This is a genomic window from Brevundimonas aveniformis DSM 17977, from assembly GCF_000428765.1.
Lineage (GTDB): Bacteria > Pseudomonadota > Alphaproteobacteria > Caulobacterales > Caulobacteraceae > Brevundimonas > Brevundimonas aveniformis.
Genome location: NZ_AUAO01000001.1, coordinates 112,850 through 170,032, shown reverse-complemented (window position 1 = coordinate 170,032; position 57,183 = coordinate 112,850). Strand labels below are relative to the sequence as shown.

50 protein-coding genes and 1 riboswitch (2 of these 51 only partly in view) are annotated in these 57,183 nt (G+C 64.8%); of the genes, 22 read left to right on the top strand and 28 right to left on the bottom strand.

The window, feature by feature from the left end:
• Together G391_RS0100835 and G391_RS0100830 are read left to right on the top strand one after the other, a co-directional pair.
• Positions 1–100: the end of a RidA family protein gene (locus G391_RS0100835; RefSeq protein ID WP_029085828.1), read on the top strand. Its footprint begins 308 nt before the window's first position; the window shows 100 of its 408 coding nt (coding positions 309–408); the start codon falls outside the window, past its left edge; its stop codon occupies positions 98–100.
• On the top strand, positions 100–2,046 hold the full coding sequence (locus tag G391_RS0100830; protein ID WP_029085827.1) for a 3-hydroxyacyl-CoA dehydrogenase NAD-binding domain-containing protein: 1,947 nt from the start codon (positions 100–102) through the stop codon (positions 2,044–2,046). Before G391_RS0100835 ends, G391_RS0100830 begins: the two co-directional genes overlap by 1 nt.
• Here G391_RS0100830 and G391_RS0100825 read toward each other — a convergent pair.
• Complete coding sequence (locus G391_RS0100825) at positions 2,043–2,840, bottom strand: alpha/beta hydrolase (protein WP_029085826.1); 798 nt, start codon at positions 2,838–2,840, stop codon at positions 2,043–2,045. The genes G391_RS0100830 and G391_RS0100825 overlap by 4 nt on opposite strands.
• Before the next feature lie 47 nt (positions 2,841–2,887).
• Between G391_RS0100825 and G391_RS0100820 the strand changes: the two genes are divergently transcribed.
• Positions 2,888–3,145: an Lrp/AsnC ligand binding domain-containing protein gene (locus tag G391_RS0100820; protein WP_029085825.1), complete on the top strand. Its 258-nt coding sequence runs from the start codon at positions 2,888–2,890 to the stop codon at positions 3,143–3,145.
• Here the strand turns inward: G391_RS0100820 and G391_RS0100815 are convergent.
• Positions 3,142–4,761, bottom strand: a complete 1,620-nt coding sequence (locus G391_RS0100815; protein ID WP_029085824.1) for an AMP-binding protein — start codon at positions 4,759–4,761, stop codon at positions 3,142–3,144. The two genes, G391_RS0100820 and G391_RS0100815, sit on opposite strands and share 4 nt — an antisense overlap.
• 249 nt (positions 4,762–5,010) lie before the next feature.
• Between G391_RS0100815 and G391_RS0100810 the strand changes: the two genes are divergently transcribed.
• Both G391_RS0100810 and G391_RS0100805 read left to right on the top strand, forming a co-directional pair.
• A complete protein-coding gene (locus G391_RS0100810; protein WP_156893810.1) occupies positions 5,011–6,270 on the top strand; it encodes a hypothetical protein in 1,260 nt (419 codons plus the stop codon).
• 11 nt (positions 6,271–6,281) lie between these two features.
• A complete protein-coding gene (locus G391_RS0100805; RefSeq protein WP_084169085.1) occupies positions 6,282–7,118 on the top strand; it encodes a FecR family protein in 837 nt (278 codons plus the stop codon).
• Positions 7,119–7,145: 27 nt separating this feature from the next.
• On the opposite strand, the gene G391_RS0100800 is transcribed toward G391_RS0100805, so the two are convergent.
• A complete protein-coding gene (locus tag G391_RS0100800; RefSeq protein WP_051257028.1) occupies positions 7,146–9,608 on the bottom strand; it encodes a CHASE2 domain-containing protein in 2,463 nt (820 codons plus the stop codon).
• Positions 9,609–9,663: 55 nt separating this feature from the next.
• Between G391_RS0100800 and G391_RS0100795 the strand changes: the two genes are divergently transcribed.
• Entirely contained in the window at positions 9,664–10,482 is an 819-nt protein-coding gene (locus G391_RS0100795; protein ID WP_029085820.1) for a phosphodiesterase, read from the top strand.
• A gap of 127 nt (positions 10,483–10,609) precedes the next feature.
• The gene (locus tag G391_RS13400; protein WP_035303449.1) at positions 10,610–11,173 is read left to right on the top strand and encodes a Pycsar system effector family protein; all 564 of its coding nucleotides are present in this window, start codon (positions 10,610–10,612) and stop codon (positions 11,171–11,173) included.
• On the opposite strand, the gene G391_RS15360 is transcribed toward G391_RS13400, so the two are convergent.
• Genes G391_RS15360 through G391_RS0100750 form a run of 8 tightly spaced genes read right to left on the bottom strand, consistent with a single transcriptional unit; the run spans position 11,102 to position 23,479 of the window.
• The gene (locus tag G391_RS15360; RefSeq protein WP_029085819.1) at positions 11,102–11,719 is read right to left on the bottom strand and encodes a hemerythrin domain-containing protein; all 618 of its coding nucleotides are present in this window, start codon (positions 11,717–11,719) and stop codon (positions 11,102–11,104) included. The genes G391_RS13400 and G391_RS15360 overlap by 72 nt on opposite strands.
• Positions 11,720–11,750: 31 nt before the next feature.
• On the bottom strand, positions 11,751–12,971 hold the full coding sequence (locus G391_RS13395) for a hypothetical protein (protein WP_051257026.1): 1,221 nt from the start codon (positions 12,969–12,971) through the stop codon (positions 11,751–11,753).
• Between the two features lies 1 nt (position 12,972).
• Positions 12,973–14,091, bottom strand: coding sequence for a peptidylprolyl isomerase (locus G391_RS0100775; RefSeq protein WP_029085818.1), 1,119 nt, complete (start codon positions 14,089–14,091; stop codon positions 12,973–12,975).
• Complete coding sequence (gene narI / locus G391_RS0100770) at positions 14,088–14,807, bottom strand: respiratory nitrate reductase subunit gamma (RefSeq protein WP_029085817.1); 720 nt, start codon at positions 14,805–14,807, stop codon at positions 14,088–14,090. The genes G391_RS0100775 and narI overlap by 4 nt, the downstream gene beginning before the upstream one ends.
• Positions 14,808–14,819: 12 nt before the next feature.
• On the bottom strand, positions 14,820–15,527 hold the full coding sequence (narJ, locus tag G391_RS0100765; RefSeq protein WP_029085816.1) for a nitrate reductase molybdenum cofactor assembly chaperone: 708 nt from the start codon (positions 15,525–15,527) through the stop codon (positions 14,820–14,822).
• A gap of 1 nt (position 15,528) precedes the next feature.
• The gene (gene narH / locus G391_RS0100760) at positions 15,529–17,055 is read right to left on the bottom strand and encodes a nitrate reductase subunit beta (RefSeq protein WP_029085815.1); all 1,527 of its coding nucleotides are present in this window, start codon (positions 17,053–17,055) and stop codon (positions 15,529–15,531) included.
• Complete coding sequence (locus G391_RS0100755; protein ID WP_029085814.1) at positions 17,052–20,786, bottom strand: nitrate reductase subunit alpha; 3,735 nt, start codon at positions 20,784–20,786, stop codon at positions 17,052–17,054. Before G391_RS0100755 ends, narH begins: the two co-directional genes overlap by 4 nt.
• Positions 20,787–20,788: 2 nt before the next feature.
• Positions 20,789–23,479, bottom strand: coding sequence for a nitrate/nitrite transporter (locus G391_RS0100750; protein ID WP_051257025.1), 2,691 nt, complete (start codon positions 23,477–23,479; stop codon positions 20,789–20,791).
• Between the two features lie 282 nt (positions 23,480–23,761).
• Between G391_RS0100750 and ftrB the strand changes: the two genes are divergently transcribed.
• Positions 23,762–24,523, top strand: a complete 762-nt coding sequence (gene ftrB, locus G391_RS13390) for a transcriptional activator FtrB (protein ID WP_051257137.1) — start codon at positions 23,762–23,764, stop codon at positions 24,521–24,523.
• A gap of 3 nt (positions 24,524–24,526) precedes the next feature.
• Here the strand turns inward: ftrB and moaA are convergent, their stop codons facing one another.
• Positions 24,527–25,519 carry a GTP 3',8-cyclase MoaA gene (gene moaA, locus G391_RS0100740; protein WP_029085812.1) on the bottom strand — a complete coding sequence of 331 codons (993 nt, stop codon included), beginning with the start codon at positions 25,517–25,519 and terminating at the stop codon, positions 24,527–24,529.
• Positions 25,508–25,646, bottom strand: a riboswitch (molybdenum cofactor riboswitch). Its footprint overlaps the gene before it by 12 nt.
• A gap of 147 nt (positions 25,647–25,793) precedes the next feature.
• Between moaA and modA the strand changes: the two genes are divergently transcribed.
• From modA to modC, 3 genes are read left to right on the top strand one after another with little or no spacing between them, the layout of a single operon-like run.
• The gene (gene modA / locus G391_RS0100730; protein ID WP_169719081.1) at positions 25,794–26,606 is read left to right on the top strand and encodes a molybdate ABC transporter substrate-binding protein; all 813 of its coding nucleotides are present in this window, start codon (positions 25,794–25,796) and stop codon (positions 26,604–26,606) included.
• Positions 26,603–27,292, top strand: a complete 690-nt coding sequence (gene modB / locus G391_RS0100725) for a molybdate ABC transporter permease subunit (RefSeq protein ID WP_035303447.1) — start codon at positions 26,603–26,605, stop codon at positions 27,290–27,292. Before modA ends, modB begins: the two co-directional genes overlap by 4 nt.
• Entirely contained in the window at positions 27,289–28,350 is a 1,062-nt protein-coding gene (gene modC / locus G391_RS0100720; RefSeq protein WP_029085808.1) for a molybdenum ABC transporter ATP-binding protein, read from the top strand. The genes modB and modC overlap by 4 nt, the downstream gene beginning before the upstream one ends.
• On the opposite strand, the gene G391_RS0100715 is transcribed toward modC, so the two are convergent.
• Together G391_RS0100715 and G391_RS0100710 are read right to left on the bottom strand one after the other, a co-directional pair.
• The gene (locus tag G391_RS0100715) at positions 28,341–29,531 is read right to left on the bottom strand and encodes an NnrS family protein (protein ID WP_029085807.1); all 1,191 of its coding nucleotides are present in this window, start codon (positions 29,529–29,531) and stop codon (positions 28,341–28,343) included. The two genes, modC and G391_RS0100715, sit on opposite strands and share 10 nt — an antisense overlap.
• Positions 29,532–29,647: 116 nt before the next feature.
• The gene (locus tag G391_RS0100710; protein ID WP_029085806.1) at positions 29,648–31,888 is read right to left on the bottom strand and encodes an adenosylcobalamin-dependent ribonucleoside-diphosphate reductase; all 2,241 of its coding nucleotides are present in this window, start codon (positions 31,886–31,888) and stop codon (positions 29,648–29,650) included.
• Between the two features lie 161 nt (positions 31,889–32,049).
• Between G391_RS0100710 and G391_RS13385 the strand changes: the two genes are divergently transcribed.
• Positions 32,050–32,538, top strand: coding sequence for a hemerythrin domain-containing protein (locus G391_RS13385; RefSeq protein WP_051257024.1), 489 nt, complete (start codon positions 32,050–32,052; stop codon positions 32,536–32,538).
• 238 nt (positions 32,539–32,776) lie between these two features.
• Positions 32,777–33,319 carry a molybdopterin-binding protein gene (locus G391_RS13380; protein WP_156893809.1) on the top strand — a complete coding sequence of 181 codons (543 nt, stop codon included), beginning with the start codon at positions 32,777–32,779 and terminating at the stop codon, positions 33,317–33,319.
• A gap of 10 nt (positions 33,320–33,329) precedes the next feature.
• On the opposite strand, the gene moaB is transcribed toward G391_RS13380, so the two are convergent.
• From moaB to G391_RS13370, 4 genes are read right to left on the bottom strand one after another with little or no spacing between them, the layout of a single operon-like run.
• Complete coding sequence (gene moaB / locus G391_RS0100695) at positions 33,330–33,866, bottom strand: molybdenum cofactor biosynthesis protein B (RefSeq protein WP_029085805.1); 537 nt, start codon at positions 33,864–33,866, stop codon at positions 33,330–33,332.
• Positions 33,866–34,327, bottom strand: a complete 462-nt coding sequence (locus G391_RS0100690; RefSeq protein ID WP_029085804.1) for a molybdenum cofactor biosynthesis protein MoaE — start codon at positions 34,325–34,327, stop codon at positions 33,866–33,868. The genes moaB and G391_RS0100690 overlap by 1 nt, the downstream gene beginning before the upstream one ends.
• Before the next feature lie 2 nt (positions 34,328–34,329).
• A complete protein-coding gene (locus G391_RS13375; RefSeq protein ID WP_035303445.1) occupies positions 34,330–34,581 on the bottom strand; it encodes a MoaD/ThiS family protein in 252 nt (83 codons plus the stop codon).
• Positions 34,578–36,371 carry a pyridoxal phosphate-dependent decarboxylase family protein gene (locus G391_RS13370; protein ID WP_051257023.1) on the bottom strand — a complete coding sequence of 598 codons (1,794 nt, stop codon included), beginning with the start codon at positions 36,369–36,371 and terminating at the stop codon, positions 34,578–34,580. The genes G391_RS13375 and G391_RS13370 overlap by 4 nt, the downstream gene beginning before the upstream one ends.
• 103 nt (positions 36,372–36,474) lie before the next feature.
• Between G391_RS13370 and hemN the strand changes: the two genes are divergently transcribed.
• Positions 36,475–37,878 carry an oxygen-independent coproporphyrinogen III oxidase gene (gene hemN / locus G391_RS0100675; protein ID WP_084169082.1) on the top strand — a complete coding sequence of 468 codons (1,404 nt, stop codon included), beginning with the start codon at positions 36,475–36,477 and terminating at the stop codon, positions 37,876–37,878.
• Between the two features lie 13 nt (positions 37,879–37,891).
• On the opposite strand, the gene G391_RS0100670 is transcribed toward hemN, so the two are convergent.
• The 4 genes from G391_RS0100670 to G391_RS0100655 are packed head-to-tail and all read right to left on the bottom strand — an operon-like array spanning position 37,892 to position 41,510.
• Positions 37,892–39,172, bottom strand: coding sequence for a TRAP transporter large permease (locus G391_RS0100670; RefSeq protein WP_029085802.1), 1,281 nt, complete (start codon positions 39,170–39,172; stop codon positions 37,892–37,894).
• A gap of 3 nt (positions 39,173–39,175) precedes the next feature.
• Positions 39,176–39,682, bottom strand: coding sequence for a TRAP transporter small permease (locus tag G391_RS13365; RefSeq protein ID WP_035303443.1), 507 nt, complete (start codon positions 39,680–39,682; stop codon positions 39,176–39,178).
• A gap of 14 nt (positions 39,683–39,696) precedes the next feature.
• Positions 39,697–40,680, bottom strand: coding sequence for a TRAP transporter substrate-binding protein (locus tag G391_RS0100660; RefSeq protein ID WP_029085801.1), 984 nt, complete (start codon positions 40,678–40,680; stop codon positions 39,697–39,699).
• Positions 40,680–41,510: a 2-keto-4-pentenoate hydratase gene (locus tag G391_RS0100655; protein WP_245572008.1), complete on the bottom strand. Its 831-nt coding sequence runs from the start codon at positions 41,508–41,510 to the stop codon at positions 40,680–40,682. Before G391_RS0100655 ends, G391_RS0100660 begins: the two co-directional genes overlap by 1 nt.
• 194 nt (positions 41,511–41,704) lie before the next feature.
• Here G391_RS0100655 and G391_RS13360 point away from each other — a divergent pair, with 194 nt between their 5' ends.
• Complete coding sequence (locus G391_RS13360) at positions 41,705–43,060, top strand: pectate lyase family protein (protein WP_211226454.1); 1,356 nt, start codon at positions 41,705–41,707, stop codon at positions 43,058–43,060.
• A gap of 143 nt (positions 43,061–43,203) precedes the next feature.
• Complete coding sequence (locus G391_RS0100645; protein WP_029085799.1) at positions 43,204–44,274, top strand: LacI family DNA-binding transcriptional regulator; 1,071 nt, start codon at positions 43,204–43,206, stop codon at positions 44,272–44,274.
• 17 nt (positions 44,275–44,291) lie between these two features.
• On the opposite strand, the gene G391_RS13355 is transcribed toward G391_RS0100645, so the two are convergent.
• The 3 genes from G391_RS13355 to G391_RS0100630 are packed head-to-tail and all read right to left on the bottom strand — an operon-like array spanning position 44,292 to position 46,582.
• The gene (locus G391_RS13355) at positions 44,292–45,299 is read right to left on the bottom strand and encodes an AAA family ATPase (RefSeq protein WP_051257022.1); all 1,008 of its coding nucleotides are present in this window, start codon (positions 45,297–45,299) and stop codon (positions 44,292–44,294) included.
• Positions 45,296–45,862 carry a nicotinamide riboside transporter PnuC gene (pnuC, locus tag G391_RS0100635; RefSeq protein WP_029085798.1) on the bottom strand — a complete coding sequence of 189 codons (567 nt, stop codon included), beginning with the start codon at positions 45,860–45,862 and terminating at the stop codon, positions 45,296–45,298. Before pnuC ends, G391_RS13355 begins: the two co-directional genes overlap by 4 nt.
• A 60-nt stretch (positions 45,863–45,922) precedes the next feature.
• A complete protein-coding gene (locus tag G391_RS0100630; RefSeq protein WP_029085797.1) occupies positions 45,923–46,582 on the bottom strand; it encodes an RpiB/LacA/LacB family sugar-phosphate isomerase in 660 nt (219 codons plus the stop codon).
• Between the two features lie 151 nt (positions 46,583–46,733).
• On the opposite strand from G391_RS0100630, the gene kduD reads away from it, so the two are divergent.
• Positions 46,734–47,492: a 2-dehydro-3-deoxy-D-gluconate 5-dehydrogenase KduD gene (kduD, locus tag G391_RS0100625; protein ID WP_029085796.1), complete on the top strand. Its 759-nt coding sequence runs from the start codon at positions 46,734–46,736 to the stop codon at positions 47,490–47,492.
• On the opposite strand, the gene G391_RS0100620 is transcribed toward kduD, so the two are convergent.
• Positions 47,489–48,799 (bottom strand): pectate lyase, encoded by a 1,311-nt coding sequence (locus tag G391_RS0100620; protein WP_035303441.1) that lies wholly within the window; start codon positions 48,797–48,799, stop codon positions 47,489–47,491. The two genes, kduD and G391_RS0100620, sit on opposite strands and share 4 nt — an antisense overlap.
• Before the next feature lie 192 nt (positions 48,800–48,991).
• Between G391_RS0100620 and G391_RS0100615 the strand changes: the two genes are divergently transcribed.
• The 5 genes from G391_RS0100615 to G391_RS0100595 all read left to right on the top strand — a co-directional run bounded on the left by G391_RS0100615 (position 48,992) and on the right by G391_RS0100595 (position 56,480).
• Positions 48,992–51,991 (top strand): TonB-dependent receptor, encoded by a 3,000-nt coding sequence (locus tag G391_RS0100615; RefSeq protein WP_051257021.1) that lies wholly within the window; start codon positions 48,992–48,994, stop codon positions 51,989–51,991.
• Positions 51,992–52,150: 159 nt separating this feature from the next.
• Entirely contained in the window at positions 52,151–52,831 is a 681-nt protein-coding gene (locus tag G391_RS0100610) for a bifunctional 4-hydroxy-2-oxoglutarate aldolase/2-dehydro-3-deoxy-phosphogluconate aldolase (RefSeq protein ID WP_029085793.1), read from the top strand.
• Positions 52,828–53,934, top strand: a complete 1,107-nt coding sequence (locus G391_RS0100605; RefSeq protein WP_029085792.1) for a sugar kinase — start codon at positions 52,828–52,830, stop codon at positions 53,932–53,934. Before G391_RS0100610 ends, G391_RS0100605 begins: the two co-directional genes overlap by 4 nt.
• 9 nt (positions 53,935–53,943) lie before the next feature.
• Positions 53,944–54,924: an alpha/beta hydrolase gene (locus tag G391_RS0100600; RefSeq protein ID WP_029085791.1), complete on the top strand. Its 981-nt coding sequence runs from the start codon at positions 53,944–53,946 to the stop codon at positions 54,922–54,924.
• On the top strand, positions 54,909–56,480 hold the full coding sequence (locus tag G391_RS0100595; RefSeq protein ID WP_029085790.1) for a carboxylesterase/lipase family protein: 1,572 nt from the start codon (positions 54,909–54,911) through the stop codon (positions 56,478–56,480). Before G391_RS0100600 ends, G391_RS0100595 begins: the two co-directional genes overlap by 16 nt.
• 64 nt (positions 56,481–56,544) lie before the next feature.
• On the opposite strand, the gene mobA is transcribed toward G391_RS0100595, so the two are convergent.
• Entirely contained in the window at positions 56,545–57,123 is a 579-nt protein-coding gene (gene mobA, locus G391_RS13350) for a molybdenum cofactor guanylyltransferase (protein WP_051257020.1), read from the bottom strand.
• 45 nt (positions 57,124–57,168) lie between these two features.
• On the bottom strand, positions 57,169–57,183 hold the 3' portion of the coding sequence (locus tag G391_RS0100585) for a molybdopterin molybdotransferase MoeA (RefSeq protein ID WP_035303439.1). The gene runs 1,185 nt beyond the window's last position; the window shows 15 of its 1,200 coding nt (coding positions 1,186–1,200); the start codon falls outside the window, past its right edge — the gene reads right to left on this strand; it ends in the stop codon at positions 57,169–57,171.

Sequence of the window (57,183 nt, the reverse complement as noted above, 5' to 3'; positions counted from 1 at the left end):
GGGCCGGGTCTTTCCCGCCATGGCGGTGGTCGAGGTCTCGGGCTTGATCGAGGACGAGGCCCTGGTCGAGATTCAGGCCGTCGCGGTCGTGCCGGACTGATGGTCGTCAGCCTGAACCGCGACGGCCCGGTCGCCGTCGTTCTGATCGACAACCCACCGGTCAATGCGGCCTCGCACGCTGTCCGGGCGGGGATCGTCGCCGCCCTGAACGAAGCGAACACAGACCCGGCGATCGGCGTCATCGTCCTGGCCTGCGCCGGGCGGACCTTCGTGGCCGGGGCCGACATCAAGGAGTTCGGAAAGCCGCCCGTTGCGCCGATCCTGCCCGACGTTTGTGCGGCGCTGGAGGCGTCGATCAGGCCGGTGGTGGCGGCCATGCACGGCACGACGCTCGGCGGCGGGCTGGAGCTGGCCCTGGCCTGCCACGCCCGCATCGCCGCGCGGGACGCCCAGATGGGCCTGCCGGAGGTCAAGCTCGGGCTGATCCCGGGCGCGGGCGGGACCCAGCGGCTGCCGCGTCTGGCCGGGATGGAGACGGCCATCGAGATGGTTTCCGGCGGCGGGCGCATCGACGCGCAGGCCGCCGTGGCCTGCGGACTGATCGACCGGATCGCCGAGGGCGACCTGCTGGAGGCGGCGCGCGATTTCGCCCGCACTCTGATCGGATCGCCGCCGCGCCGGACGGGCGAGCAGCCCGTCCCGACCTTCGACGCGGTCGCTGTCGACGCCCGGATCGCGGCCATCGACAAAAAGGCGCGCGGCCAGATCGCGCCGGGCCGCGCGGCCCGCCTCGCGCGCAGGGCCGCCGAGGTTCCGTTGGCCGAGGGGTTGGCCGAAGAACGCGCCGCCTTCGTCGAGCTTCTGGCCGGCCCGCAGTCAGCGGCGCTGCGCTACGTCTTTGCCGCCGAGCGCGATGCCGCCCGCATCGTCGGTCTGGAAGGTGTCGCGCCGCGCGAGGTCACCTCGGTCGGCATCGTTGGGGCCGGCTTGATGGGGGCGGGCATCGCCGCCGCTGTGCTGAACGCCGGCTGGCCGCTCACCGTGGTCGAACACGACGCTGCCGCGGCCGAGGCCGGGGGGACACGCATCCACGACCTGATCGACAAGGCCCGGACGTCGGGCCGGATCAGCGACGACGCGGTCGCCGCGCGCCTGTCACGTCTAGCCGTCTCGACCGACCGCGCTGCCCTGACCGACTGTGATCTGGTGATCGAGGCGGTGTTCGACGACCAAGACGTCAAGACCGCCCTGTTCGCCGACCTGTCCCGGATCGTCCGACCCGACGCCATCCTGGCCACCAACACCAGCTATCTCGACCCCGACCGGCTGGCCGAGGCGGTCGCCCACCCGGAGCGGTTCGTCGGCCTGCATTTCTTTTCGCCCGCCCACATCATGCGGCTGGTCGAGGTGGTCGAGACGGCCACGACCTCGCCCGGGACTCTGGCGACGGCGATGGCGGTGGTGAAACGGCTCGGCAAGCTGGGCGTCGTCACCGGCGTTTGCGAAGGCTTCATCGGCAATCGTCTGTACACGGCCTATCGCCGCGAGGCCGACGTCATGCTGGAGGAGGGGGCGCTGCCGCATGAGGTCGATGCGGCCATGGAGGCCTTCGGCTTTCCGATGGGGCCCTACGCCGTCAACGACATGGCGGGGCTGGATATCTCCTGGGCCCGACGCAAGCGCGCCGCCGCCACGCGCGATCCGGCCGAGCCCTATGTCGTCATCGCTGATCGCCTGTGCCAAGCCGGTCGCCTCGGGCGCAAGGCCGGCGCCGGCTATTATCGCTACGTCGAAGGCCGCCGGGAGGTCGACCCGGCCGTGGCCGCCATCGTCGAGGCCGCCTCCGCCGAGAAGGAGATCACCCGCCGCCCCGTCGCCGCCGACGAGATCCAGCGGCGCATCCTGACGGCGCTGCGAACCGAAGGCGAGGCCCTCCTGGGCGAAGGCGTCGCCCGTCGCGCCTCGGACATCGATCTGGTCCTGATCAATGGCTACGGCTTCCCGGCGTGGCGCGGCGGGCCGATGTTTGTGGCGGGCCGCACCTAGCAGGCCAGCTCGACGATGCGTCTGATCAACACGCTATCCGCCGCAAACAGCGGGTCCAGCACCGTGAAATGGTCCAGCCCGGCGGGGACCTCGAACCGCGTCTCGGCACCCTGCTGTCCCCAAGTCTCGGCCATGTCGCGGCTCTGGCGTATGAACTCCGAGCTCTCCAGGCCGCCGACGATACAGTCGAGCACCGCCCCCTCGGGAGCCGGCCACAGGCTCGGCGACAGGGCCTCGGCCTCGAGTTCATCAAGGCCCAGCGCGCGGTTCAACGAGGTCGGGATCAGCGGTGCCAGCTCGAACACGCCCGAGATAGCGACCGCCGCGCTGGCCCGCCCCTCGCTCAGCATGGCTGCGGCCATATGGCCCCCCGCGGAATGGCCGAAGACGACAGGCCGCGCGCCGGTCGCCAGTTCCAGCCGGGCCAGCGCCGCGCGTATCTGACCCAGGATCACACCGAGCTTCACCTGCGGCACCAGATCATAGCTCGGTACAGCCAGGCCGACACCGTGAGCCAGAAGCGCCGGCGCAATCCCGGAGAACCAGCTCTTGTCCAGCGCCTGCCAGTAGCCCCCGTGCAGGAAGACCGCGACGGGCCGATCCGGCCCGGCCGTAAACAGGTCCATCCGTTCCCGCTCGCCCGCACCATAGGCGATCTCCACCGGCGGATGGGCGGCCCGTGCGGCCTCCGCGCTCGCCTTCCAGCGCGCCATCACCGCCGGATGATCGGGGCAGAGCGCGCGGTTGTTGTATTCGGCCTCCAGATCCAGCGCCGCTTCGCCCTTCCTCGCCACGCCATCCTCCGCTAGTCAGGCCGCTCAACCGCTGTGAGGCCGCCGCCATGATGACCGCCATCTTCGTCTTCATCAAATGCGAGCTGGGCCACGCCAACGATGTGGCCGCCGACATCGTCGACAATGTCGAATACGTCTCGGAGGTCTATTCGACCTCGGGCCAGTACGACCTGTTGGCCAAGTTCAACCTGCCCAAGGACCTGGACATCGGCACCTTCGTGACCAAGTCGGTCCAGACCCGCCCGCACATCCGCGACAGCTTCACCGTCATCACCTTCTCGCCCTTCCTGCCCTCGGGGAGCTAGACGCCTTCCCGCAAGCGGAACCGTTGGATCTTGCCGGTCTGGGTCTTGGGCAGGGCTTGGGTGAAGCGGACCGAGCGGGGGTATTTGTAGGGCGCGATCGTCGCCTTCACATGGTTCTGGAGCCTCAGGCGCGTCTCGCCGTCCGCAGCGACGCCCTCGTTCAGCACGACGTGGGCCTCGACCACCTGGCCGCGGTCATCGTCGGGCGCGCCGATAACGGCGCATTCGGCCACGTCCGGGTGGGCCAGCAGGGCGGCCTCCACCTCAGGCCCGGCGATGTTGTAGCCGCCCGAGATGATCATGTCGTCGGAGCGAGCCACGAAGTGGAAATAGCCGGCCTTATCCTGCACGAAGGTGTCGCCGGTCAGGTTCCAGCCATCCGTCACATAGGCCGCCTGACGGTCATCGTTCAGATACCGGCACCCGGTCGGCCCGCGCACGGCGAGCCGCCCGACCTGGCCGCGCGGCAGCTCGTTCATGGCGTCGTCAACGACACGCGCCTCATAGCCGGTGACCGGCAGGCCCGTGCGGGCCGGCCCGGCGTCATCCAGCCGGTTGGAGATGAAGATGTGCAGCAGCTCGGTTGAGCCGATGCCGTCGATGATCGGCTTGCCCGTCTTGTTCGTCCAGGCCTCGAAGATCGGAGCCGGCAGCGTCTCGCCCGCCGAGACGGCGACGCGAAGCGACGACAGGTCCGCGCCCGCCTCCATGCCCGCCAGCATCGCCCGATAGGCGGTTGGGGCGGTAAAGACGACGGTGGCTTTATACGTCTCGATGATCTCCATCATGTTCGGCGGCGAGGCCGTTTCCAGCAGGATTGCCGCCGCGCCGAACCTGAGCGGGAAGATTGCCAGTCCGCCCAGGCCGAAGGTGAAGGCCAGCGGCGGCGAGCCGACGAAAACGTCTTCGGGCGTGACCTGAAGCACCTCCTTCGCGTAGCCGTCGGCGATGATCAGCAGGTCGCGGTGAAAGTGCATGGTTGCCTTGGGCGAGCCGGTCGTCCCCGAGGTGAAGCCCAGCAAGGCCACGTCATCCCGACCCGTTTCGACTGCTACCGGCGTCACCGGCTTGTCGAGCGCGATCCGGTCCAACTCGGCATCGTGATTAGCCGTGCCGTCAAAACCGACGACCTTTTTCAGGAACCGGCTGTCCTTGGCGCAGGCGACCAGTTCATCCATCAGCCGGGTGTCACAGAGCGCCAGGCTGATCTCGGCCTTGTCGACGATCTGGCCCAGTTCGCCGGCGCGCAGCATGGGCATGGTGTTGACCGCCACCGCCCCGGCCTTGGTCGCCGCCAGCCAGCAGGCCACCATCGCCGGATTATTGGCCGAGCGGATCAGGACGCGGTCGCCGGGCCTAAGCCCATGGGCGTCGATCAGGGCATGGGCCAGGCGGTTTGACCAGTCGGCCAGCTCCTTGTAGGTCCGCCGCCGGCCATTGCCGATCAGAGCGGTACGATCACCAAAGCCACGCTCGACTTGCCGGTCGGTCAGCTCAACTGCCGCGTTCAGCCTTTCGGGATAGTCGAACCCGTCCAGCCGGATGTTCGGCCACTGGTCTGCGGGCGGCAGGCGATCTCTCACAAACGTATCGACATGGGCCGACCAGCCGAGCATGGCGCGCCTTCCTGATGTGCGCCGTGCCCACGTTTTTCCGCAGGTCGCCGCGCGTTTCCTCTTACACTGTCGTGTGTGGCACGGGCTGGCGCGGGCACCAAGGCCTGACCAGTGCGCGACGCCAGGGATGCGGGCCACCGGGCCTGCCAGTATGGCGGCCGCCGTTGAGGGTGAGACAAGCTCAGATTTCTGTTGGGATTTGAAAGATCGTTGTTACAGTACCCAGTCGAGGTCGAGAGGGGGTTGCGCGTGTTCAAAGTGCGATGGGGATGGTTGTCATTGGTTGCGGCGACCCTGATCTGTACGGGTGGCGCAGCTTGGGCCCAGGAGCCCGGAGAGGCCGACCTTGATGCGCTCATTTCCGCAACCGAAAGCGACAGCGGTGCCCTGGCGCTGGCGCGTCGGCAGGCCGGGAACGGCGATCTGACCGGGGCGGCCGTGACGCTGGAACGCTCGTTGCTGCTGCGGTCTGGCTCCTCTTCGGACCATGTGCGGCTCTACTATGCCAGCATCCTGTGTCGGCTGGGGGATACGCGCCGAGGGATATACCAAACCACGATCGCCTCCGGTGGTGATGACGCGGCCTGGTCCGAAGCCCGGCAGGCGTGCGGTCAGGCGGCGTCGAGCGGTGAGACAACGCGCGGCAACGGTGTAGTTGGGCGGGCCACGCTGGGTGTCGGGTACCAAAGTGACGCGCGCGGTGCGATGGTCATCGAATTTGAAGTTCCCGGGTTTCCGGCGACGACGGAAGAGGGCTGGGCCGTTCTCGGCACCCTGGATGTAGACGGTCGTTTCGCCGCACGTCGGAGCGGGCACGGATACGCTGGGGTCAATGTGCAGACGAACCAGTCGATCTCGGGCTTTGACGGTGACTTCATCATCGGAGAGGCTCGTCTCGGCTATGCACGTTATCTTGGTGGCGGTGGCCAGAAGTTGTCTGGTGGAGCGGTCGTCGGCCATGCCAATCTGCAAGGTGACGGCATCGTGACCGAATATGGGGGCCAGGCGGAATATCAGTGGGGGACGGGTGACGGTCGGTGGCGGCTGAATGCCGAGGCCGTTCATCAGGACTATGAAGGATCTTCACGGGACGGCGGCAAGTATGATCTGGCGATCCGATATCTCCGCTCAACCGGTGACGAGCGGGCCTGGATGATCGGTGCGGCCCTGGAACTAAAAGACGCCGAATATGATGCTTTGGGCTATTTCGGCGGTCGCGTTTTCGCAGCAGCCCAGATCCCGATCCGCGAGAATGGCACCTATTTCACGGGATCGGCGGTGCTGCGTATGGTCGATTATGGGGATGCTATGTTCCTGCCCGACCGTCGCGAAAGGCGCGCTCACCTGAGAGCGGGCATAGGCATTCCGACGCCGTATGAGAATCTGTTCGTCGAGGCGGCGATCACGCACTCGGCCCGCTGGTTCAATGAGAATAGCGGGTTCGCCAGTTCCAACAGCACCGGTGGTGAGTTGCGGCTCGTCTACCGGTTCGGCCAGGTCCGGCAGTGAAGGAGTTTGAGATGAGACAACCCATGTTCCGGTTCTTGCTCGGCCTTCTCCTGGTTGGGGCTGCGGCACCGGTCGCGGCGCAGACGGTCGGAGCCAATGCGGTCGTCGTGAACGACGTGCAGATGACGACCCAGGCGAACCCGCAACTGCACCGCGCGGCGGTGCGGGAACGCGTCTCGCTGTCCAATCAGATCCAGACAGGGACAGGGAGCCGCCTCCAGATCCTGCTGCTCGACGGGACCAGCTTTCAGGTTGGAGCCAATGCGCGGCTGACGGTGGACCGGTTCGTCTATGACCCCAACCGCTCGGCCAGCGAAGTGGGGGTGAACGTGGCGCAAGGCTCGTTCCGGTTTGTGTCAGGCGCGCCGACACGCCAGCGCCCCGGTCAGTCGGGGATTCGCACGCCTGTGGCCTCGATCGGGGTGCGCGGCACCATCGTCGAGGGGGCGGTCGGGCCAGAGGCCATTCGCATCTTCAACGCGGAGTCTGGCCTGCCTGCTGTTCCAAATGCCGACCCTGAGACGGCGACCCTCGTTCTGCTGCGGGGACCAGGCCCCAATGTCCCCGGTGAGCCTGCCGGCGCGATAGACGTCAGCGCGGGAGGCCGGACCCTGCCCATAGAGACGGTGGGCTACGCTGCCTATATCCCCGGTCCGGGACAGCCTCCGATCGGCCCTTTCCTGTTGTCCAATATCGGTCAATCGGACCTGGCGGTTCTGTTGGGAGATCCGCGCACCACGGTGGACGTCGAGATTGATGACCCCCTCGTCGGCGATCCGCTGATCGGGGGTGTTCTGGATCACTATTATGACGGCAGCGGGTACTGCAACGATCCAGCATTCTGCTGACGCCTGGGCGAATCCAGCGACGCGAGCCTATTTCTCCGTCGCCTGAAAGACCCCGTCCCAGTCAGGGCCGGGGTCTTGCTTGGCATAGGCGGTAATCCGCTGGGCCATCAGACCATGAAGCGGGGTCAGGCCGTATTGCGCTGCCGGCTGTGCCAACTGTCTGATCTTCAGCCTGGCCCGCCGCCAGTTGCGGGACCGATAGGCCCCAATCAGTTCAAGGTGCCCCTGGGCGAAGGTGACAAAGTCCGGATCTGCGGCCAGCGTCTCATCGCCCATTAAGGCGTAGAGGGTTTCGGGCGCGTCGCGACCGACCACGCGAACGCGGTCCAGCTCCAGGGTGGCAAAGCCGGGGAGCTGACGTTGCAACTCGCTGCCGATGGCGATGGAGACACCATAATATTTCGTCAGCCCCTCAAACCGTGACGCCAGATTCACCGTGTCGCCGATTAGCGAATAGGACAGCCTCTGGGCCGATCCCATATTGCCGACGCAGCATCGTCCGCTGTTCAGGCCGATGCCGATCCTCACCTCGCCCGGCCAGGGCTGTTCGGATTGGGCCAGCATGTCCCGGTTGAGAGCTTCCAGGGCCGCGATCATCTCCAGGGCACCGCGCGCGGCGTTGGTCGGATGATCCGGGTCATCCAGGGGCGCGTTCCAGAACGCGAGGATCGCGTCGCCGATGAACTTGTCGATGGTCGCCTTTCGCTCCAGCAGGATGTCGCACATCGGCGTCAGGAACGAGATCAGGAAGCGGATGATGTCCTGTGGGGGCATCCCCTCTGAAATCCGGGAAAAGCCGCGGATGTCGCAGAACAGCACGGTCATGTCCCGCTCTTCACCGCCCAGTTCAAGCTGACCCGGATCCTTGACGATGCGCTGGACCATCTCAGGCGACAGGTAGCGATCAAAGGCCCCGTGGATGAAGGCGCGCCGGCGCTCCTCGCGGAAATAGGTAGCGATGGTCACAACGCCCCAGGTCGCCGCCAGGCCGAGGCTGGGCCAGGTCGGGTCGATGAGGAAGCTGGATGACTGGAAGGCCCACCAACTGCCACCGACCATGGCACCCACGGCGACGAGGCCGGCCACGGCGCTCCAGCGCGCGCCGATCAACGGCATGGTGAAGGCCAGCGCCAGACCCCCGACCAGCATGAGAACCCGTTCCAGTCCTGGGGCCCAATCAGGTCGCACGAGGAACTGACCCAGGATCACCTGTTCGGTGGCCTGGGCGTGGATCGTCACCCCCGGGGTTCGCTCTTCGATGGGTGTCGCCACAAGATCGCGCAAACCGATCGCCCCCGTCCCGACAAAGACGATCTGACCGGCAAAGGCGGCCTGCAGTTCGGTGGGGGACATATCGTCCTGCATGAGACGCCAAGCCGGAACGGTGCGCTGGGGCGCGGGCTCGGTGAAGCGAAGCCACATTTCGCCCTCACCGTTTGTCGGGATCTCGAAGTTGCCGACACGTACCGCAACGACCTGGGTGCCCGTTCCTCCGTGTTCGCCACTGGCGTCGTCTGAGCGGACCATGATTGAGCCGGCTTGCTGGGCGACACGTAGCGCCTCCAGCGAAAGGCTGGGCAAGAGCTCGTCGCCCTGACGCGCGATTAGGGGCGCGCGCCGCACAATGCCGTCGGCGTCGCCGACGGTGCTGACAAACCCGGATCCCGCCGCCGTGGCCACAAGTCCCGGCAGTGGCGAGATGGCGTTCGAAAACGTCGCCACAGCGGTCGGCGTGGAGCCGCCGACGGCCAGGCCCGCCAGGGGCTGAGGTGCCCGCTCCTGTCCTTCGTGGGTCAGGAAATAACCGAGAACGACAGGTGAATAGCCGACGGCCTCGGCAAAGGTACCGTCTGGTTCGGGAAGTCGATCCAGGATGACGGCGGCTTCTTCATCGCCCTGGGCGCGGACACGCGCCGCCAGTCGCGAGGGCGATGTACGATCCGGCTCCGAGAAGACGATGTCGTAGGCGATCACGGCTGCGCCGGCCTGGGCCAGGCGATCGGTCAACTCGGCGAGGGTTTCGCGCGGCCAAGGCCATTGGCCCAGTCGCCGGATCGATTCGTCGTCGATATCGACGATGCGCACGGCGGCGTCCTCGTATGGGCGAGGCGCGGCTCGCTGATAGGCGTCGAAGGTGGCCAGGCCTATGCGGTCGACAATGGGCAGGCCGAATACCTGAAGGCCCAACATGACCAGCACCGTTGCAATGCCGAGCATGGCCGGGGTGGGCCTGAGCTTTGCAAGGCCCAGTCTCTGAAAAAAGGCCGGGCGACCCGCGGGATCGTCAACGGGCGCGGCCCACTGGCGAAACCGCACGCTCAGTCGGTCCAGCAGGGACATGCGGCGCTCCATCGTGATCCGCCGATCCTGGCGTTCGGTGATCCTATGGACCGGATACTCGTCTGAATAGTGCGGTTCTTCGGTGTCCGACCCGCACCGGCAAATGGCATGCCCTTGATTGGTCCAGCTTTCCTGAACATCATGTCCCATCAAGTGACGCTACTTTCGTCGAGGATCACCGGCCCATGGCAACGACGTCGATCAGATGCTGATCGCTCAGATTAGCGACCTGCACATCGGGATGGGCACGAAGTCGGTGCTGAACGACGAGCGGCTCGAGCAGGTGATTGAGCGCGTCCAGGCGGCGGTGCCTGATCTTGTGCTGGTGACAGGCGATCTGATCGAGGGGCAAGACGCGGCGGCCTATGACAGGCTCAAGGTGCTGATGGCCCCGCTGACCGGACCCGTCCTCTACACCATCGGGAATCACGATCAGAGGGAAGCCTTTCGGGCTGCATTCACCGATACGCCGACACATGGCGGGTTCGTTCAGTACGCGAGAGAGTTCGACGACCGGCGCATCATTGTCCTCGATACAGTTGAGGCCGGTCAGCATGGTGGAGCCTTCTGTGAAAGTCGGGCGGCCTGGCTGTCACAGACCCTCGATGAACGCCCCGACACGCCGACGATGATCGCGCTGCATCATCCACCGGTGGCTTCCGGTATCGCCTGGATGGACGTGGGTGCTACCGGCCCCTGGTCAGAGCGACTTGAGGCTGTGCTGGTGGGGCGTCGTCAGGTGGTTGCCATGGTGGCGGGTCACATTCACCGGCCCTTCGTCACCAGTTTCGCGGGGCATAGCCTGATCGTCGCGCCTTCGAGCGCACCGCAGGTGGTGCTGGATCTGGGTTCTGGGACCGGCGACGCCGGCCAGACGCGACTGCCGCGGATTGTCGAAGAGGACCCAGGGTTCGTCCTGCATCTGTGGAATGGCCGGAGTCTCGTTTCCCATTTTGGATCCGCCAAACCACACCGGATTGTCGCCAGCCTCGACATCCGGACGGGCCGCTTCGTCGCCGGCTAGGTGTGTGTCATCAGGTACTTGAGCCTTGGCGACGGGATGCCGTGCACGTGATCTTCATTGTCGCCCGTTGCCGTTGATGCCAAAGGTTTAGGCCATGCCTGCACGAACAGCAGATTGAGGTCCGTTGATGCCGAGGAAGAAGACCAGCGAACCGGCGCGTCCCGTCGACGATGTGCCGTTCGTCTTCCCGCAGGAAGCCCACAACATCCTGACCAACGCCCAGCAGGGTCATATCACCCTGTCGGAAATGGCGGACACCAAGGCGTCGATCCTGATGGGGGCTACCTTTGTCGTGTTCACCCTGGCCATAGATCACATGACGTCGAACACGCCGACCTTGCCCCTGATGATCCTGACGGTGTTTTCGTTTCTGGCCACGATCTTGTCGGTGATGGCGTTGCGCCCGAAAATCCTGAAGCCGCCGACAACGATTCAGCCGAACACCAACATCGTCTTCTTCGGTTCGTTCTCGGGCATACCCGAAGAGCAGTACATCTCGCATGTGGTGGACATCATGCGATCCGAAGAGAAGACCTACCGGGCCATGGCGCGCGACCTGTACCAGAACGGCCAGGTGCTCCAGCGCAAGAAGTATCGCTATCTGTCCTATGCCTATTCGTCATTCCTGGTCGGGATTGTGGCGACCTTCGCCGTCTTCCTGATCGAAATGGCTGTTGAGGCGATGGCCTGAGGTGCGGTCGGGCAGGACCGGCAATCCTCGACGCGCCACCATGCGGCGACAGAGCCGATCAAGATCCGCCTGAGTTAGTCTCAGACGGGCGATGGGCAGGATGACCGCATTTTCCAGCGCAACGTGGTTCCTTTCGTGCGCGACGAAGGCGATGAACAGACGCTGGACCTCAGGGTCGTTGCTGATGGGCTGTCGCCGACGGAGCGCGGCTTCGAGATGACCTCTCAGGGTGGCGATGGTGTCCATGTCGCCGCGGTGATCGGCCGACAGGTTGTCGAGGATGCGCTCCAGGTCATCCTCCGGCGCACAGCGTTGCCGCAGCAGCGCGAACAGGTCTTCCTCCTCGTCACGAATGTGCAGCGGCAGGTCGTGATGAAAGAACATCATGAGTTCCTGTATGGCCTCCGCCATAACGACCGGGGCAAGCGCGACCTCTTCAACGAGGCGACAATACTGACGATGGCGATCATGTTCGGCGGAGAGCCAGCTGAGCGGCTCGGCCAACAGGGCTGACGGGGTCGGTTCAATGGCAGGTGGTTGCTTCACCTCAGCGTCTCCCTTGGGGCGATGCCCCGGGTCAGAACCTGTATTCCAGCGCCAGCCAGAGCTTGTCGCGGTCTGCGTAAGGCCCCGACCCGTCAAACAGGGCGGTCTTGGCTTCCAGGGCCCAACGATCATCGAGGATCAGGCGAGCGGAGGCGTCGAACTCCTGGCCGAAATCCAGGTCGCTGCCGCTGTCCGAAAAATCATGCCAGGCGGCGCTGAGCACCAGTTGGCGACCGACGGGGGGGGCGGCCCAGGTGTAGGCGGCTGTGATGAAATCATCGGTCAGGCCACGCGCCGGCGTGGTCAGGAAGACATCGGCCCAGCCCTGGAAGGCGTGCAGGGTGGCCAGCGGCGTCTGAAATCCTCGAATGCCGTCCCCGTCCAGCCGCTCACGCGTGATCCCCGCGCTGAATGGGCCGTGGGTGAGGCTTCCCGCGACCTGAAGATAGTCGAGTTCGAACTGAGCCGGATTGGCCCCGTAGTCCGACTGGCGCGCATATTCCAGGGTCCAGCCCAGGGTCCAGTCTTCGGTCACCGCCTGACTGCCGGCCAGCCGTGCGCCGAGCGTCGCCGAGGATTGGCCGGGGGCATTTTCGAAATCCAGCCAGTAGCCATAGAGCGAGAGGCGGCCTGCCGGCGTCGGTGTTTCGGCCTGCACCAGATGGCTGTCCGAGCGCCATTCGCCTACCGGGCTGTCGTCTCCGAACACGCGATGGACGCGGTCGATATAGGCATAGGTCAGGTTGAACGGTTCGAACGCCGTGGTCGTGATCCGAACCGCATCGAATGTCTGCTCGTTCTGGCGGAAACCGACATTGCCGACAAAGCGGGCATTGCCGAGCACGAGGCGCTGACGTCCGAGGGTAACTTCGGTATCGGGCAGACCGGTCCAACTGATCTGGAGGCGATTGATCTCCGCAGCGTCGGGATCCGCCACCACCGCCTGGCTCGCTGGCCCATGGATCGTGTCGTTGAAGTCGTCCACCACGGACTGAACGGCTTCACCTTCGATCAGAAAGGTAAAACCGGACACCGTCGGGCTGCGCCAGCCAAGCCTAAGGCGAGCCGTGAGGGCATTGGCATCTGACAGGCCGTCCTGCTGGACGCCTTCATATCTCAGCCTGCTGTCGAACAAGAGGGTGCCCGGCAGCCTGTCCTCGACCGATGCGGCCGGCGCAGGCGGCGTAGGGGTCTGGGCCAGGGCGATGCCGGGGGTCAGGCAGGCGGCAGCGGCGACAGCAGCGAAACGCATCTCAGGTTCTCTTGATCAGGGTATAGGCGCGGGCGGCCGGCTGGAGCTTGCCTTTGAGGATGGCGCGCACGCAGCCCAGGGCAGGGTCCTCAGTCCCTTGGGTGGCTGAGATCAACTGCGTCCAACGCTCATCGTCGGACTCCGCTACGAAGGTGCAGATCTGATCGCGGACAAAGCCGGCGAAGGTGGCCCCGGCTGCGGTCGCCGCGTTGCGCACCTGCTCCGAGAGAGGCGGATCGGCCTCGTCGAGCCAGGCCTCGACCCGCTCTGAAACACCGTCGCGATCTTGCAGCAGGTCGCCGAGCGAAAGGGCCCCGTCGCCGATGCGGCCCTCCTCGGTCAGACGCAGGGCGATACCCTGGCTGCGAGCTTCGGATGCCAGTTCCGCGACAAAGCGGGTCGCCGCCGCCGTCCAGGCGCGGCTCTCCAGATGAAGCGCGATCTGATCGTGGACGTGTTCGAAGGGCAATTCGCGTCCGTCGATCCGACGATCCAGCCTCAGCACATGCCACCCGAAGCGCGACCGCACCGGCTCGGTCGAGATGGTGCCCGGTGCGAGCTTGGCGAGTGCGGCTTCCACTGTTGGAGTCAGATCGCCGGGGCTGAGCTGGCCGAGTGAGCCGCCCAGGCCGGCCGACGAGCAGGCGGAATGAGCCTTGGCCAGGTCCGAGAACCGAACCAGCGGGTCCGCCAGCCGGGTGATCAGATCCTCGGCCTGCTTACGCGCCGTGTCCCAGTCCGTCTCGGTGTCGTGGTTCGGCGAGATCAGGATGTGCGACGCTTCTGTCAGGGTCGGCGTGCGGAACGCAGCGCGCTGGACATCATAGACCCGACGACACTCTGCTGCGTCGGGTGGGCTGACCCTGATCTGCGAATCGAGCACGGCTCGGATCAGGGCTTCTTCCGGCGTTTCCTCCCGCCCGTCCTCTTCGATGACGCTATCGGGTTCCAGTCCCATCTGATGGGCGCGGTCCAGCAACAAGGCTCGGATGGCCAGGGCGTGGCCCGCCGCACGCAGAGCTTCCTCGGCGGAGTCGGACGGATGGTTCTGGGCTTCTTCTGCGATCAGGCGTTCGGGGATTTCGACGCCGTCGATGACCTTGCTGCGGGCGGCGCTCATCGGCGGATACCCACCTTGTGCCGGTCGATCGGCATGGTGCGGCGGGTCCGCACCAACTGCCAGCCCCTGCGGTTCAGATACCAGATCGGAGCCGACAACATGTGGACCAGCCGGGTGAACGGGAAGACCAACAGAATGGTCAGGCCGAGCGTCAGGTGCGCCTTGAAGATCCAGTGCACGTCCGAAATGTAGGTCGAGGCCAGTGGGTTGAAGGTGAAAATGCCCTGGGCCCAGTTCATGAACTTGATCATCTCCTCGCCGTCACGATGGCCCAGCGACAGCGGGATCGTCGCCAGCCCCAGGCAGAGCTGGACCATCAGCAGGATCAGGATGGTGGTGTCGCCAAAGCTCGACGTGGCCCGGATGCGCGGATCAAACAGCCGACGGTGCAGCAGGAGCAGACCCCCGATGAGGCAGCAGGCCCCGGCAATCCCCCCCGCGACGATCGCCAGCATCTGTTTGAAGCCGTGGCTGACGCCCAGGGCGTCCCACACGGCCACCGGCGTCAACAGGCCGACGAAATGGCCGGCGAAGATGGCCAGGATGCCAAGGTGGAACAGCACCGAGCCGGTGACCAGTTGCCGTCTCCGCAGCAACTGCGACGAGCCCGTCCGCCAGGTGTACTGCTCCCGGTCAAAGCGGATGACCGAGCCGATCGCCAGCACAGCAAGGGCAACGTAGGGATAGACGCCGAACGCCAGGAAATTGAGATCCATCGTCGCGCTCCTCTAGGCGGTGTGGTCGCTGGCGCGACCGGGCTGGGTGTGGCCGTTCATGGCCTGAAGCATGGCTTCAGCCTTGGGGCAGCCCTCATCCGTTGAGGGGCCAAAGGTGACGGCGGTTTCCTCCCAGGCCCGGTCGAGGGCCGACAGGTCGTCGGGATCTTCCTCGGGCTCGCGCATCAGGGCGGCGACGGCCTCCGAGTCGGGAGCGGCGTCCGACAGCGCGACCAGGGCCCCAAACACAGCGCGATACGGGCTGGACCGCTTGTGGAGTCGTTCGGCCAGGGCCTCTAGAACGTGGGCCGCTTCCCCCAGCAATGAGGCCGCCTGTTCGTCTGGGACGACAGACAGAAAGTCGAGAAAGACCGGAAGATGATCCGGCAGTTCTTGCGACGCCATCTCCAGGCCATGCTGTCCGTACAGTTCGACCAGATTGGCCATGGCCTGGCCCCGGTCCCGGCTCTCGCCGTGGACGTGCTCGTACAGGTTCAGCGACAGGGTGCGGGTTCGGTCGAAGGTCTGGACGTAGTCTTCCTGGAGCTCATAGATGTCCGCCTCGGTCAGGCGTTCGCCCAGCCGCACCAGGGAGCGGCGGATTGGTCCGGGAATGCGATCCTCGGACTGGACGGATTGCAGGATGGCCGGGATGAGGGCGCGCTGGTCCTCGGTTGGATAGCCCAGCATCAGGCCAAGGGCACGATAGATCAGAGCCATCTCAGGACACCTTTGCGACGGGTTTGGCGCGGGATCGCTTGTCCATCCCGAACAGGCCGATTTCGGTGCGCCCGCCCGAGCAACCGTTGCCGAAGGTGAAGCCACAGTCGGAGCGCAGCTCGTAGGCATCCTCGGCCCATTCGCGGTGCGTCGTTGGAATGACGAAACGGTCCTCGAAGTTGGCGATCGCCATGATGTGATACATCTCGTCGATCTGGGAGGCGGTCAGGCCAACGCGTTCGGCGATGTTGTGGTCGATGCGGCCGTCAACCGAGCGGGCCCGCATATAGGCGCGCATGGCCATCATCCGCTCCAGCGCCTGGACCACGGGTTCCTCGACCCCCGCCGTCAGCAGATTGGCCAGATACTTGACCGGGATCCGCAGCGAGCGGACATCGGGCATCTCGCCGTCCATCTCCAGCGCGCCGGCGGCCGCCGCATTCTGGATCGGTGACAGCGGCGGCACGTACCAGACCATCGGCAGGGTCCGGTATTCCGGGTGCAGCGGGAAGGCGACCTTCCATTCCATCGCCATCTTCCAGATGGGACTGCGGCGTGCCCCTTCGATCCAGGCTTCAGGGATGCCGTCGGCGCGGGCCTGGGCGATCACCTCGGGATCGTTGGGGTCCAGGAAGACATCGAGTTGAGCCTGGTACAGATCGCCTTCGTCCGGGGTGGCGGCTGCGGGCTCGATGCGGTCAGCGTCATAGAGCAGCACCCCGAGATAGCGGATGCGGCCCACGCAGGTTTCCGAGCACACTGTCGGCAGCCCTGCCTCAATGCGCGGATAGCAGAAGACGCACTTCTCGGATTTGCCGGATTCCCAGTTGTAGTAGATCTTCTTGTACGGACAGGCCGACACGCACATGCGCCAGCCGCGGCACTTGTCCTGGTCGATCAGGACGATGCCGTCCTCCTCGCGCTTGTAGATGGCTCCTGACGGACAGGCAGCCACGCAGGTCGGGTTCAGGCAGTGCTCACACAGCCTGGGCAGATACATCATGAAGGTGTTTTCGAAGGCCCCGTAGATCTCCTTCTGAACACCCTCGAAATTGTAGTCCTGGGATCGCTTGGCAAACTCGCCGCCGAGAATTTCCTCCCAGTTCGGTCCCCACTCGATTTTCTCCATCCGCTCGCCGGTGATGGCCGAACGAGGCCGGGCGGTCGGGAAGTGCTTCATCTCCGGCGCGGTCTGGAGGTGGGCGTAGTCGAAGTTGAACGGCTCGTAGTAGTCGTCGATCTCAGGCAGGTCGGGGTTGGCGAAAATCTTGGCCAGGATGCGCCACTTCGCCCCCATGCGCGGTTCGATCTGGCCGTTCTTCTTGCGCCGCCAGCCGCCGTTCCAGCGTTTCTGGTTCTCCCAATCCTTGGGGTAGCCGACGCCGGGCTTTGTCTCGACGTTGTTGAACCAGGCGTATTCAACGCCTTCGCGATTGGTCCAGACGTGTTTGCAGGTGACGGAACAGGTGTGACACCCGATGCATTTGTCGAGGTTCAGCACCATGCCGATCTGGGCGCGGACCTTCATTGGGCGGCCTCCTTAGCCGGGGCATCAAGGGGTTGGTCCAGCCAATCCACCTTGGTCATCTTGCGGACCACGACGAACTCATCGCGGTTGGAGCCGACGGTGCCGTAGTAGTTGAAGCCGTAGGCAAGCTGGACGTAGCCGCCGATCATGTGCGTCGGCTTCAGGACGATGCGGGTAACCGAGTTGTGGATGCCGCCGCGCTCGCCCGTGATCTGGGAGCCCGGCGTGTTCACGATCTTTTCCTGGGCGTGGTACATGAAGGTGGTGCCCTCACGGATGCGTTGGGACACAACCGCCCGCGCCGCGATGGCACCGTTGGTGTTGAACAGCTCGACCCAATCGTTGTCGACGATGCCGGCGCGCCGGGCGTCCGTCTCCGAAATCCAGATAACCGGTCCCCCCCTGTTGAGGGTCAGCATCATCAGGTTGTCGGAATAGGTCGAGTGGATCCCCCACTTCTGGTGCGGGGTGATGAAGTTCAGCTCGATTTCCGTTTCGCCGTTGGGCTTGCGGCCCTTGATGCTCAGGGTCTTGAGGTCCAGCGGCGGACGATAGACGCACAGCGCCTCGCCGAAGGCCCGCATCCACGGATGGTCCTGGTACAGTTCCTGCCGGCCCGAGAGGGTCCGCCAGGGTATGCGCTCATGCACATTGGTGTAGTTGGCCGCGTAGCAGACGTGCTCAGATTCCAGTCCCGACCAGATGGGCGACGAGATGATCTTGCGCGGCTGGGCGACGATGTCGGCAAAGCGGATTTTCTCGTCTTCCTTGGGGTGAGCCAGATGGGTGTGGTCGCGCCCGGTGTGTTTGGACAGTGCCTCCCAGGCCTTGACCGCAACCTCTCCGTTTGTCTCCGGTGCCATCATCAGCACCGCCTCGCAGGCCTGAACGGCCGTCTCCATCAGAGGCAGGCCCTCGGATACACCCTCTTCGAGGACCGGACCGTTCAGATCAGCCAGCAGCTTGATTTCGTGCTCGGTGTTCCAGGCCAGTCCCTTGCCGCCGTTCCCGACCTTGGTCATCAACGGACCGATGGAGGTGAACTTCTTGTAGAGGTTCGGATAGTCCCGCTCGACCACGGTAATCTGGGGCATGGTCTGGTTTGGAATGGGCTCGCATTCCTCTTTCCACCAGTCGCGGACATCGTAGGCCTGGGCCAGTTCGGCCGGGCTGTCGTGCTGGATCGGGGTGAGGACGACGTCCTTCTCGACGCCAAGGACCTCGGGGCAGACCTCGGAGAAGGTCTTGGCCAGACCCCGGAAGATGTCCCAGTCGCTGCGTGATTCCCACGACGGGTCCACCGCTGCCGTCAGCGGGTGGATGAAGGGGTGCATGTCCGAGGTGTTGAGGTCGTTCTTCTCGTACCAGGTGGCCGTCGGCAGAACGATGTCGGAATAGACCGCCGTGGTCGACATCCGGAAGTCGAGCGTGACCAGCAGGTCCAGCTTGCCTTCGGGAGCCTGATCGCGACAGGTGACCTCGGAGGGGCGGGCGGCACCATCATCGCCCAGGTCCTTGCCCTGAACGCCGTGAGCGGTGCCGAGCAGGTGCTTGAGGAAATACTCGTGGCCCTTGCCGGATGACCCCAGCAGGTTGGAACGCCACACGAACATATTGCGTGGCCAGTTCTCCGGCGCATCGGGGTCCATGCAGGACATTTCCAGCGAACGGTCCTTGAGCGCCTGAACCGTGTAGACCTTGGGGTCGATGCCGGCGGCTTCGGCGGCGCGGGCCACTTCCAGGGGATTGGTCTTGAGCGCCGGTGCCGAGGGCAGCCAGCCCATCCGCTCGGCCCGGGCATTGTAGTCGATCATCGAGCCCGACCAGTCGCCCTCAGGCGCGGTCGGCGACAGGATCTCCGACATGGCCACCGTTTCGTAGCGCCACTGATCGGTGTGGGCGTAGAAGAAGGAGGTCGAGTTCTGCTGGCGGGGCGGGCGGTGCCAGTCCAGCCCGAAGGCCACAGGAGCCCAGCCGGATTGTGGACGCAGTTTCTCCTGGCCGACGTAGTGGCACCAGCCGCCGCCGGACTGACCGACGCAGCCGCACATCACCAGCATGTTGATGACCGCGCGGTAGTTCATGTCCATGTGGAACCAGTGGTTCATGGCGGCACCGATGATCACCATCGAGCGTCCATCAGTCTTCTCGGCATTGCCGGCAAAACCGCGCGCCACGGCGATGATCTGGTCGCGCGGCACCGTCGTGATGGCCTCGGCCCAGGCCGGCGAATAGGGGGCCGCGTCGTCGTAGTCGGTAGGCATGTGCTCGCCCCCGAACCCCTGATCGACGCCGTAGTTGGCCAGGAACAGATCATAGGCTGTGGTGACGAAGGCCTCACCGTCCTTCAGCTTCATTCGCTTGACCGGCACATTGCGGACCAGGACGTCCGGGTGGTCCGTGGTGGCGAAGCCATTGCCTGCCGTGTTGCCGAAATAGGGGAAACGGACCCCCTCGACGGAATCATGCACGCCCTTCAGGCCGAGCCGCAGCTTGACCTCGGCTCCATCAGCCTTTTCCTCGAGATTCCACTGGCCGTCCTCACCCCAGCGGAAGCCGGCCGAGCCATTGGGTGCAACGACCTTGCCGGAAAGTTCGTCCAGGGCGACGGTCTTCCAGTCGGGATTGTTCTTCTGGCCGAGCGCGCGCGGGAAATCCGCGGCCCGTAGCATCCGGTCGGGAACCAGGGCCCCGTCCTGAGGAACCAGCCGTACCAGCATCGGCAAGTCCGAATACTGGCGCAGATAGTCGCGGAAGTAGGGGACCTCGCGGTCGACGTGGAATTCCTTCAGGATGACGTGGCCGAAGGCCATGCCCAGGGCCGCATCCGTTCCCTGCTTCACCGCCAGCCAGATGTCCGAGAACTTTGACGCCTCGGAATAGTCGGGACAGATCACCGCCGACTTGGCCCCGCGATAGCGGGCCTCGGTATAGAAGTGGGCGTCCGGCGTGCGGGTCTGGGGGACGTTGGAGCCCCACAGCAACAGGAATCCTGAGTTGTACCAGTCGGCCGATTCCGAAACGTCGGTCTGTTCGCCCCAGGTCTGGGGTGATGCCGGCGGCAGGTCGCAATACCAGTCGTAGAACGACCCGCAGACCCCGCCCATCAGCTGGAGGTAACGCGCGCCCGCCGCATAGGACAGCATGGACATGGCCGGGATGGGCGAAAAGCCGAACACCCGATCCGGCCCCCAGGCCTTGACGGTGTAGGCGTTGGCCGCCGCGATCAGCTCGTTGACCTCGTCCCAGGTCACGCGCACCAGCCCACCCTTGCCGCGCATCTTGACGTAGTCCTGTCGCTTGGCGGTGTCTGCCTGGATGGAGGCCCAAGCCGCTACCGGCGACAGGGTCGCGCGCGCCGCGCGCCAGTGCCGCAGCAGGCGAGAGCGGATCAGCGGGTACTTCACCCGATTTGCGGAATAGAGATACCAGCTGTAGCTGGCCCCGCGCGCGCATCCGCGCGGCTCGTGATTGGGCAGTTCAGGCCGGGTACGCGGATAGTCCGTCTGCTGGGTTTCCCAGGTGACGATCCCGCCCTTGACGTAGATCTTCCAGGAGCACGAGCCGGTGCAGTTCACCCCGTGGGTCGAACGCACGATCTTGTCGTGTTGCCAGCGGCTTCGATAGGCATGTTCCCAGGTACGGTCGTCGTCATTCATGACGCCGTGCTTGTTGGAGAACAGCTCGGTCTTGCGCGTGAAGAAGGCGAGACGATCGAGGGTATGGCTCATGTTCAGGCCGCCTTGTTGGAGGTCGGGTTCAGGATGGAATTCTTGCGGGCGTAGAAGAACCAGTTCACGGCGGTGCAGGTCAGGTAGAAGCCCAGGAAGACGTAGAGTGCGTCAGCCGGCCCGCCTGTCGCCGCCATCGAACTGGCGAAAGCCAGCGGGATGAAGAAGCCGCCATAGGCGCCGATGGCCGACGAGAAGCCGACGATGGCCGCCGATTCCAGCTCGGAGGCCTTGTGGCGCTCATCAGGCGAGGCGTTGGGCATCAGCCGCGGCATGTCCGCGCGCACCAGGGCCGGGATCATCTGGAAGGTCGAGGCATTGCCAACCCCAGTCCAGAAGAACAGCCACATGAAGCTGGCGAAGAAGAGGGGGAAGGACGGGGGCGCCCCGAGCGCGCCGGTGCTGTAGAGCGCGCCGCCCACACCCAGCATCAGCGAGATGAACACCCACTGGGTGACGTGCTGGCCGCCCAGGCGATCTGAGATCCAGCCCGTCAGAGCGCGGGACGCCGCGCCGACGAGAGGCCCCAGGAAGGCAATCTGAAGGATGTTGATGTCGGGGAACAGGGTCCGCCCAAGGAGCGGGAAGGCTGCCGAGAAGCCGATGAACGACCCGAAGGTGCCGATGTAGAGATAGCACATTAGCCAGTTGTGCTTGCGCTTGAACACGACCGCCTGCTCCTTAAAGGAGGCGCGAGCCGAGGCGACGTCGTTCATACCGAACCAAGCGGCGAGTGCGGCGATCAGGATCAGCGGCACCCACATAAAGGCGGCGTTCTGCAACCAGACCTGTTGAGACACGCCCTCGACAACGGCGGTCTGGGGCGCGCCGCCCAGCGGGCCGAACAGGGCGAAGCCCGCCGCGATCGGGGCCAACAGTTGCAGCGCGCTGACGCCGAGATTGCCGAAGCCGGCATTCATGGCCAGGGCGTTGCCCTTTTCCCGCTTGGGAAAGAAGAAGCCGATGTTCGACATCGACGAGGCAAAGGCACCGCCACCAAGGCCGCAAGACAGGGCCAGCAGCACAAACACCCAATAGGGCGTGTGCACGTCCTGCACCGCGACACCCACGCCGATAGCCGGAACGAGCAGCGACAAGGTCGTCAGCACCGTCCATAGCCGCCCGCCGACGATGGGCACCATGAAGCTGTAGAAGATGCGCAAGGTCGCGCCGGATAAGGCCGGCAGGGCGGTCAGCCAGAACAGCTCCGCGGTGGAGAAGTTGAATCCAACCGTATTCAGGCGGGTGGCCACCATCGACCACAGCATCCACACGGAAAAAGCCAACAGCAGGTTGGGGATGGAGATCGCCAGATTGCGCAGCGCGATACGGCGACCGGTCCTGGCCCAGAAGGATTCATCTTCCGGGTGCCAGTCATTGAGCACATGGGCGGGTTCGGGCTCGCCCAGTTCCGGGAACTCCGGCAGGTCGACCAGAGCGGGCTCGCGCGCGACCTCCATGCGGCGAACCGCGAAGTGCATCCACAGCAGGGCGGTCGAGACCAGGCCGAACAGCAGCATGAAGCAGCTGGTCCAAATGCCGGTCAGGTCGGCCAGAATGCCGAACAGGATCGGCAAGACAAAACCCCCCAGGCCGCCGATCATTCCGACAAGGCCGCCAACCGCCCCGACGTGGTTCGGGTAATAGACCGGGATGTGCTTGTAGACGGCCGCCTTGCCCAGGCTCATGGCGAAGCCCAGCACGAAAATCAGGGCGACGAAGGCGAACAGGCCGATCTCGATGTGGAACTCGATGGGACCGCGGATGCCCTCGACCACATAGGTCGTTGCCGGATAGGCCAGCAGAAAGGTGCAGATCGCACTCAGGCCGAAGGTGACGTACATCACCTTGCGCGCGCCGATCCGGTCCGACAGCCACCCGCCGAAGACGCGGAACAGTGAGCCGGGAATGGAATAGGCCGCAGCCAGCATGCCGGCGGTGGCAATGCCCAGGCCGTAAACGCCCGTCAGATAGTGCGGCAACCAAAGCGCCAGGGCGACAAAGGCACCAAAGACGAAGAAGTAGTAGAGCGAGAAGCGCCAGACCCGAATGTCGCGCAGAGGGGCCAGCTGCATCCAGGTCGCCTGAGCCTTCTGGCCGGTCCGCCGCCGCTCGGCCGTCGCCGGATCCTCACGGGTGAACAGGAAGAAGACGATCGCCAGCCCTGCCAAGACGGTCGCCCAAATTTGGGCGACAGCCTCCCAACCGAAGGCCAACATGACGAAGGGCGCGGCGAACTTGGTCACAGCCGAGCCGACGTTGCCGGCCCCGAAGATGCCCAGGGCGGTGCCTTGCTTCTCTACCGGGAAGAACTTGGACACATAGGCGACGCCCACGGCGAACGAGCCGCCGGCGATGCCGACACCCAGAGCGGCTGCCAGGAACTGTGGGTAGGTCTGAGCGTAGGACAACAGAAAGGTCGCCGCCGCTGCCAGCAACATGACAATGACATTGAGGATGCGTCCGCCCAGTTGGTCCGACCAGACCCCCAGAAAGACCCGGATCAGCGACCCCGTGAGGATCGGTGTGCCGACCAGCAGGCCGAACTGGGATTCGTTCAGACCAAGTTCCGCTTTGATCTGGACACCGATGATCGAGAAGATCGTCCAGACCGCGAAACAGCCTGTGAAGGCCAGGGTGCTGAGCCAGAGCGCCCGGTTCGCGCCGGGGATATGCGGGTGTGTGTCGACCATTGCCAGAGCCTTGGGGTCGCTCAGAATTGAGCGTTCGACACAGCCTTTAGTCTCGGTTCGACCGGCAATAGTTGATTAAGGTCAATTGCGAGCTTATCTCAACAAGGGATGTATATGTATTGCGATATCTGACGTATTTGCTGACCCAATATACATGGACAACACAACAAATATTAATCTGGTAATTGATGTTCATCAATTTGGGCCGCGAGGCTTTCCGTGGGCTTGATATCCGTCAAGGCCGGTGCGACTGTTGTGACCCAGCTGGAGCTCCCCATGACCATGCGCCAATCCGACCTCGACCGCGTGAAGGCGCTTCCCTTGTTCAGGGACGCATCGCCCGAGACGTTTCGGGATGTCACCGCCGGGGCCTTTCTTCAGAGGTTTCCTGCCGGTACGACGCTCCTGCTAGAGGGGGACACGGTCGACTTCCTCTATGTTCTGCTCGACGGCATCGTCGAGCTTCAGGGGTCCTGGAAGGAAAAGGACACCACCCTGGCCGTGCTCCGTCCGGTGTCGACCTTCATTCTGGCCGCTGTGGTGCTCGACGCGGACTCTCTGATGTCGGCCCGGACACTCGAGAGGTCGGAGATTCTCATGCTGTCCGGCCAAGCCCTGCGCCGGACCATGCATCAGGATGCAGAGTTCGCCTGTGCTGTCGCGCACGAGTTGTCGGGTTGCTATCGGGGGCTGGTGCGGGCGGTCAAGAACCACAAGCTGCGCGGCGGGACCGAGCGTTTGGCCAACTACCTGATCACCCAGCGCATCCGTCAGGGCATGAAGGACACCATCACCCTGCCGCACGAAAAGCGCATCCTGGCCTCGCTGCTCGGCATGACGCCGGAAAATCTGTCGCGCGCCTTTTCCAGCCTGTCGGCGCAGGGCGTTGTGGTGCACGGTCCGGAGGTGACCTTGACCCGGCCAGAGGCGTTGGAGCGGCTGGCCCGCCCGACGCCTCTGATCGACAACCACATGCCGCCACAGTCGAGGTTGCTTGGTAAGGGAGAGGTCGAAAGCTGGTCGGATTCGCCCGGCTATGCCTGACGCCTAGCCTCCAAGCTGCGCCAGGTTTCCAAGGTCGCCGGGGTTCCCCTGCGCCAGAAAATGCCCCAGCCGCTTGCCCGACATGGCTCCGCGGATTCGCTCAATGAGATCGGGCCTTTGGTCATCGTCGATCAGCAGGTCGCGGAGGTCGACGCCCCCCTCGCCGAAGAGGCAGAGCCGCAGCTTGCCCCGCGCCGTCACCCTCAGACGATTGCAACTGTCACAAAAACCCGGCGCATACGGTGCGATCAGGCCAAGTCGGCCTGCATAGTCGGGATGACTGTACTCTTGGGCGGGGCCGCCGTCGGGTGGCCGATCAACCGGGGTCCACCCGCGCTGTTCCAGCCAGTCTCGCAAGACGCCGCCGCCAACGTGGTTCTGGTTGAAAAAGTCGAGATTGTCAGCGGTGCGCATCAGTTCGATGAAGCGCACTGAAACGGGACGGTGCCGCACGAACTCGGCCCAGTCCTCGAAGCCCCGCTCACCCGTGTCGCGAAGCAGGACGGCGTTGATCTTCACGGCCTGGAGGTCGAGCTCGAGGGCTCGATCCAGGCCGGTCAGAATGGAGACGAGCCGGTCATGTCCGGTGATCCGCTGGAAGGCCTCCGGCTCCAGGGCATCCAGACTGAGATTGAGGTGGGTCAGGCCCGCTGCCTTCCAGCTGTCGATCTGGCGTATCAGGTTCCAGCCGTTGGTTGTCACCGCCACCTTGCCGACACCGGAAACGGCGGCCGTGCGCGCGATGATGTCAGTGAAGTCCTTTCGAACCGTCGGCTCACCCCCGGTCAGCCGGACCTTGGCCAGTCCAAGGTCGGCGAACGCCCCGATCAGCCGCGCGATCTCATCGGGCGTCAGGAACGACAGAGGCGCGGTCTTCTTCCAGCCGTCCGGCAGACAATAGGTGCAGCGAAAATTGCACACCTCCGTCACTGACAGACGCAGATAGCGGAACCGCCGACCGAAGCCGTCGGCCAGATGGCCGGCGCCGAACGCCATGGAGGCTCCTTTCCAAACACGGGAGGCGACGGAGTTTCCTCCGGCACCCTCGGCCCAGGATGGGACCCGGCCCGCCGACCCTGGCGCGATGCGCTTTAGGCTGTCGAGCTCGGAGCAAGATGGCATCTTGATAGGCGCGCCGGACCCGACAGGCTTTGATGGCCTGGCGGGCATGGCTTGACCTGCATCAAGCAGATAGATGGCAAGACCGATCCATGCGAGGCTTGGAGCGTGTTAGGCGCGGGCTTGGCTTTGGGAACTCTCCATGTCGAAAATGTCGCCCCCCCCCGCGCTGTCCCGTCGGTCCATTCTGGCGCTGGCAGGGACGACCCTGGCGACCGCCGCCTGTTCGCGCGGACCCGCCGCTCCGGCTCGACCGCTGACCATCTTTGCCGCCGCCAGTCTCCAGGAGGCGATCAACGAAGCCGCTGCCGCCTTTGCGAGCGGCGGGGTCGAGGCTCCGCGCACCGTCTATGCCGGGAGCTCCCAACTGGCCCGCCAGATTGAACAGGGAGCTCCGGCGGACCTGTTCATTTCGGCTGACCTCGAATGGATGGACTGGCTGCAGGCGCGTGACCTGATTGACGTTTCGGCGCGCCGCAACGTTGCGGGCAATCGGCTGGTTCTGATTGCGCCGGCCGACGGAGACACGACGCCCCTGGCCCTCACGCCGGGTGCAGGGTTGGCGCAACGGGTTCTGGCGCGCCTGGGGGATGGTCGACTGGCTACCGCAGAGCCGGATGTTCCGGCGGGGCGCTACGGCCGACAGGTGATCACTGCGCTGGGGCTCTGGTCGGACTTGCAGGCGCACCTGGCCCCCGCGGAAAATGTGCGCGCAGCCCTGGCGCTGGTGGCGCGGGGTGAGGCACCGCTCGGCATTGTCTATGCCACGGACGCCCGGGCCGAACCGAATGTCGTCGTCGTCGCCGAATTTGCCCCCGATCTGCATAGCCCGATTATCTACCCCGCCGCGCCCCTCATCGGACCACAGGTTCAGACGACCGCAGCCTTTGCGTTCCTCGACTTCCTGTCCGGCTCGCAGGGGCAGGCTATCCTGCGCGCGCGCGGGTTTTCGCCGCCGCTATGATGCTGAGTGCCGCCGAGCTGGAGATCATCAGCCTGTCGCTCAAGGTGGCGATGACGGCTGTGCTGTTCAGCCTGCCTCTTGGGGTGGGGGCCGCATGGCTGTTGGCTCGCTACCGGTTTCCTGGTCGCGATCTGGTGTCGGGGCTGATCCACCTGCCGCTGGTGCTGCCGCCGGTTGTGACGGGCTATGTTCTGTTGTCCCTGTTTGGGCGTAGCGGCCCGATCGGCGCCTGGCTGGAGCCGCTGGGGATTGTCTTTGCCTTTGACTGGACCGGAGCCGCCCTTGCGGCGGGCATCATGGGGTTCCCATTGATGGTACGTTCGGTTCGCCTGGCCTTCGACATGGCGGACTCGGGGCTGGAACAGGCCGCCGCGACGCTGGGAGCCTCTCCGCTCCAGCGTTTTCTGACCGTAACCCTTCCGCTCGCCTTGCCCGGTGTCATCGCCGGTGCGGTCCTCGCCTTCGCCAAGGCTCTCGGAGAGTTCGGGGCCACCATCACATTCGTCTCGAGCATTCCAGGCGAAACGCGGACCCTGCCCCTGGCCATCTACAGCCTGACGCAGGTTCCCGGTGGAGAGGCGGCAGCCCTACGGCTGGTGCTGATCTCCGCGGGTGTTTCGATCCTGGCCCTGGTCGTGTCGGAGGTGATGGTCCGCCGCGCGACCGGCGGGGGAGGCCGGACGTGATTGAGGTTCAGGCTGATCTCAAGCGGGGTGATTTCCGCCTGAAAGCTGACTTTACGGGGGGAGCGGGCGTCACCGTCCTGTTCGGACGGTCAGGGTCCGGCAAGACCTCGATCGCGAACCTGGTCGCCGGTCTGGTGCAGCCCGAGCACGGGCGCGTTGTGGTCAACGGCGAGACGGTTTGCGACACCGAGTCTGGCCTTGAGCGTCCGGCCTGGCGACGTCAGATCGGCTATGTGTTTCAGGACACCAGGCTGTTCCCGCACCTGAATGTTCGCGAAAATCTGCTCTACGGCGCGCGGCGTCGTGGCGTCGTGGCCCCACGGATCGACCCCGTGGTCGATCTCCTGGCGCTTGAAGGACAGCTTGAGCAGCGGCCCGCCACACTGTCCGGGGGTGAGGCGCGACGCGTCGCGATCGGGCGGGCCCTGCTCAGCGAACCGAAACTGTTGATCCTGGACGAGCCCCTGTCAGGCCTTGACGGCGCAAGGCGCGTCGAGATCCTGCCGTATCTGGACGAACTGGCGCGCAGCGGGCCGCCGATCCTCTATGTCACCCATGCGGTCGACGAGGCCGCGCGGCTGGCCGATGAGATGGTGCTGGTGGTCGATGGGCAGGCCTTCAACGCCGGTCCCCCGGATCGTGCTTTCGCGCGTTCTGAAGCCACCGATGCCGCCGGCCTGGGCGCGCCGATCTCAGTCCTGGAAGGTCAGGCCCTTGCCGAGGGGGGCGGCCCCGTCACGGTTGTCGATCTGGGCGGCACCCAGTTCCACACGCCGCCGCTGGCGATCACGCCGGGAGGGCGGGTCAGAATTGTTGTCGATGCGCGAGATGTCGCCGTAGCCCTGACCGCCCCAGCTGATGCCAGTTTCCAGAACGCGCTGGGCGCGCGGGTCGAGGCGATCACGCCCGCTTCGGATGGCCTGCTGATCCAACTGGAGGGTCAGGGCTTTCGCCTGACGTCGTTGGTGACGTCCCAGGCAGCGGAGCGGCTCGAGCTGCGGCCGGGCCTCGAGGTTGTGGCTCTGGTCAAGGCCACGGCGACCGCGCGTTACGCCTGAGCCTGCGGGCGCGGCCCGATCAGCATCGGACCATAGACAACGGCAAAGGTCAGGAAGGCCAGGCACCACAGGACGGCGGACGTGACCAGCAGCGGCTGATAGGCCTCCAGCCACAGGCCACCGATGACGCGGACCAAGGCCGCCGCATTGATCAGGGCGTAGATCAGCACGCCCGTCGCGCCGGCGGTCAGAGGCCGGCCGGTGTGGCCGCGACCGGCTCGGGTCATCACGGCCAGGGTCATCACCCCGATCGCGCCTGCCGTCAGGGCGTGGACGCCCGCCGATGCTCCGACCGCCATAGGCCAGACGATCGATGCCCCGATCAGCCCCAGGGCCAAGGAGAGCCACAGGTATCCGAGGTGCAGGATCATCACGAGCGGCTCTGCGACGGTTGCCCAGCCCTTCCAGCGCGCGAGCCGGACAAGGTTCAGCCCCCCGGCGGTGATCAGCCCGACCCCTACCCAGACCTGTTGCGGCGCGACAACCCAGCCGACGAGAGACAGGCCGGTCATCGCCAGAACGAATCCATCAAACGGGCCGGTTGTGGCAGGGAGCGGTCCGCTGCGCTTGAGCTGCCAGTTGCGGGTAAAGCTCGGTGTGATCCGGCCGCCGATCAGGGCAATCAGCATCGCGATCAGGGCCAGGGTGGCACGGGTCGCCGTCGGCGCGGCACCGCCCATCAAATGGGCCTCGACGTGGAAGCCGATGTTGGACGCGGCCAACAGGGTCACCATGATGGCCACGGGCAGGTTGCGCCAGTTCTGACCGGTCAGGATTTCTCGCCAGACCAGACCGGCCATGACGACCAGCAATAAACTGTCGACAATCGCGGGCCATACGGCCGTCGCTGCGGCTTGACTGAATGCAGTCATCAGCATGGCCGCCCGCCCTGCCAGCCAGAGTCCGACCATCCCCATCAGAGGCAGGCCGACGACCGGCATTCGCCCGGTCCAGTTTGGCACGGCCGTCATCAGAAAGCCGACGATGACGCCGGCGGCGTATCCGAACAGCATCTCATGGATGTGCCAGGTCAGGCCGATCGGACCTCCGGCGGCATAGGCATGAACCCAGAGCGGCACCGCCAGCGCGGCCCAGATCGCCGAGAACAGGAAGAATGGCCTCAGGCCGATGCTGAACAGGGCAGGCCCGCGGTGGGCGCGCATGGCAGAGGCAGTATTCATCGGAGGGGTCCCGTCATCGCACGAACCGGGTCTAGTCGATCTGACCCCAGACGGGCTTGATCAACCCGTCCCGAGCCCTTGCCGCAGGTCAAGCGTGCACCGACTCGACTGATCGTCTATCCGCACCTTGAGTATCCGCACGACAGGCAGGTGTCGCACCCTTCCTTGCGCAGCAGGCCCGGTGTTCCGCAGTGCGGGCAGGCCAGGTGGGAAGACGGGCCGGGGCCGGCTTCGGCGGCTGTGGAGCGCCCCGCATGGGCCGCCCGCTCGTCAGGGTCGCCAAGGTCGAGATGACGGGCGATGACCTCACCGATAGCGGCCGGAATCGAGGGCGTATAGGCCCCTTCCATCCAGGCACCTCCAGCCGGGTCGAAGACTGCCTTCAGCTCTTCGGCCACGAAGCTGACATCGCCGCCACGCCGGAACACCGCCGAGATCATGCGCGTCAGGGCCACGGTCCAGGCGTAGTGCGCCATGTTCTTGGAGTTGACGAAGATCTCGAAGGGGCGGGGTCCGCTTGGGCCGTCCTCGATGTCGTTGATCGTGACATAGACGGCGTGGGCGTCGAGTGGCCAGCGTATCTTGTAGGTCGAGCCCGACAGCCGCTGCGGGCGCGGCTCCAGGGGCGGCGGTTCGATCGCCAGCGCCGACGTCGCCTCGGGATCCGCGACACTCAACACCGATCCGGTGATGGCGTTGGGCCGATAGGTTGTCAGCCCCTTGCAACCCATCCGGTAGCCCTGGACATAGACATCCGAGAAGGCGCCGAACGCGATGTCCTCAGGACAGTTGATCGTCTTGGAAATCGAACTGTCGATCCGGCCCTGAGCCGCCGCCTGCATGCGCAGATGATCGATGGGGGTCAGGGTCTGGGCACTGACGAAGGTATCCGGCAGCGGCACCTCGTCTCCCCTCAATCGTTTCCAGACGGTCAGTGCATAGTCCTGAACGGCCTCCTCGCGGCGCGAGCCGTCCGGCTGGAGCACCTTGCGGACATAGTCAAAGGCAAAGACCGGCTCGATACCGGAGGAAACATTGCCGGCCAGAAGCGATGTCGTACCGGTCGGGGCGATGGATGTCAGGCAGCCGTTTCTCAGGCCGTGCTGACGGATCAGTTCACGCGTTTCTTCGTCCAGCCGGAGCAGGTTCGGCTGGTCCAGCATCGCCGCGTCGTAAGCGGCACAGGGCCCCTTCTCAGCGGCCAGCTCCGCTGAGGCGCGATAGGCCTCGCGTTCGATCGCGGCCAGCCATTGCTGCGTCAGTGCAACCGCCTGGTCCGAACCGTAGCGCGCGCCACAGAAGATCAAGGCATCCGCCAGGCCGGTCACGCCCAGGCCAATCCGCCGCTTGGACTTGGCCTCGGCGTCTTGAGCAGGGAGGGGAAAGCGCGAGACATCAATGACATTGTCCAGCATCCGCACCGCTGTCCGGGTGAGGTCGGCCAGGGCGGCTTCATCGAGATGAGCATCGTCTTCGAAGGGACGGGCAACCAGACGCGCCAGGTTGATCGAGCCCAGTAGACAGGCCCCATAGGGCGGCAACATCTGTTCTCCACATGGGTTCGAGGCCGAGATCGTCTCGCAGTGGGCCAGGTTGTTGGCGGCATTGACCCGGTCGATGAAGATGACGCCCGGCTCAGCCGCGTCGTAAGTCGCGTGCATGAGCCGCGCCCAGAGGTCGGCCGCCCGAACCGTGCGATAGGTCTTGCCGGCGAACGTCAACGGCCAGTCGGCGTCGGCATCCAAGGCTGCCATGAAGGCGTCTGTGACCAGGACCGAGACGTTGAAATTGCGCAGGCGGCCGGGATCGCGCTTGGCGTCGATGAAGGCTTCGATGTCAGGGTGGTCGATTCGCAGGCATCCCATCATCGCCCCGCGCCGCTGACCTGCCGACATGATCGTCCGGCACATGGCATCCCAGACGTCCATGAAGCTGAGCGGGCCCGAGGCGTCGGCTCCGACCCCCCTGACAGGAGCGCCGGCGGGCCGCACGGTCGAGAAATCCATACCCACGCCGCCGCCCTGCTGCATGGTCAAGGCCGCCTCGCGCAGGTGTTCGAAGATGCCGCTCAGGTCGTCCGGCACCGTTCCCATGACGAAACAGTTGAACAGGGTGACGGCACGGCCTGTCCCGGCCCCGGCGATGATGCGACCAGCCGGCAGCAAGCGGTAGCCATCCAGGGCTTCGCGGAAACGGGCCCGCCAGCGGGCGCGGGTCTTTGCAGGCTCGGCTTCCGCGAGGGCGGTCGCGATCCGGTCCCAGGTGGCCTCGACGGAATCGTCGCCATGACCTTCAACGGGCTTGAACCGATACTTCCCGTTCCAGATCTCACCGGCAAGGGGGGTGTCGAAGGCCATGGCTTGCTCCTTTCGAGGGAGAAGGAGGCTGGCTGATTCGATCCGGGGAGGGGAACCGCCGGGCAACGGGTGCGCCGACGACGATGATCAAGGGGGGCCTTGATGGCGGTCAATCTGATCGGGCCACCCAAGGCCTAATTCACCGTTGAAGGACCACAGTGATGTCGACACACGCCGCCGTACCAGCTGATCCCCGGCAAGCGCCCACGCGGGATCTTATTGCCCACATCCTCGAACGGTATCACGCGACCCACCGCCGCGATCTGGCTGAGGCGGTCCGATTGGCCACAGAAGTGGAACACGAGCAAAGCTGCCCGCAGGGCCTGGTCGATCTTCTGATGTTGATCAGCGACGATCTGGAGGACCATCAGCAGAAGGAAGAGGTGGTTCTGTTCCCTCGGATGCTGGCGGGCTCGCCGGATGTTCTGGCCGGGCCGATTGCACGCATGCATCTGGATCACGCGGATCTCGCCGCACAGTTCGAAACCTTGAGGCTGCTGACTGAAGGGTTCACCGTCCCCGCGGGTGCGAGTGAATCCTGGCGCGCGCTCTACGCCCTGTGCGCGCGCATTGAGGCCGATCTGACGGCGCACGTCGAGCTGGAGGAGGGTGTTCTGTTCCGTCGCTTCGTCGCGGCCCCGCCGATCTAGTGGCCTGTGTTTCCTCGTTCGACCGGACGGGTTTCGGGATCAATTGTCATCGATCAAGCCGGGCCCGCAACTACATCACAACGCAGGTTTGGCCGGGGAACTAGATGTCGTCTCGGTCGCGGACTCAAGACTGATCCCCGACGAGGCCCGACCGACTGGCTCAGGTCCTGCTCCTGTGTCAGCCCAAGGTGAGGCGGTGATGAACATGAAGCCAAACGCTTGTCGCCGCCTCACATCCATGGCCGCGCTCCTGTCCCTCGTGGTGTTGGCGGCTTGCTCGCCCGTGGCCACGGCCCAGCCCGATGCTGAGCAGCCGAGCGCGTCCGCCACCGAGCGCATAGAGACGAACACCATCCAGACGCTCACCCTGATTGGGGCAGGTGGCGAAGAGGTCGTGTTGACGCGACAGGATCTTGCGGCCCTTCCGCGTGAGCAGGTCACCTTCAGCCGGCACGAGGATACCAGCGTCTATGAAGGCCCGTTGCTTCTCGACGTGCTGGCGCGTGTCGGCGTGCCCGCCAGTCCCCTTCGCAAGGATCAACAGGCGACTGCCCTGCTGATCACAGCTGCAGACGGGTATCAGGTGGTGCTGGGCCTGGCCGAGACAGACCCGGCGACCCGGGCTGATCGAATTATCATCGCCGACACGGATGATGGAGAGCCGCTCTCTCCCCAGACTGGACCCTTCATGGTCGTGGCCGAGGGGGATGTCCGGGCCGCACGTTCCGCCCGAATGGCGGTGTCGATTCGTGTGATCCCGCTCGGCGAGCCGCAGGCCTAGTTGTCGGCAATCAGGGACAGATTCCGCGGTAGCGCGGGATCTGACCCACGAGCGAACAGGGGCGGAAACGGCTGTCCAGTTCCTCGATCAGAACCAGGTCCCAGGCATCGCGGCAGGCCCCGGTCGAACCGGGGACACAGAAGACGAAGGTATCATCGGCCTGACCGGCGAAGGCGCGCGATTGCAGGGTCGCCACGCCGACGGTCGCCAGACTGGCCATGTGGAAGACGACGGCAAAGCCGTCCAGTTCACGCCGGAACAGGGGTTTCAGCGCCTCGGGCGTAACATCGCGCGGCGAGAAGCCGGTGCCGCCGGTGGTGAGGATGACATCGACAGCCTCGTCCTCAACCCACGTCCTGACCTGATCGCGGATGGCCTCGACCTCGTCCTTGACGATCGCCTTGCCGGCTAGATTGTGGCCGGCCGTCTGGAGCCGCTCGACCAGCAGGGCCCCAGACGTGTCGGTGGTTTCGTCCCGAGTGTCCGACACCGTCAGCACGGCGATGTTCAGGGGGTAGAAGGGCAGGTCCGTCTGAATTCCAGCCATCAGTCGCTCCAGCGCGCCCGGTCGGCGCGATCCTGTTCGGTGGGCTCGATCCAGCGACCGCTGGATGAACCCCTTTCGTGCTTCCAGAACATCGCCTCGGTCTTGAGGCGGTCCATCAGATAGTCAGCCGCCTGGAAGGCCTGACGGCGATGGGGTGATGCCACGGCGACGAAGACAATCGTTTCACCCGGCGCAATCTCGCCTGCACGGTGGACGGCGAGTACGTCGCTGACGCCGAAACGCCCGGCCGTCGCTTCCGCGAGTTCGATGAGTGAGCGTTCGGTCATCACCGGGTGCCAGTCCAATCTCAGTCGTTCCACCGTGTTGCCGTCGCCCCCACGCTTGCGGGCCAGGCCGGTGAAGGAAACGACGGCACCGTCCTCGGTCCGCCCTGAGATGAACCGGGCAAGCTCGGCCCCGGCATCGAGCGCCTCCAGTTCAAGCCTGGCCTCCACCGACATGGCTAGCCTCCCGATACGATGGAGAAGAAGACAACCTCCTGGCCGGCCTTCACCGAGGCCTCGTCACCGACCACGCGCGAGTCCACTGCAGCTCGGATTTGAGGCTTGAGCAGGACCGCGGCGGCCTCGTCCTGTTGTGCCAGTTCCGCCCGGATTTCGCCCACGGTGATGTCATCTGCGGCAAAGGCCATGACGCGCTCGCGACCGAGCCGATCGGCAATCTCGCCATAGAAGGAAATCGATAGCCGGATCATGGGGGGCACACCTCCGGGGTCGCGGCATTGACCGCGTTCAGAGCCTTCGTCAGCTCGTCGATAAACTGGGCCGCCATGTTGGAAGACACCTCGGCATCGCACCAGTAGGGGCTCATCACCACCAGCCGAATGACGAGTAGTTCCTGACTGTCATCGACGCCGCCGTAGCTGGCCAGATGGGCAGCCTTGAGCGCCGCGCAGTCCTTGCCCAGCACGGTCCGCGACACGGCAAAGGCAGGGGAGCGCTGGAAGAAGGCAAAGACCGCGTCAGTGCGGTCGTTCGAGACGCTCAGCGGCTCTCCCCGCCCGGCCAGGGTGAAGCAGGCGATGTTGGCATCTGCGGGAAGGAAGCGGACCTCAGGGATCGCTGAGGTGACGGCGGCTTCTAATGCGCGCCGGGCCTGAATGGTGCCGGCCAGAACCGCACCCAGGCCATCGGGCCCCAAGCCAAGCGTTTCGGCGGTCAGCCAGGTTGCCGCAGCGCCCGCCGCCGATCGAGAGCCCTCCAGCGTCGAGGCCCATTTACCGGCCCCCAGTTCGGGACGGTGCAGATAGGGGGCGTCGAACGCCGAAACGGCATAGGCCTGGGCGTCAGATGTCAGGAAGGCACCGCAGGCGTAAGGAATGTAGCCCAGCTTGTGCGGATCGATGGTGATGGAGTCTGCGCGCGGCAGGGCGCGGAGCGCGGCTTCGACGTCCGCGGCCACGACCGACGGCTGATCGTCGTCCAGCATGGCGCTGAAAAAGCCACCATAGGCTCCATCAACGTGCCGCCAGATGTGCCAGCCGTGATCTTCCTGCCAACGATCAAGACGGTCGAACAGACCGTCAATGGGATCGACTGCGGACAGTTCGGTGGTGCCGGTGACCCCGACCGCCATCAGCACCGGCCTGTTCTGTTCCCGCGCCCGCAAGACCAGCCGCTCGAAATCACCGAGGTCCATGCGTCCATGGGCGTCCAGCCGCACGCTCCACAGGGCCTCGTGGCCCAGACCGAACAGATTGACCGCCTTGTTCCAGGAATAGTGTCGATTGCCCGGCGCAATCAGCACTGGCCCCAGATAGTCGAAGCCCGCTGCCTTGCTGATCCGGCGTTGTACATCAATCGGATTGCTGGCCATGGCGCTGGCCTGTTTGAGCATGGGCTCGGTCAGGCCGTGCTCACGCCAAAGCGCCCTGAACCGATCCCAACCCATGTGAGCCGCCGCGAACGGTTCCATGAGTTCGCCCCGCTCTTCGCTGAGAAACAGGGCCATGGCCAGCCAGTGGTCGAGCCGATAGCGGGCGCGCCACACCGCTTCAAAATTGGCCACCGTCCCGCCCGAGGTGAAGTGCCCTTGAGCGACACTCGGATCATAGCCGAGCATCCTGGCGAGATGAGCGATCGCCTCAGCCTCGATGAGACTGCCGACGCGACTGGCCTCACGCGAGGTATTGTTCGGATTGTGCAGCATGGCCGCGAACCAGCCGAGGATGGCCGGCAGCGACAGGTCCGACTTCATGTGTGCGACATAGCGGGGCGTGAAGGTCGGTGTTTCCTCGGTCAGGGCCTCTTGCAGGGCGGCCAGCCGCTCGCTGAGGCGCTCATGTCCTACGCCGGCTTGTATCGGTGTCGTTGCGTCGACCGTCTCGTCGAAACGGTGCTTTCGCCAGTCGAACCAGTGGTCCAACATGGCCAGCATCTCGGCTCGCAGCCAGGGCGCATTTTCTGACCGCACGCCCGGGAAATGCTGCTGGGCGCAGCTAGTTGAGGGCCTGAAAGCCGCGCCATCGGACACGAGGTTGGTCATGACCTGCCCATAGCTGTCCGAGCGCGCTTCACTCTTGTCATGTGTCAAATCACGGCTTCACGGGGGTCAATGCGACGTCGCCGTGGGTCAGTCATGCCGGGCCATGTCCAACGACGTCCTGACCAACCAGGCTCGAGCCGAAACCGACCGCGAATCCCGATTGCCTGAAGTCTGGGCCTCGGCGGCGGCACAGAAGCTCCCGCGCTATACCAGCTATCCGACCGCCCGCGCTTTCGCTCCGATGGATGATCGAGGCCGATCCGAGTTCGATGCGACGCTTGGCCGGGATCGTCCTGACCATCGGCTATCGGCCTATGTCCATGTGCCGTTCTGTCAACGCCTGTGCTGGTACTGCGGGTGTCACACCAGCGTCGTCCATGACTATGCGCGGGTTGCCGCCTTCCACCGCACCATCCTGAAGGAAGTCGATCTGTGGGCGGACCGCCTCGGCGAGCATGCGGGGCTGGCTCATCTCCATTTCGGCGGGGGCAGCCCCAACGCCCTGGCACCGGAAGATCTGATCCAGTTGATCGACCGGCTGTCGGATCGGCTGAGCCTGCGGCCGGGCGCCGAAGTCGCCGTCGAGCTGGACCCGGCCTTGATGTCCACCGATTTCGCCCAGGCAGCGGGAGCAGCGGGTGTCACGCGCGCCAGCCTTGGGGTGCAAACCTTTGACCCCGATGTCCAGGCCCTGATCAACCGGGTCCAACCGTATGAGCGGGTCGCCCAGGCCGTTTCAGACCTGAGGGCGGCGGGCGTGTCGGCGATCAATTTTGATCTGATGTATGGCCTGCCGGGTCAGTCGCCCGACATCGTTGCGGACACCGCCGAGCAGGCGCTGACGTTGCGCCCGGATCGTCTGGCGGTCTTCGGCTATGCCCATGTGCCGTGGATGAAGAAGCATCAGGCCATGATCCGCGACAGGGATCTGGCCGATGTTGCGGCGCGCTGGGAACAGGCGGCGGCGATGGATGCCGTTCTGGTAGAGGCGGGTTATGTGCGGATCGGCCTGGATCACTATGCGCGGCCCGATGACGCGCTGGCCCTGGCGGCGCGTGGCGGATATCTGCGCCGTAATTTTCAGGGCTATACTGATGACCCGGCAGATGTCCTGGTGCCTGTCGGGCCGTCGTCGATCGGCCGTTTCGAAGGCGGCTATGTGCAGAACGCCGTCGCCCAGAACGTCTGGCGGGACGCGATGGCCGACGGGCGGCTTCCCGTTGGCCGACAGCTTGTCCTGTCTGCCGGTGATCGGTTGCGGGCCGACATCATAGAGCGGCTGATGTGCGATCTTCAGGTCGATGTGGGGGCGATATGCCAGTCCCACGGTCTTGACGGCCGCGCCTTGGATGCCGAGCTGGCCAATGTGGTCGCGCTGTCGCGCCTCGGTCTTTGTGAGGTTCAGGACCGCGTGCTGCGTGTGCCTGAGCCTGCGCGCCGTCTGATGCGTGTCGTGGCCGCCTGTTTCGACGCCGACACCGACCTGCAAGGGGCGGTGGCCGTCTGAGGCGCGAACCGCCTCAACGCATCAGCGTTGGGAGCCAGAGCGACAGGGCCGGAACGAAGGCGACCAGCAACAGCACCGCCGCGCAGGCCAGGTAGAAGGGCCAGATCGTGCGCAGGGCCTGGGTCATTGGGATGCGACCGATGGCACTGCCGACGAACAGGACCGAGCCGACCGGCGGTGTGATCAGGCCGATGCCGCACGCCAGCAGCAGAATGACCCCGAAGTGCACCGGATCAACGCCAAAGGCGCGCACGACCGGCAGGAAGATCGGCGTGCAGATGATGATCAGGGGAGCCATGTCCATGAAGGTGCCCAGCATCAGCAGCATGGCAATGACGAGCAGCAGAATGACAACGGGCTGATCCGTAAGGCCCTGAAGCAGATCCACCAGCATGGCCGGAACCTGAAGATAGGCCATCAGCCAGCCGAAAGCCCCGGCAGTCCCGATGATGAAGAGGACAGCCCCGGACGTGCGCGCGGCGGCGGCACAGGCTTCGGTAAAGGCTGTCCACGACAGGTGACGATAGACCAGACCGGTAATGACGGCGGCATAGACGACGGCAATCGAGGCGCTCTCGACCGCCGTAAAGACGCCCATGCGGATGCCGACGAAAATAATGACCACCAGCAACAGGCCGGGGATGGCGGCGATCAGCCGGCTCAGCACGACGCCGAGGCCGGGGAAGGCGTCGGCGGCGTAGCCGCGCTTGCGGGCCACCAGATAGGCGGTGATCATCAGGGTGATGGCGAGCAGGAGCGCCGGGATCACGCCGGCGGCAAACAGATCCGAGATTGAAACGCCGCCGCCGGCCGAGGCCGAATACAGGATCATATTGTGCGAGGGCGGCACCAACAGGGCCACCAGAGCCGCCGAGATCGTCACATTGACCGCGTAGTCGGCGTGATAGCCGCGCTTGACCATCTGCGGGATCATGGTGCCGCCGACGGCAGACACATCCGCGATGGCCGAACCAGAGACGCCGCCGAACAGGGTCGAGGCCCCCACGGTCACCTGGCCCAGGCCACCCCGGATATGGCCGAACAGGCTGGAGGCCAGGGCAATCATGCGATCCGACAGCCCGCCCTTCATCATCAACTCGCCGGTGAAGATGAACAGCGGAATGGCCAGGAGCGCGACCGAGGTGATGTCCGAGCCCATTTGCTGGGCAATGGCGATCATGGGGGTGCCGAGATACAGCGCTGTCGCCACGGTGGCGGTCAACAGACAGAAGGCCACGGGCACGCCGAGGGCCAAGGCGACGAACAGCACACCGAACAGAATGATCAATTCCATGGTTCAGGCCTCCTCGGACGGGGTGGTCACCACGAAATCGCCGGTGAGCAGACGCTCCAGCGCGAACACGGCAATCAGGACACCGCCGATGGACAGCGCCAGAAACCGCAGGCCGGCCGGAATGCCGGCCCCTGCCAGCGGGTACGACCAGTCATCGAGCGTCAACTGTCCGCCGAGGACGGCCAGGCCGATTCCCGACAGCAGGATGATCAGACGAGACAGGGTCTTGAGCAGGGCCTGCACGCCGCGCGGTGCCGCATGAATGAGGCCGGAGAAGGCGAAATGACTTTCTCGACGCACCGCGACAGCTGCCCCGAGCATGACGGCGACACTCATCAGCAGCAAGGCGACCGGTTCGGTCCAACCCGGGCTGGCATTCAGGACGTAGCGGGCAAAGACTTGCCAGGCCTGGGCCAGGACCATGACGACGAGGGCCAGGCCGGCGATGGCGATGGCCCCCTTTGCGATCGGGTCGAGGAAACGATTTAGGGGGCGAGGCGTCGACGACATCGTTGGTTCTCCCGTCACGCCAGCGCCTGAACGCGCTCATACAGGCCGCGCAGGACCGGATCGCGAAGGTACCGTTCGAGAAGCGGCTGGACACTGGCTTCGAAGGCAGGGCGATCCACCTGGGCGATCTCGACCCCGGCGGCGACCACCTCAGCCTGGGCTGTCGCTGATCGCTCGTCCCAGAGCCTGCGTTGAACCGCGACGGACTGCTGGGCCACGTCCCGGAGCAACTCCTGATCGGCCGCTGACAGGGCGTCAAAGGTGTCCTTGGACATCAACAGGGCATCGGGCGAGAAACAATGCTGGCTATCGGACCAGAATTTCGCGACCTCGTACTGACGGCTGGACTGATAGCTGGGCCAGTTGTTCTCCGCGCCGTCGATCAGGTGGGTCTGGAGCGCAGAGAACACGCCGCCGAAGGACAAAGGCGTCGGATTGGCCCCCATTGCGGCCAACATCTCAAGGAAGATGTCCGAGTTGGGCGCGCGAATCTTGAGGCCGCGCAGCTGACCAGGCTCCATGACGGGATGGCGCACATTGTACAGACAGCGGGGCGCGGCATCGTAGTAGGCCAGCCCGACCAGACCCCGACCCGCAAAAACGTTCAGCAATGCGTGGCCGATGTCACCGTCCACCGTCGCGCGCATGTGCTCGACCGAGCGAAACACATAGGGCAGGGCCCACAGGCGGGTTTCGGGAAACGCATTGTTCAGAGCGGCTACGGCCACGCGGCACATGTCGACGGCCTGAAATCGGGCCAGGCCGATGGAATCGTCTTCAGCCCCGAGTTGGCCGGACGGATAGATGTTGAGGGACAGGCGCCCTTCGGTCCGACGGTTGAGTTCGTCACTCATCCAGCGGACGGCATCGACGACGGGGTGCCCGTCGGGATGGACATCGGCAGCGGTAAAGACGCGCGGACCGGAGTGAGCGCGGGGTGTGCATCCGATAGCCAGGGAGGCGAGGCCCGCGACGCCCAGTGTACGACGGGTGAGCATCAGGTGATCTCCGCTTGGCGAGGCACAGCGCGGCACAGGATTTCGCCGACGCCGTCGAAAACGACGCGAGACGACTGACCGGCGACAATGTCGTGGATGCCTGTCGCAGCTCCGGTTGAGACAAGATCACCGGCCTTGAGGTGTCGACCGCGCTGCTCACAGATTTCTAGCAGCACGCGCAGAGAATCGACGGGGCCGTTCGGAATGCTCCGCGCGCCGCCCCGACCAACAAGATCGCCCTCTATCCAGGTTTCGCAGGTGAGGTCGTCGAGCCGGCTGCGCCAGTCAGCAATCTCGGGCCCGAGGATCAGTCCGGCGTTGTTGCCGAAGTCGGACACGACGACGCACGGCCCCAGCTCATTGATCGTGGCCAAGGGGCTGCCGGCGGGTTCGACACCGACAAAGGCCGCGTCAACGAGCATGGCCGCGTCCTCAAGTGACCAGGCGGATCTCCCCTCGGGCTGGTCCGTGCCGATCCTGAGGACGAACTCGGCTTCCACCGCGGCGAACCCTCCCTCGAACACCGGGAAGTCGACGGTCCGGCCCTCGACTGAGTTGAGCACCTGGCCTACGAAGATCGGACCCGCCAGCCGGCCGGCATTCAGCCGGTTGACCCAGGCATCGGGAATGCGTCCGAGCTTCCACCCGGCAAGCCGGTCCGGCCAGAGGACGATGGCCGCCTCCTGGATGCGATAGGCGTCCTCAAGAGACGAGGGGACAGGCCCGGGATAGGCCGGTAGCGCGCGCGCCTGACGTCGCGCCTCCGTGAAGTGGCGCGCAATTTGTGCTTGGTCCTGCACATTTTCCAAGGATGCCGTGGCCGTGGTCACGCCTGTCGCCTGTTTTTGCGTTTCCGAACAGGGACATGCCCTGAATCGTCGCCGAATTCTGAGCCGTTCGACGTCCGATTTCGAGGGACATTGCGTCGGAAGGAAACCGGTGTCAATTTCATTTCAGGAGCGACCGCGGAGGTGTGGTCGTCCATGATCGGCGGTCAAACCGTCGGCTTTTGGGAGTCCAAGCCATGTCTCGCGTCGTCCGTCTGATGCTCATGTCCATCCTGATGCTGGTCGTGCCTCTGGCACCAGCGACGGCCCAGTCGACCGGTGATGAGGCCAGTCTTCCGGCCTTCCCTGGAGCCCAGGGCTGGGCTGCATCGACACCCGGTGGCCGTGGCGGCCGGATCATCCGTGTCACCAATCTGGACAACGATGGTCCCGGCTCCTTTCGAGAGGCCCTGAATGCATCCGGCCCGCGTATCATCGTCTTCGAGGTCGGCGGGGTCATCGACCTGGAACGGCAGACCCTGCGGATCACCGAGCCCTTCGTCACGATCGCGGGCCAGACGGCACCGTCGCCAGGGATCACCTTCATCCGCGGGGGCATGGATATTTCGACCCACGACGTGATCGTCCAGCACATCCGGATTCGGCCAGGCGATGCCGGCCAGGGCTGGATGAGCGGCTGGGACGAGGATTCGATCTCGACCCAGGCGGCCTACAATGTCATCGTCGACCATTGCTCGCTGACCTGGGGGACGGACGAGAACCTGTCCGCCTCGGGCCCACGTTTCACCGGATCAACGCCCGAGGAATGGCGTGCGGGAACCAGCCACAACATCACCTTCTCGAACAATATCATCGCCGAGAGCCTCGCCTATTCGAGCCACTCCAAGGGGGAGCATTCGAAGGGATCGCTCATCCACGACAATGTCACAGGCCTGCTGATTATCGGCAATCTGTATGCCCACAACTATGAGCGTAACCCGCTGTTCAAGGGGGGCGTTCACGGGGTCATCGTCAACAATCTGATCTACAATCCGGGACCGCGCGCCATCCATTACAACCTCGCGCCCGAAGAGTGGGGGGACCATGCGTTTCAGGACGGACTGATGAGCGCGGTCGGCAATGTGCTGATCGCTGGACCGTCCACACCGGTCGATCGGCTGGCATTTCTGATGATCGGCGGGGCCGGGGACCTTCGGTACTATGGTCGCGACAATGTGGCAGTGGATTCGCGCGGTGATCCGTTGCGGATGCTCGGGAGCTACACGACGACAGGTGCACGCATCATCGAGGAACAGCGTCCGCCGGTCTGGTGGGAGGGGCTTGAGCCCTGGCCTTCCAGCCAGGTGCAGGTGCGGGTTCTGTCCGGCGTCGGCGCGCGGTCCTGGGACCGCGACCAGCGAGACGTTCTGCTGGTGGCCGAGGTCGCCGAAGGGCGCGGTGAGATCATCGACCGACAGGAGCAGGTGGGCGGCTATCCGGCCCAGGCCGAGCCGACCCGTCGTGCCTTTGACGAAAGCCAGTGGGATCTGCGCTTTATGACGCCGCTGACGCCGGAAGCCCTGGATCGGCCGGCACGTCGACGCGGAACCTGACCCCTTCGGGGCAGGCAAGATCGGTGTCGTCGGTCTGAAGCAGGACCGTCGGGTTCCAATCGGCTTGGGACTGTCCGTTCAGGATTGTAGAATCCAACGATTCCGCCGCCCGGAAACTTGCTTTAGAACCGCTTCGGAAACCGATGTCAGACGATAGTGATTCAGGCTCGCGGGATGACGACCCTCGCCCCTCGGGGCGTAGGGTAACGATCAACGACATCGCCCGCATTGCCGAAGTCTCCAAAAAGACCGTCTCGCGGGTGATCAATGATTCGCCGTCAGTACGAGGCGAGACGCGAGAGCGGGTCGAGGCGGTCATCGCTGAGCTGGGGTTCACCCCCGACCCACAGGCGCGCGGTCTGGCGTTCCGGCGGTCGTTCCTGGTGGGGATGATCTACGACAACCCCAGCCCGAACTATGTCGTGAATATGCAGCAGGGCATTCTGGACGGGGTGCGGGGCTCCGGCCTGGAATTGGTGGTTCATCCCTGCAACCGTCAGGCAGATAATTTCCTGTCGAACGTGCAGGCGTTCGTCGTGCGCCAGAAGCTGGCCGGCGTTGTGATGCCGCCGTCCGTGTCCGAGGACGAGCGGGTGGTCGAGCTGCTGAGGGAGGCCGACTGCCCCTATGTGCGGATTGCCTCTGTCTCGTTGGATGAGCCCGAGCGGATGGTCGTGACCAATGACCGCCTGGGAGCTGCAGAAGCTGCTCGGCACCTGGCAGGGCTTGGCCACCGTCGCATTGCCTTCATTTCCGGCCCTGACACTTTCCGCTCGTCGCACGAGCGGGGAGCCGGCTTTGCCGACGGCCTGGCCGAGCATGGCTTGACGCTGGACCCCGCCTATCTGCGGCGGGCGGCCTATACGTTTGAATCCGGCGTTGAGGCTGCACAGGATCTGCTCGCCATGGACCTGCCGCCGACGGCGATCTTTGCGGGCAATGACGAAATGGCGATCGGCGTCATGCAGGCCGCGCGCAATCGCGGGCTGGATGTTCCCAAAGACCTGTCGATCGTCGGCTTCGACGATCTGCCGATGGCGTCGCGTGTCTGGCCCAATCTGACGACGGTGCGGCTTCCGATTCGTGACATGGGACGCATGGCGGCCGAGAAGCTGACAGCGGCGCGACGCGGTATCGACCCAACCAAGCTCAATCAGCCGGACGTGCTGCCCAGCCTCGTCATTCGGGAATCCTCGGCACCGCCGAGAGGGTGAGGCTCAAGGGCGCAGCCTCAGTTTGTCCCCTTGCCTCGTCCCAAGCCTGGAAAGGTCTGCCGTATGGCCGCTTCTGCGATGCGCTGCCGCTCCTCCCATCCCCCGTTGGCGACGACGAAATGAGCCCGCCTGGACCGGAGGGCGCGTTCGCATAGGTCGCCGAAGCGTTGACGGTCTTGTGCCCCAGGAAAGTAGCGGGTCCCATCATTCACCCAGGGAACGTCGACGTCGCACAACACATACAGGTCGGCCAGCTCGGAAAAGCGGGTCAGCTGAGGCGGGACGCTCCCAAGTAGCATTTCGGCCCATACGGCGGTCAGGACAGGATCGGTATCCTCGATCTGGATGCGGTTCGCCTGGACCTTGGCCGCCGCTGCGCTCGCCCACTGGCCATGTGCAATCCGCAGTAGGTCCTGGTCGTCGAGATCCAGGCCGAACGTCTCTGTGTACAGGCGCCCATATTCGGGCACGCAGATCGTGTTGAACGACGCGGCCAGAGCATTTGCCAGATGCGTTTTGCCCGTTGATTCCGGGCCGACGATGCAAACCCGGCCGACATAGTATGGACGAACGATGCCGGGGATATCGTCCCAATGACCAAAGGGGTTCGCCCGCACGGCCGTAGCAGAAACAGGGTTCCAGCCTCCGTTTCGATCGAGCGGCACAAAGACTGCGTTCACGGCCTCGGCCAGCTTCCGCCCATAGGGTTCGCCGGTGAAGATGAACCCAACCTCGCCGGCGTAGCGGGAGACGACGTCCGACCAGATCGCCCAGAAGTCAGGATGATCTTCGGGAAGCTGGGGCAGGTCTTCGGTGCACCATTTGACCTGACAGGTCGGGAACATCTGCGACATCCAGGCATACCGAAGGTGCCCTGGAATGGGATCGCCCTCCAGCGAACAGACGAGGATTGTCAGGTTTTCACAATAAGCCCTGGCGAATTCGCACAAGGCGACATGCCCCTGATGCGGTGGCATGAATTTGCCCAGGACAAAGCCATGACCCTTTTGCGGTGCCAGCGTCATGCCGTTGACTGAGCCTTGAATGCACGGTTCCAGGTCCACCATCCATAGAAGGCGTTGCCGAGCAGGGCGAGATACAGCGCCATTGTCAGCCATAGGCCGCTGGAGCCGTAAACCCCGATCGACAGGACGTTGACGACAATCCAGATCGGCCAGGTCTTGATCTGTTTCCTGTCGAGCAGGAATTGGGCGAGAACACTCAGCGTCAGGATGCTGCTGTCGGCGATTGGCAACTGGGCGTCGGTGAAAACGCCAAGCAGGGCGGAAACGGCAAGCGTGCCAACGGTCGCCGGTATGAGGAGCAACGCAACCTTGCTCCAGGCCCAGTTGCCGATCTGTGGTCGGGCCCCGCGATCACCGCGCAGCCAGAACCACCAACCGTAGAGCTGAAGCACGGTGAAATAGCCTTGGAGCGCCGCGCTGGAGTATAGCCGCGCATCCAGGAACACAAAGAAATACAGCCCTGTCGCCAGCAGCCCAACGGGATAGAGCGCAACCTGCCGACGCGTGGCCAGCGCCACGCTGGCGACCGTCGTGACGGCGGCGAGCAGCTCGAGGATCGTCATGCCGCTAGGCTAGCTGAATCGCAGCGGATGTGAGTGGCCCGATTTCAGGCCCCTCCAGACTCAGGCCTCGGCCATCGCCCGGTCGTCGACGAGGCTCTTGATGTAGTCCCGGATGCCCTGGTCGGTCGCGTTGGCGAAGAACAGGTCCGAGAACCGTTCTCCGGCGATAGCGGCCTTGAGCAGATCCGGGTCGACAGCCTTCAGGGCGCTGAGCATATCCTTGCACGTCGCCGCCTTGAGTGATTTCAGGATGCCCCGGTTTGTGGCCATGATCTGGGCGCGTTCCTTGGGGTAGCCCAGGCCGCGCTCGCCCTCGAACAGTTTGCGATAGCAGTCTTGCAGGTTCAGCTCTGCGGCCCAGCCGAAGCCCTTGGCGTAGGGCATGGAGATGGCGTTGCCGTCATTGATCTGGCCAAACAGAAAGGCGTCGGTGGGATCAATCACCAGTCCGCAGAAGACGCCCGGCATGGCATTGCACGCCAGCATGGAGCCCATGCCGGTCCCGCAGCCGGTCACGACGAAATCCGCCGCACCGGAGTTCAGCAGGATGCCCGCCAGCAGGCCGTTCATCACATAGGTCAGGGATGCCTTATCCTCGGGCGTGTACATGCCGTAGTGGAACACCTGGTGGCCGAGCGGCTCGGCCACGGCGGTCAGGGCCGCGTGAACGATCTCGCTCTTGGCAGCCTGGCTGTTCTCGATGATCAGGGCAATTTTCATGGGAGCTCCGGGCGGCAGGCGCGCCGACGGCGGCGCTTTTCGACATTTGCCAAGGATTATGACACCGGTTACCTAACTGGACAATCCGCACCGAACGGGCTGGGAAGGAATCCATGTCGATCTCCTGCAAAACCGGACAGGTCCAAAAGTCATGAGCCATCCCTTCGATCTGACCGGACACGTGGCCATCGTCACCGGTGGCAATACGGGGATTGGTCAGGGCATGGCCCTGGCCCTGGCAGAGGCCGGCTGCGCGGTCGCCTCGGTCGCCCGCCGACCGTCTGACGAAACGGTCGCAGCCGTCACGGATGCGGGGGGGCGTGCCATTTCGATCCAGGCAGACCTGACCACGACCGAACCGGTTGAGCGGGTCCTCGACGAGGCGACGGCGGGGCTCGGGCAGCCCGATATCCTCGTCAACAACGCTGGCATCATTCGTCGGGCCGATGCCGTCGACTTCAGCGAGCAGGACTGGGACGACGTGATGAACGTCAACCTCAAGGTTTTGTTCTTCCTCAGCCAGGCCTTTGCCAGGCGCCGGATTGCGGCGGGCGGCGGAGGCAAGATCATCAACACTGCATCCATGCTCAGCTTCCAGGGCGGCATTCGCGTGCCCTCCTATACGGCCTCAAAGAGCGGGGTCGCCGGCATCACCAAGCTCATGGCCAACGAGTGGGCGAAACACGGCCTCAACGCCAATGCCATCGCGCCCGGCTATTTTGCCACCGACAACACCCAGGCCCTGCAGGACGATCCCGTGCGATCAGCCGAGATTCTCGGTCGGATACCGGCCGGGCGTTGGGGCCGGCCTTCGGACATCGGCGGCGCGACGGTATTTCTCGCCAGTGCCGCCAGTGACTACGTCAACGGCGTGATCCTGCCGGTCGACGGGGGGTGGCAGGCTCGCTAACCGGCCAGCCCGTTCAGCCAGTCTTCGAGATTGGTGTAGCCGTCTCCATCCCGGTCCGACGGGCCGTCGGCAGGGTCAGTCGGATCGAGCCCTTCATGGCTCTCCCAGTCATCGGGCATGCCGTCACCATCGGTGTCGGTCCAGGCCGTGCCGGGTGCGAGTTCGGGCCAACCACCGACCTCGCCTTGGGTGTCGATGATCCGACCGGTTCGCTCGCGCACGCCCTGGACAATCCGGGCGTCCACCTCATCGCGCATGCGAGAGGCTCCGGCACCATCAAGAACACGCTCGGCGGCGAGGGGACCTGGCTCCGCCACGATTGGCGCGACCTCGGGTGCGGCCTCCAGCCGATAGCCCGGACCCGTCGAGCCGTTGACAAGGCTCCAGGGGTCTGCGGGCTCAACGCCATCCATCAGATTGCCCTCGAACCAGGCCCGTCCGCCCTGGCTTTCTTCCTCGAAGGCGATGGACCGGGAACTGTCCGGGCCAGGGAGGTAGCTATTGTCGATGAAGACGTAGGTGGCGATCTGGGCTTCGTCTGAATTGTAGCCCGCGCGGCTGCCTCCCCAGTTGTAGAAGACGTTGGAGCGGAACTCGATCAACGGGCCGGTCGGATCAACCGACGGATCATTGTAGTTGCCGGGCCGGGGCATGCGAGCCCGGTGGTTGGCCCACAGATTGTGGTGAAAGCTGAAACGGGCCCCAAACCCGCCGCGGACCAGCGAGCCATAGCCATGCGCCCCTTTGCCGTGAATGGACTCATTCAGGGACTCAGCGATCAGCGACCACTGGACGGTCACGTCATAGAGGCCACGCTCGGGGGGGTCGTAATGGTTCCCCAGGGATAGCGTTTCGTCGACCGACCATGACGCCGAGACATGATCCAGGATGATGCGGCTCCCACGGTTGACCGAGATGGCATCCGCCTCGGTGTTGGACGCATCGCCCAACCTGGATCGGATGTAGCGGATCACGACGTCGTCGGCCTGGACCACCAGGGGGTGATCGCGCAGCGTGATCCCGTCGCCCGGTGCTGTCTGACCCGCGACGGTGATCTGGCCATGTCGGACCACCAGGGGAGATTCCAGAATAATGGTTCCGCCGGTGTCGAAAATGATGGTGCGAGGCCCCTCAGTCTCAACGGCCTCGCGCAGGGTCCCTGGGCCGGAATCAGCCAGGCTGGTGACGTGATAGACCGAGCCACCGCGACCCCCCAGGGCCAGGCGACCGGCTCCCTCGGCTCCGGGGAAGGCGGGCAGATCGTTAGCCGACAAGGCGGCGACCAGGGTTGCGGCAGCAAGGATCATGGAAGCATCACCTTCGGGGTTGCCAAATCCAATGCCGGCGAGTTAGGGTCGAGATGATACCGGTGTCAACGACACAATGTCCGCAAATGACACCGGTGTCATTCTCGCAAGAGCGAAAACGCCAGGCGGGGGTAAAAAGTCAGACGTCGGCTTGGCCGACTGCGACACGCGCTTTGGGAGGAGGCACTGTCGATGTTCCGTTTCAAGGGGGCTCACGCCCAATCCACTCGTTCCGCCGTGCTGCGTCATGGGGTGTCTCTGGGAGCCATGGTGCTCGTGCTCGCCGGTGCTGGCTCGGCCTTCGCGCAGACGGCCCAGCCCCCTGAGGCGGAAGAGGTTGATGAGATCGTCGTCACCGGATTCCGGGCCAGCCTGGCGGAATCGCTGTCGATCAAGCGCGAAGAGGTGGCGGTCGTCGATGCCATCTCCGCAGAGGACATTGCCGACTTCCCGGATCTGAACCTGGCTGAGGCGATCCAGCGTATCCCAGGCGTCTCGATCGACCGCGACGCCGGCGAAGGCCGCACCCTGACGGTTCGGGGGCTCAGCTCGGACTTCACCCGTACCCGCATCAACGGGATGGAAGCCCAGGCAACCACCGGCGGGACGGATTCCTCGGGCGGTGCAAACCGTGGCCGGGGCTTTGACTTCAACGTTTTCGCCGCAGAACTGTTCAACAGCGTTCGCGTCCGCAAGACCCAGTCGGCGGAAGTCGAGGAAGGCTCACTGGGCGCGACCATCGATCTGACGACGTCTCGCCCGTTCGACTATCGTGGCTTCACGGCGGCGGCTTCAGCCCAGTACGGCTACAACGATCTGTCCGAGGAATGGAATCCGCGCTTCGCGGCCCTGATCAGTGACACGTTCGCGGATGGTCGGGTCGGCATCTTGGCGTCGTTCGCCTATTCCGAGCGCGACCTGTACGAGGAAGGCTTCTCGTCGGTGCGTTGGGTCAATGCCGTGGGCACGGGCTCATCGGGGGGCTTCTGTAGCCCGGTCGGCTTTGCGCCGCAGAACCCGACCAACTCGGGGTCGACCGGCTCGAGCGCGGCCAACTGCGCTACCGGCGTTGCCCGCCCGACCAATACCGCGGCCAATGTGACGGCCTATACGACCGCCAACCAGGCCAGTGTCTATATTCCCCGCCTGCCGCGCTACGGCCGGTTGGTCCACCATCAGGAGCGCACCGGCTTCACCGGATCGGTCCAGGTGCGTCCGTGGGATTCCACGACCATCACCTTCGATCTGCTCTATTCGCACCTGGATGCCACGCGTCAGGAGAACTTCCTGGAAGCCCTGTCGTTCAGCCGCAACGCGGCCGCCGGCGGCCAGACCCAGATCCATGTCGTCGACGCAGTGGTTGAAAACAACATGCTGGTCTACGGCGTTTTCAACAACGTCGACCTCCGCTCTGAGCAGCGGTACGACGAGCTGTCGACCGAGTTCACGCAACAGACCTTCACGGTCGACCACGATTTCTCGGACCGGTTCCGTATGCGGGCCTTCCTGGGCCAGGCGACGTCCGAGTTTGAGAACCCGGTGCAAACCACGGTCACGATCGACCGCCAGAACGTCCAGAACTTCTCGTGGGACTTCCGTGGCAATCCCAATACGCCGCTGATCAGCTGGGGGATTGATCCGACTGTCGCGACCAACTGGCAGTGGCGCGACTCGAGCCTCGGGACCGGTGTGGCGGCGTTGCCGCGCTCGGAAATCCGTCTGCGCCCCAACAGCGTGGACACCCTGTTCCAGTCGGCACAGATGGACTTCCAGTACGACGTCAACGACTGGCTGACGGTCCGCTTCGGGGCGAACTGGAAGACGTTCGAATCGGACTCCCGTGAACGGCGCCGTACCGATGAGACAGTGGTTCCGGCCCTGCCGCCGGGCACGACGATGGCCGACATCACCCGCCTTCTGACGGGCTTTGGCGGCAACCTCGGGGTGCCGACCGGTTCGGCCACGAGCTGGATGGTGCCCAACCTTGATGCCATCGCGCGGCTGTTCAACATCTATTGCAACTGCAACACCGGTGTCGCGGGCGGCGATTTTACCCTGACCGGTATCACCAACGGCAATGCCCGTAACGGCAACCGCTTTATCGATGAGGACGATACGTCCTTCTATCTGCAGGCGGACTTCACCACCTATATCGCCGACATGCGCCTGCGCGGGAATGTCGGTGTGCGTCAGGTTCAGACCGAACTGTACGCCGAGGGCTATTCGTCGACCGGCGGCGGCACCTTCGTCTTCGACAACTACTCGTACGACGACACCCTGCCGTCGCTGAATCTGGCGCTGGACGTCACCGACGATCTGGTCGTGCGCTTCGGCGCAGCCCGGGTCATGGCCCGCCCGTCGATCGGCAACAGCTTCGCCGGTCAGAACTATCTGGTGCCGACGACCTCGCTGAATACCGGCCCGGCCAACTACACGGCCACGATCGGCAATGTGGCGCTCGATCCCTACCGGGCCAATACCTATGATCTGTCGGTCGAATGGTACTTCGCGCCGGAAAGCCTGTTGTCCGTCGCCTTCTTCTACAAGGACATCGACAGCTACATCCAGGTGATCCGCCAGGATCTGGAGTACCAGCAGCTGACGGCGATCAACCCGACCGCCTTTGCGCCGGGCTTCTGTACCTTGGCCACGGCCTGTTCACCGACGACGATCTTCCAGCTGACCTCGGCGGTGAATACCGAAGGCGGTCCGCTGTCAGGCTTCGAAATCAGCTATCAGCAGCCGTTCTTCTTCCTCCCGGGCCTGCTCAGCAACACCGGGGTGCAGCTGAACTACACCCACGTCGCGTCCGAGATTGACTATTGCTCGAACGCCCTGTGTACGACGACCGTGACCAACGACATGGTCAATCTGTCGCCGCAGGCTTTCAACGCCACGCTCTACTATGAGGACGAGACATTCTCGGCGCGGGTGTCGGGGTCGTACCGCGACGCCTACCTCCAGAACGTGCCGGGCCGGAACAACAATGCGCTCGAAGGCAAGATGGAGACACTGACCATCGACGCCTCGGCCTCGTGGAATGTTACCGACCAGGTTGTGCTGACCTTCGAGGGGCTGAACCTGACGGATGAGCCGAACCACCAGTGGGTCGGCGACGACAACCGCCAGTCCACCTCGGTCTATCACACGACTGGACGTCAGTATTACTTCGGGGTCCGGTACCGCTTCTAGGCGGATCGGGCTTTCCTCCCCAATCGCTTCCTGAGCGAACTTTGAGGTGTCGCGCCTGGGCGCGGCACCTCTCCTTTTTTGTTTGACACCGGTGTCAATTGGCGCGACGGCTAGAACAAAGCGCCCAACCCCACGTTAGAGGCGTGATCGGAGGAGACTATGCGGCTGGACCGCGTTGATGTGCTCAAGGCGCTGGAAACGCAGGGCGTCGTCCCTGTCTTTTCGCACCCAGACCCCGCGGTATGCCTTGAAGTCATCGAGGCCTGTGCACGCGGCGGGGCACCCTGTGTGGAGTTCACCAACCGGGGCGACTTCATGCTCCAGACCTTCACCGAAGTGTCGCGCACCCTGGCGGCGCGGGGCTCCAGGGTGATTCTGGGCGTGGGATCAATCGTCGATGCACCGACGGCGGCGCTCTACATTTCAGCGGGGGCACGCTTTGTCGTGGGCCCGGTTCTCGACCCTGATACAGGGCGGCTCTGCAACAAGCGGATGATCGCCTGGTCGCCGGGTTGCGGCTCGGCCTCGGAAATCATGCAGGCGCAGGAACTGGGAGCTGATCTGGTCAAGGTGTTCCCCGGGGAAAGTGTCGGCGGTCCCACCTTCGTCAAGAACGTTCTGGGGCCTATGCCCTGGACCAAGATCATGCCGACCGGCGGCGTTGACCCCACGCGCGAAAGCCTGACCGAATGGTTCGGTGCGGGCATTCGGGCCTGTGGCATCGGCTCCAAGCTGATCACGGCCCAGAGAGTCAAGGATGGTGACTGGGCCGGCATTGAGCAGGCTGTGCGCGAGACGGTCGAGATGATTGCCGACGTCCGCAAGGGACTGGGCAAATGAGCGACTTCCGACTTGATATCCGCCCGGCTGGCGATTGTGAGTTCGACCTGTGCTCGTTCGGCGAGGTCATGCTGCGCTTTGACCCTGGCTTTGGTCGCGTTCGCAACGCGCGCAGTTTCAATGTCTGGGAAGGCGGCGGCGAATACAATGTGGCGCGTGCCTTCCGCAAATGCTGGGGCCACCGTTCTACGGTGGTGACAGCCCTGCCCAAAAATGACCTGGGCTGGCTGGTCGAAGACCTGATGATGCAAGGTGGCGTCGATCAGTCCAACGTCATCTGGCGCGACTTTGACGGCCTGGGCCGCAACACTCGCGTCGGGCTCAATTTCACGGAGAAGGGATTTGGCGTTCGCGCCGCCCTGGGCTGTTCGGACCGAGGCAACTCGGCCGCCTCGCAGATCGTGCCGGGCGAGACGGACTGGGACGAGCTATTCGGAAAACGCGGCGTGCGCTGGCTGCACACGGGCGGGATCTTTGCAGCCCTGTCCGAAGGTACGGCCCAGGCGGTGATCGAGGCGGTGAAGGCCGCACGTCGGCACGGCGTCATCGTCTCCTATGACCTGAACTATCGTGCCAGCCTGTGGAAGAGCCAGGGCGGCAAACCGGCAGCGCAGGCCATCAACCGCGAGATCGCCCAGTACGTTGATGTGATGATCGGCAATGAGGAGGACTTCACCGCCTGCCTCGGCTTCGAGGTCGAGGGGCTGGACGAGCACATCTCCGAAATCGATCCGACCAACTTCAAGAAGATGATCGAGACGGCGTGCCGCGAGTTTCCCAACTTCAAGGTGGCGGCCACGACGCTGCGCAACGCAAAGACGGCCTCGATCAACGACTGGTCGGCCATCGTCTGGGCGGGAGGGCAGTTCTACAACTCCATCGCCCGCGAGAACCTGGAAATCTATGACCGGGTCGGCGGCGGCGACGGCTTTGCCTCGGGCCTGATCTACGCCTTCATGGAGGGCCTGGGGCCTCAGGCGGCGGTGGACTATGGCGCAGCGCACGGAGCCCTGGCCATGACCACGCCGGGCGATACTTCCATGGTCCGCAAGGAAGAGGTCGAGGCCATCATCAAGGGCAAGGGAGCCCGGGTCATCCGATAGGAGTAGGCCATGCGACTGGATCGGCGCGGATTGCTGCTCGGCACGGCGGGACTAGCCGCCGCGAGCGCCACGCGAGCCCAGGATGCGGTTGCGCCGCTCGATCCGACCGAAGTGCTCCGCCTGTGGCCGGGGGAGGCACCGGGGGCCAATGCCACCACCCGTGCCCTGGTGCCCGAGGTGCCGGAGCGATCGACCGACCCGGCCTACCACGACCGCTATGCCCGCTATACGACCGAGCCCCTGATGCACGTCATGCGGCCGGCCCTGCCCAATGGGGCGGGGCTGCTGCTGATCCCGGGCGGCGGCTATCGCTGGGCGGTGGTGGACAAGGAGGGCATGGACTGTGCCCGGGTGTTCGCAGCGGCAGGTGTCACCTGTTTCATCCTGCGCTACCGCCTGCCCGGCGACGGCTGGGACGCAGGTGCCGACACCCCGCTCCAGGACGCGCAGCGCGCCATGCGCCTGATCCGTACCAACGCCTTCCGATACGGGGTCGAGTCAGATCGAATTGCGGTCCTCGGTGCCTCGGCTGGCGGGCACCTTGCGGGCATGCTCTCCCTGCGGACCGACGCTCAGACCTACCGGCGGGACGATGAGGCCGACGGCATGCCGAGCCGCCCCGACGCCTCGATTCTGCTCTACCCGGTCGTGACGATGGCCGCGCCCTATCTGCATCAGGGCTCGCGCGACCACCTCCTCGGTGCCGATCCGTCGCCGGACCGGATCGCGGCCTTCAGCCTGCAAAACCTTGTCGCCGCCTCTGCCCCGCCCACTTGGCTGCTGCATGCGATGGACGACGAGGCCGTGCCGCCGGAAAACAGCATGATGCTGCTGGCCGCCCTGCGTGAGGCCGGGGTGCCGGTGGAGGCGCACTTCTTTCAGGAGGGCGGTCACGGCTTCGGCACCCGCCTGATCCAGGGCAAGCCCGCCGCCATCTGGCCCGAGCTGGTGCTGGCCTGGGGGCAGAGGAACGGATGGCTGAGGACATGATCGACCGCCGCACCCTGCTGGTGGCTGGGGTCGGCCTGGCGGCGATGCCTGGCAGGGGGAGGGCGCAAGTCCTGCACCCGATCGCCCGGACCCGGCACGGGCCGGTGAGAGGCTTCCGAGACGGCGGCATCAACGCCTTCAAGGGCATCCGCTATGGTCAGGATACCGGCCTGCGCCGGTTCCAGCCGCCAGTCCCGCCCGAACCCTGGACCGAACCGGTCGAGGCCTTCTCCTATGGTCCCGCCAGCCCGCAGCGGGGGGATGAACCGAACCAGAGCGAGGACTGCCTGTTCCTCAATGTCTGGACCCCGGGACTGGACGGCGCGCGCCGACCGGTCATGGTCTATATCCACGGCGGGGCCTATGCGACCGGGTCGGGCTCATCGCCGCTGTACGACGGCACGCGTCTGGCGCAGGCCGAGGATGTGGTGGTCGTCACCCTCAATCACCGACTTGGGCCGCTGGGCTATGCCTATCTGGCGCGGATGCCGGGTCGGCCGTTTCCTGATTCCGGAGCCGTCGGGCAACTGGATCTGATCCTGGCGCTGGAGTGGGTGCGCGACAGCATCTCTGCCTTCGGTGGCGACCCGTCGCGCGTCATGGTCTTTGGCCAATCCGGCGGTGGGGCCAAGATCGCCAGCCTGATGGCGACACCGCGTGCCGCAGGTCTGTTCCACTCTGCCGCCACGATGAGCGGCCAGCAGGTGACGATGTCAGGCCCGCTCAACGCCACGCGCCGGGCCGAGGTCTGGCTGGAGGCGCTGGGCCTGACCCCCGACCGGGCACAGGAGGCGGCCAGCCTGCCGGTCGAACAGCTGCTGGCGGCCAATCCGCGCGATCCGGTCCTGGGTTATGGCTCTCTCTATTTTGGGCCGGTTCTGGATGAGCGGACCCATGACCGTCACCCCTTCTTTCCCGATGCGCCCGGGCAATCGGCCGGCATTCCAATGATCATCGGCAATACTCACGACGAGACACGCGCCTTCAACGCCAGCGATGCCTCGCTGTGGAGCCTAACCTGGGACGATCTGCCCGCTCGTCTGTCGCCCGATCAGCTACGAATCGACGTCACGCCGGAGGCTGTGATCGCTGCGTATCGCCGCATCTATCCTGCCTATTCGCCGACCGAGGTGTTCTTTGCGGCCACCACGGCGGGCCGCTCCTGGCGAGCGGCGGTCATCGAAGCTGAGGAACGGGCGCGTCAGGGGGCACCTGCCTGGGTCTATCAACTGGACTGGGCTTCTAGCCACGATGGCGGACGGCTGGGGGCCCCGCATACGTCGGATATTCGGCTCGTGTTCAAGACGCTGGAGGCTGGCGAATGGCCGGCGACCGGTCCAGGTGCGGCTGAGGTATCGGAGGCCCTGTCAAAGGCGTTTGCGTCGCTGGCGCGAACCGGAAATCCCAATCACCCAAGTCTTCCCCATTGGGAGCCCTACGATCTCCCGCGTCGCCAGACGATGATCATCGATCATCCGCCCCACATGGAAGATGATCCGCGCGGGGGCGAGCGGCGGTTCTTCGGTCGGATACCCTATACCCAGCCGGGCACCTGACCCCACGCACGATCAGCCATGCGAGCGTCGGCCGGGTCGAACGTGAGACGTCAGGTCAGCGACGTCAGGTCAGAGACGTCAGGTCAGACGGTCGGTTGACGTTGACACCATCATGGCCGGTGACCGGTAACGCCCCCAACTCCGCCAGCACGGTCTTGACCGATGGATGTGTGCCTTGGTGCAGAAGCGTCGTGAGGTGCAGCCGGGCCGTGCGGACCGGCCACGCAGCCAGCAAGGGCTCCCAGTTTGAGCCCGACACGGCGACGGCGGCTGGGGCACCCTTGATGACCTCCGCGATGAGGTCTTTGACCAAGCGATCCTTGACCGTCGGGGCATCACACGGAGCCGTGACCAGCCAATCGGCCCCCACAGCGGCGGCCCATTCGAGTCCTGCAAGGATGCCGGCCAGCGGACCCTCAGGATGAGCAGGATCATCGACGAGGATCGGCAGATCCAGACGCCGGGCTCGGGCCTCTGCACCGCCACCGACGCGCGCAGAGACGGCCACCCGGACACAGGCCGAGCGCAGGGCGTTCAGGGGCGCGTCCATCATGGCCAGACCGCCCTGGAGTTTGAAGACCGCCTTCTCGCTCCCGAAACGGGATGAGCGCCCCCCCGCCAGCAGTAGGCCGACAACGATCATTCCACTGCTCTCTGGAGGCATGGCGGTGCCAGATCCCGTCTCACGTCAGACACCAGCAGC

Coding starts and splice junctions, on each gene's coding strand:
- G391_RS0100830 (WP_029085827.1), top strand. CDS start 100: ATGGTCGTCAGCCTGAACCGCGACGGCCCGGTCGCCGTCGTTCTGATC.
- G391_RS0100820 (WP_029085825.1), top strand. CDS start 2,888: ATGATGACCGCCATCTTCGTCTTCATCAAATGCGAGCTGGGCCACGCC.
- G391_RS0100815 (WP_029085824.1), bottom strand. CDS start 4,761: ATGCTCGGCTGGTCGGCCCATGTCGATACGTTTGTGAGAGATCGCCTG.
- G391_RS0100805 (WP_084169085.1), top strand. CDS start 6,282: ATGAGACAACCCATGTTCCGGTTCTTGCTCGGCCTTCTCCTGGTTGGG.
- G391_RS0100800 (WP_051257028.1), bottom strand. CDS start 9,608: ATGGGACATGATGTTCAGGAAAGCTGGACCAATCAAGGGCATGCCATT.
- G391_RS0100795 (WP_029085820.1), top strand. CDS start 9,664: ATGCTGATCGCTCAGATTAGCGACCTGCACATCGGGATGGGCACGAAG.
- G391_RS13400 (WP_035303449.1), top strand. CDS start 10,610: ATGCCGAGGAAGAAGACCAGCGAACCGGCGCGTCCCGTCGACGATGTG.
- G391_RS13395 (WP_051257026.1), bottom strand. CDS start 12,971: ATGCGTTTCGCTGCTGTCGCCGCTGCCGCCTGCCTGACCCCCGGCATC.
- G391_RS0100775 (WP_029085818.1), bottom strand. CDS start 14,091: ATGAGCGCCGCCCGCAGCAAGGTCATCGACGGCGTCGAAATCCCCGAA.
- narI (WP_029085817.1), bottom strand. CDS start 14,807: ATGGATCTCAATTTCCTGGCGTTCGGCGTCTATCCCTACGTTGCCCTT.
- narJ (WP_029085816.1), bottom strand. CDS start 15,527: ATGGCTCTGATCTATCGTGCCCTTGGCCTGATGCTGGGCTATCCAACC.
- narH (WP_029085815.1), bottom strand. CDS start 17,055: ATGAAGGTCCGCGCCCAGATCGGCATGGTGCTGAACCTCGACAAATGC.
- G391_RS0100755 (WP_029085814.1), bottom strand. CDS start 20,786: ATGAGCCATACCCTCGATCGTCTCGCCTTCTTCACGCGCAAGACCGAG.
- G391_RS0100750 (WP_051257025.1), bottom strand. CDS start 23,479: ATGGTCGACACACACCCGCATATCCCCGGCGCGAACCGGGCGCTCTGG.
- ftrB (WP_051257137.1), top strand. CDS start 23,762: ATGCGCCAATCCGACCTCGACCGCGTGAAGGCGCTTCCCTTGTTCAGG.
- moaA (WP_029085812.1), bottom strand. CDS start 25,519: ATGGCGTTCGGCGCCGGCCATCTGGCCGACGGCTTCGGTCGGCGGTTC.
- modA (WP_169719081.1), top strand. CDS start 25,794: ATGTCGCCCCCCCCCGCGCTGTCCCGTCGGTCCATTCTGGCGCTGGCA.
- modB (WP_035303447.1), top strand. CDS start 26,603: ATGATGCTGAGTGCCGCCGAGCTGGAGATCATCAGCCTGTCGCTCAAG.
- G391_RS0100715 (WP_029085807.1), bottom strand. CDS start 29,531: ATGAATACTGCCTCTGCCATGCGCGCCCACCGCGGGCCTGCCCTGTTC.
- G391_RS0100710 (WP_029085806.1), bottom strand. CDS start 31,888: ATGGCCTTCGACACCCCCCTTGCCGGTGAGATCTGGAACGGGAAGTAT.
- G391_RS13385 (WP_051257024.1), top strand. CDS start 32,050: ATGTCGACACACGCCGCCGTACCAGCTGATCCCCGGCAAGCGCCCACG.
- G391_RS13380 (WP_156893809.1), top strand. CDS start 32,777: ATGGCCGCGCTCCTGTCCCTCGTGGTGTTGGCGGCTTGCTCGCCCGTG.
- moaB (WP_029085805.1), bottom strand. CDS start 33,866: ATGGCTGGAATTCAGACGGACCTGCCCTTCTACCCCCTGAACATCGCC.
- G391_RS0100690 (WP_029085804.1), bottom strand. CDS start 34,327: ATGTCGGTGGAGGCCAGGCTTGAACTGGAGGCGCTCGATGCCGGGGCC.
- G391_RS13375 (WP_035303445.1), bottom strand. CDS start 34,581: ATGATCCGGCTATCGATTTCCTTCTATGGCGAGATTGCCGATCGGCTC.
- G391_RS13370 (WP_051257023.1), bottom strand. CDS start 36,371: ATGACCAACCTCGTGTCCGATGGCGCGGCTTTCAGGCCCTCAACTAGC.
- hemN (WP_084169082.1), top strand. CDS start 36,475: ATGTCCAACGACGTCCTGACCAACCAGGCTCGAGCCGAAACCGACCGC.
- G391_RS0100670 (WP_029085802.1), bottom strand. CDS start 39,172: ATGGAATTGATCATTCTGTTCGGTGTGCTGTTCGTCGCCTTGGCCCTC.
- G391_RS13365 (WP_035303443.1), bottom strand. CDS start 39,682: ATGTCGTCGACGCCTCGCCCCCTAAATCGTTTCCTCGACCCGATCGCA.
- G391_RS0100660 (WP_029085801.1), bottom strand. CDS start 40,680: ATGCTCACCCGTCGTACACTGGGCGTCGCGGGCCTCGCCTCCCTGGCT.
- G391_RS13360 (WP_211226454.1), top strand. CDS start 41,705: ATGTCTCGCGTCGTCCGTCTGATGCTCATGTCCATCCTGATGCTGGTC.
- G391_RS0100645 (WP_029085799.1), top strand. CDS start 43,204: ATGTCAGACGATAGTGATTCAGGCTCGCGGGATGACGACCCTCGCCCC.
- G391_RS13355 (WP_051257022.1), bottom strand. CDS start 45,299: ATGACGCTGGCACCGCAAAAGGGTCATGGCTTTGTCCTGGGCAAATTC.
- pnuC (WP_029085798.1), bottom strand. CDS start 45,862: ATGACGATCCTCGAGCTGCTCGCCGCCGTCACGACGGTCGCCAGCGTG.
- G391_RS0100630 (WP_029085797.1), bottom strand. CDS start 46,582: ATGAAAATTGCCCTGATCATCGAGAACAGCCAGGCTGCCAAGAGCGAG.
- kduD (WP_029085796.1), top strand. CDS start 46,734: ATGAGCCATCCCTTCGATCTGACCGGACACGTGGCCATCGTCACCGGT.
- G391_RS0100620 (WP_035303441.1), bottom strand. CDS start 48,799: ATGATCCTTGCTGCCGCAACCCTGGTCGCCGCCTTGTCGGCTAACGAT.
- G391_RS0100615 (WP_051257021.1), top strand. CDS start 48,992: ATGTTCCGTTTCAAGGGGGCTCACGCCCAATCCACTCGTTCCGCCGTG.
- G391_RS0100610 (WP_029085793.1), top strand. CDS start 52,151: ATGCGGCTGGACCGCGTTGATGTGCTCAAGGCGCTGGAAACGCAGGGC.
- G391_RS0100605 (WP_029085792.1), top strand. CDS start 52,828: ATGAGCGACTTCCGACTTGATATCCGCCCGGCTGGCGATTGTGAGTTC.
- G391_RS0100600 (WP_029085791.1), top strand. CDS start 53,944: ATGCGACTGGATCGGCGCGGATTGCTGCTCGGCACGGCGGGACTAGCC.
- G391_RS0100595 (WP_029085790.1), top strand. CDS start 54,909: ATGGCTGAGGACATGATCGACCGCCGCACCCTGCTGGTGGCTGGGGTC.
- mobA (WP_051257020.1), bottom strand. CDS start 57,123: ATGATCGTTGTCGGCCTACTGCTGGCGGGGGGGCGCTCATCCCGTTTC.